Here is a 57,671-nt window from a genome sequence, read left to right as displayed (position 1 = left end):
GGTGAGCAGCAGCTTGACGATCGCCGGCGCGATGCCGCCGAGTGCGGCATCACCGGGGAACGACCAGACGGCGCCGAGCGGGGTCCAACTGAGGATGTCAGCGACCCGGCCGAGGACGGCGAACCCGTCGCGCTGCCAGTCCACGGTGGTGAGGGCGATGATCGCCGGCGCCACGGCGATGATGAGCACCAGCCCGAGGACACCCATGACCTCCTTGGCGCGACGCGTCGCGAGGAGGCTCGCGGAGATCGAGGTGGCGATCCGGGCCAGGAGCGCGCAGAGCAGCACGCCGAGGACCGCGGAGACCACGGCGAGGACGGCGGGCAGCGGCGACCGCGACCAGGTGACCACCGACGAGGCCGCGAGGACGGCGAGGACGAGTGACGGCACCGACACGAGCGCTGTCACGAGTAGGCCGGCCGACAGGGTGCGGTTGGGCAGCCCGAAGAGCGAGAACGCCCGAGGATCCAGCTGGTCGTCGACACCGAAGACGAGCGGCAGGATGATGAAGCCCAGGACGACGGCCGATCCGGCCAGCACGAGCAGGTTGCGCGTGACCTCCGGGTCGCCACCACGCAGCGCGACGAGACCGGTGCTCGCGAGCACGACGATCCACACGCCGACCGCGATCGCGAGGACGAGCCCGACCAGTCGCCAGGGGCTGCGGCGGAACGCGTTGAGCGTCAGCTGCAGTTTCAGTCGGAGAAGCTGTGCAACCATTCCATTCCCTCTGCCGACTTGCGGCCCCCGGCGAGCTCGACGAACCGCTCCTCGAGCGTGCCCGTTCCGCGCACCTCGTCGACGGACCCGGCGGCCAGCACCTTGCCCTGCACGATGATGGCCACGTGATCGCACACGCGCTGGATGAAGTCCATGCCGTGGCTCGAGAGCACGACGGTCCCGCCGTTGGCGACGTACCGCTGGAGGATCTCGATGACGTTCGCCGCGGAGACCGGATCGACCGATTCGAACGGCTCGTCGAGGATGAGGACACGCGGCGAATGGATGAGTGCGGCTGCCAACGCGATCTTCTTCGTCATGCCCGCCGAGTAGTCGGAGACGAGACGGCCGAGCGCGTCGTCGAGACCGAAGGCACGAGCCAGATCGGTGGTCCGTGACTTGACGGTCGCGGGGTCGAGCCCCCGCAGGACGCCGGAGTAGTACAGGAGCTGGCTGCCGGTCAGGCGGTCGAAGAGCCGCAGCCGGTCGGGCAGCACGCCGATCGCACGCTTGGCCTCGGCGGGATCCTGCCAGACGTCGACGCCCTGGACCGTGATGGACCCTGCGTCGGGACGGAGGAGACCCGTGACCATGGACAGGGTGGTCGTCTTGCCGGCGCCGTTCGGCCCGACGATGCCGTAGAACGAGCCACGTCGGACCTCGAGGTCGACGCCGTCCACCGCGACCGTGTCGCCGAACTGCTTGACGAGTCCCGAGATCGACAGGACGACGGGATGGGCGCCATCGCCGTCGGCCTCGCTGCGCTGCGACGTCGCGGCGGGTGACGAGTTGGCGGCGGACGACGGTGTCGGCGCGGGACGGCCGGCAGGACGCTTCGGTGCTGCAACCGGAGTGACGGCCTCCTCCCGCGGAGGCGCCACCGATACGGACCCCGACGGTGCCGGCGTCGCCTGCCGGGCCGTGTCGTCCACAGCCTCCCCGGCGATGGATGACGCGGTCGGCGGGGTCTCGGTCTGCGTGGCGTCGGCCCGAGTCTCCTCGACGGCGATCCGGTCGACGACCTCGGGGGAAGGCTGCTCGGAGGGCGTCGACGTCGTCGGCCGTTCGACCGATCCCGGTGCGCTGACCTCGTCGAGCACGCCGGCGGCTGCGGCGGCCGTCTGTTCGGGCTGCTTCGCGACGCTGGTGCGCGCCGGCGTGCGCTTGGCCGGCGTCCGGGCCGTCGTGGACTTCGTCGTCGAGGTGCGGGCGGTGGTCGTCTTGGCGCCGGCGGCCTTGGTCGCCGGCTTCGCGGCGGTGGTGCGCGCGGTCGTCGACCGGGGCGTCTTCGGGGTGGTGCTCGTCTCGACCGACGCAGTGGCCTCCGGAGCATCGGCAGCTGCAGCAGCCGACTTCGCGGGCGTGCGCTTCGCAGCGGTGGTGCGCGCCGTCGTCGACTTGGTGGCCGTGGTCTTCGCCGTCGAGGTCCGAGCGGTCGTCGAGCGTGCCGTGGTCGTCTTGGGTGCCGGCTTCGTGGCGTCCCCGGGCTCCCCCGAGGTCTCGCTCGCCGACGTGGCGCGGGTGCGGGGCGTGCTCGGCCGCTTCGCCGGGGCCTTCGCCGTTCCGGCAGCCCGAGGCGTCGTCGAGCGGGGTGCGCGCTTCGGTGCCGCAGCGGCCTGATCGTCGGAAGGGGTCGACGGCGCAGGTGCGCCGGCGGCATCGGCGGTGTTCGGCGTGCCCGGACTCGTCGGCGTGCCGTCGGCAGGCGCCGGCTGCTGAGCGGGATCTGGCGGAGTCGTGGAAGTCACCAAGCAAACCTACCAACAGCGGCGGCCGGAGCGGACAGCGGAGTCTCAGGATGAACGGTTGACACATCTCCCCCAAGCTGTGTAAACGCCGGGTGGTCGATCACAAAACGACAACGGACCCTGGGAACCCCTGACAGACGGAGTTCACCGCGGCTAGCCTGTATTTTGGCATAACGGAGTGTCTTTCAATGCACGTCTTGGTTAATCCTCGGTGAATCGTCCACAGCATCGTGGCACCGCGTGATTCCATACCCACACTGAGGAGAACAACGTGACCACCCAGGTAGTGATCCTTGCCGCAGGGATGGGCAGCCGTCTCGGCCGCTCGCTTCCCAAGCCCCTGACCGAGCTCAGCGACGGCCGCACCATCATGCAGCAGCAGTTCGACAACATCCACCACGCGTTCGGAGCGAGCGCCAAAGTGACGATCGTCGTCGGCTACAAGCTCGAGCACATCATCGAAGCGTTCCCCGACGCCTCCTTCGTCTACAACGAGCAGTACGACCAGACCAACACCTCGAAGAGCCTCATGCGCGCCCTCGCGGCGTCTCAGGCCGGTGGCGTGCTCTGGATGAACGGCGACGTCGTCTTCGACCCGGCCGTCCTCGACCGCGCTGCCGCGATGATCGCCAAGGACCGTTCGTTCGTGACCGTCAACACCTCCAAGGTGTCCGACGAGGAAGTCAAGTACACGACGAGCGCCGAGGGCTACATCAAAGAGCTCTCGAAGACCGTCGTCGGCGGGCTGGGCGAGGCCGTGGGCATCAACTACATCTCGTCGCAGGACAAGACGATGCTCCACCGCTACCTGACCAAGGTCGGCGACCAGGACTACTTCGAGCGCGGCATCGAGCTCGCCATCGAGCGCGAGGGCATGCTCGTCGAGCCGGTCGACATCTCCGACCTCTACGCGGTCGAGGTCGACTTCGCCGAGGACCTCGAGCGCGCGAACCTCTTCGTCTGAGGTCCCCGTCCACATCGCACACGAACGCCGTCCCGACGCTGAGCGTCGCGGGCGGCGTTCCTGCGTCACCTCGATAAGGTTGGTCACGTGAGTTCTTCAGCTGAGACGCGGCCAAGGATGTCGCGATCGGCGAGGTACCGCCACGCGCTCTGGATCCTGACGGTCCGAGACCTGCGCGTGCGCTACTCGACGAGCGCGCTCGGCTACGTGTGGTCCATCCTCGACCCGCTCGTCATGAGTGGGATCTACTGGTTCGTCTTCACGCAGGTGTTCCGGCGCGACGTCGGCGAGGAACCCTACATCGTGTTCCTCCTCGCGGCACTGCTGCCGTGGATGTGGTTCACCGGATCGGTGTCCGACAGCACCCGCGCCTTCCTGCGCGAGGCGAAACTCGTGCGTTCGACGACGATCCCCCGGACCATCTGGGTGAACCGGATCGTGCTGTCGAAGGGCATCGAGTTCCTCGCTGCGCTCCCGGTCCTTGCGGCGTTCGCGATCTTCAGCGGCGCGCAGGTCAACCTCGACATCGTGCTGTTCCCGCTCGCCATCGTCATCCAAGCCGTCCTGACGATCGGGCTCTGCCTGATCGTCGCTCCGCTCGTCGTGTTCTTCCGCGATCTCGAGCGCGCCGTCAAGCTCGTCCTGCGGTTCATGTTCTACGCGACGCCGATCATCTACAGCACGACGGCGCTGCCCGACAGGATCGAGCCCTTCGCGGCGTTCAACCCGCTCAGCGGGATCTTCGCGCTCTACCGTTCCGCGTTCTTCCCACAGGAGCTCAACTGGCACCTCGTGGGTGTGTCCGCCGCCATGTCCACGGTCATCCTCGCGGTCGGTCTCCTCGTCTTCAAGCGCTGCGAGCGCTCCGTGCTGAAGGAGATCTGATGCCCACAGGCAACGCAACCGCCGCTCGGCCGGCGATCTCGGTGGCCGACGCAGGGATCCGGTTCCGGCGCAACCGTGGCGGTCGGCGGAGTTTCAAGGACCTCTTCGCCGGTCGCGACCGACGCTCGAAGCCGGGTGAGTTCTGGCCCCTGCGCCACGTCTCCTTCGATGTCGCCCCCGGAGAGGCCATCGGCGTCGTCGGACGGAACGGTCAGGGCAAGTCGACGCTGCTCAAGCTCGTCGCGGGCGTCGTCCTGCCCGATGAGGGCACCATCGGCGTGCACGAGGGTGTCGCGCCGCTCATCGAGATCACCGGCGGCTTCGTCAACGACCTGACGGTCCGCGACAACGTGTACCTGACGGCCGGCCTCCACGGCATGTCCCGGCGCGAGATCGACGGACGGTTCGACGACATCATCGCCTTCGCCGAGATCGCCGACTTCGTGGACACCCCGTACAAGCATCTCTCGAGCGGCATGAAGGTCCGCATCGCCTTCGCGGTGATCGCACAGCTCGAGGAGCCGATCATCCTCGTCGACGAGGTCCTCGCCGTCGGCGACCGCGCGTTCCGCGAGAAGTGCTACCGGCGCATCGAGGAACTCCTCGATGGCGGGCGCACCCTGTTCTTCGTCTCGCACAACGAGAAGGACCTCCGACGCTTCTGCACGAGGGGGCTCTACCTCGACAAGGGGGCGCTCGTGCTCGACGCGCCGATCGACGACGTGCTCGACCGCTACAACGCCGACTACAACAGCTGAGGCCTGCCAGCAAGCGTCACTCGACCTGCAGTGGGTCGACGTAGACTGGCCGCCCCGCCCACGAGGAGGCCGTCATGACCGGACCGCAGCAGGGACCCGTTCCGGGTCCCGCCCAGTTCCCCACCGCCGCAGCACAGCAGCCCGTGCTGCCTGAGCCGGGATGGGTGCGGGCGCTCGACCGTCTGCTCTGGGTCCAGCGACCGGTGGTCGTGGCACACATCCGGTCGATCCGGCGGATGTACCCGAACGCTACGGCGGACCAGCTCATCCGTGTCCTGGAGCGTCGGTACCTCACGACGGTGACGACGACGGGAGCCGCCGTGGGCGCGACCGCCGTCGTCCCGGCGATCGGGACGGCGACGACCCTTGCGCTCTCCGGTGTCGAGACGGCGGGGTTCCTCGAGGCGACCGCCCTGTTCGCCCAGTCGGTCACCGAGGTCCACGGCATCGCCCTGGCCGATCCGATGCGATCCCGCGCGCTCGTCATGACCATGATGCTCGGCAAGGCCGGAACCGACCTCCTGCGGAACTTCGGATCCCAGGCGGCCGGGAAGGGTATCCCCCGGCAGGCGTTCTGGGGCCAGACGATCACCCAGGGTCTGCCGTCCATGATCGTGGGCCCCGTCGCCGACCAGTTGCGGGTGCGCTTCGTGAAGCACTTCGCGGCGAGCGGCAGCGCCGGCGTCATCGGCAAAGCACTGCCCTTCGGTGTCGGAGCTGCCGTCGGCGGCATCGGCAATCACATGCTCGGCCGACAGGTCGTCCGTGCCGCTCGCCAGGCGTTCGGACCGGCGCCGTTCGTCGTCCCCCTCGACCTCGAGCCACGGATGCGGGCCGTCTCCGGCCGGTCCGGCCTCGGGAAGGTCCGCGACCAGGTGTTCCGTCGCCGGAAGAACCTGGCCATCGAGGCCGGCAGCGAGACGGTCGGCCCGGACGGGCCCGAACAGCGTCCCTGACCACCCTCGGCGCGCTCGGGCTCAGCGCCGACCGGGCCGGTCCGGATGCGGCATCCCTCCAGGTCCATCGCGTACCGTCGGAGGGTGAGACTTCCATTCCTGCGCCGTCCCCAGAAGCCCTTCCCGGAAGGCCGCCACTTCGCGGTGACCTGGGGTCTGTCGGACGACTTCGGCGGCATGACGGAGGCGATGCTCCAGCGCTCGCGCGCGTTCATCCGATTGGCCGACACCCCCGTCGACGTCCTCACCTTCGACCACCGCGCGGACTACCCCGAGTTGGAGGCACGGCTGCGCACGCGAGGAGACCTGATCGACGGCCTGCGGGTCGTCAACCTCTGGGACTGGCTGCGCGACAACCCCCTGCCGGGTGGGTCCCTCGACCTGGCCCGCCACGGGTTCACCCCGCTCCCCCTGGAGGACGGCAGCACGGAACGACGCCGCGGCGACGTGGTCCTCAGCCGCGAGCGTCACGATGAGTCCGGTCAGATCCTGCAGGTGGACGTCTACCGGACCGACGGCACCCTGCTCCTGTCCGACCGCCGCGACACGCGCGAGCGGGGTGTCAAGGGCGGCCGGTCCGTGGTCCTCTGCGACGACCAGGGCCGTCCCGTACGATCCTGGGGGCGCATCTGGTCCCTGTACCGCGCCTGGTTCGACACGCTCACCGCGGGCGCTCCGGCCTGGATGATCGTCGACAGCAAGACCATCGCCCCGTTCGTCCTGAGCTACCGGAAACGCAACGTCGTCACCGCGCATGTCGTGCACGCCTCGCACCTCCAGGGCACGGAACGACCACACGGTCGGCTGCGGGAGTCACGGCGAGCGGTGTTCGAGGCGCTCGACGACTTCGACCTCGTCGCCCTGCTCAGCGACCGCCAGCTCGCGGACGTGACGACCATGCTCGGCGAGCACGCCTCGCTCGGGGTCATCCCGAACTCGCGCGAACTCGTCGCACCGGACGTCGCGCGTGCACCTCGGCCTCGCAGCCGCGGCATGTTCCTCGGTTCGCTCACGGCCCGGAAACGGCCGGCGAACGCGATCCGCGCCGTCCTCGCCACCACCCCGGTGGACGGGCCTCCCCCGACGCTCGACGTCTACGGCGGCGGGGAACTGCTCGACGAGTTGCAGACGCTCCTCGCCGCCGAGGACCCGGACCACCGCGTCGTCCTCCACGGTTACGACCGCTCGGCCCGGCAGCAGCTCGGCTCGGGTTCGTTCCTCGTCATGACCTCGACCTCCGAGGGCTTCCCGCTCGTGCTCATCGAGGCGATGGCAGCCGGGTGTCTTCCCATCGTGGTCGACGTGCCGTACGGGCCGGCCGACATCGTCCGCGACGGTTGGAACGGGTTCCTCGTGCCGTCCGCGGAACCGGCCGTCGTGTCGGCCGCCATCGAGCGCCTGCTCGCCCTTCCTGAAGCCGAGGTCGACGCGATGCGTCGCAACGCGAGAACGACCGCGGAGCAGTACGACGACGAGGCCGTCACCCGTCGGTGGGCTCAGGAGTTGCACGCGGCCGCTCGCCGGAAGAAGCGGAACGCGCTCGTCCCTCGCGTCGGCTGAGCATCCGGGAACGCACCGCAGCGACCCCCGCCTGTACCCCCCGACCGACGCTGCGCGCCAGGCCGTGGGACGGACGCTCGACGAGCTGGAAGAACCCGGCGGCGACCAGCAGGCTCAGTGGGACACCGACGATCCCGACCAGCCACCAACGCTCATCTCCGAACGAGAAGGCGAGTGTGGCCAGGATCGGGGCGTGCACGAGGTACAGGCTGAAGGACACCTTCCCGAGCCAGAGGACCGGCGGCGCCTCGAGGAGCCGACGGGCGAACGGGCTTCCGATGGCGACGACGATGAGGCCGGCCGCGCCCACACCCGACAGGCCCCAGAGCGCCTGACCGAGCGTCGATGAGGATTCGACGAACGGTCGGGAGAGCCAGCTCGCGACGAGCAGGAGCGCGGACCCGCCCGTGAGCAACGCCCATTGCAGCGGGCGGGACCGATCCGCAGCCCAGGCTCGGAGGTCGTCGAGCCGGACGGCGATCAGCGTACCGATGAAGAACGCCGGCAGGTACACGGCGGCGTCCAGTCCCGCGACCCGTCCGAGCACCATGATCACGGACATCAGTGCGGCGACCGGCCACGCCCAGCGGCGCAGCAACCGAGCGAGTAGGACGGCGATCGGGAGGAGGAGCGTGAAGATCAGCTCCCAGCGCAGCGACCACAGGGTGTTCACCAGGGTGTAGCTCGCCGGCGTCAGGGTGGCCTCCCTCAGGAGGTGCAGCGGGTCGACGCTCGTCGCGTTCGCGTTCGCGATCCACTCACCGGTGGTCACCGACGCCGGGTCCCTCGGGATGAGGAGGATGAGGGCGGCGGCGAACAGCAGCGATCCCCACACGGGGAGGTAGAGCCGCACGAATCGGGCGGCGAAGAACCCCGGCCAGCTCGCGCCGCCTCGCAACAGCGGGAGCGCGACGACGAGACCGCTGAGGACGAAGAACACCTGCACGGCCTCGGTGCCGGCGAAGAGCAGCTTGAGCGGCGTCTCGGTCGCGATGTCCCAGGCGGGCTCCGAGATCCGGCCCGTCGCGAAGGGTCGTGCGAGCAACGACACGTGGTAGAGCACCACGACGACGCTGGCGACACCACGGACTCCGTCGAGGGAGGCCAGTCGCCCGGAGGACGGATTCACCTGCCCGACCCTACGCGGTTCTCCTGGGCGCGGACTCAACGGCTCAGGGCGCCTCAGGCGCGTCCTCTGTCGTCGTCATCCTCGTCTTCGTCCTCATCGTCCTCATGCTCGTCGAGCTTCGGCCCGCCATCGGCGTGCGCGAGGGCGAACCGTTCCCATTCCGACATCAGATGCTCGATGGCGCTGTGGAACCTCGCCGTCGTCACTCCGGGCGTCGTGTCGCCGAAGTAGTACTCGACCCAGTGCTGCAGTCGAGCGACCGTCTCGGGATCACCGAGGAGTCGGTCGACGCCGTCGACGATGTCCGCGGCGTCCGACGCATCCAACCACTCGCACGCCGAGAGGTACCCTCCGGTGTCGATCTCCGCCTCCGGGTTCACGGGACGGGTGATCATGAGCGGCTTCCCGCTCGCGAGGCGGTCGTAGACCATCGCGGAGATGTCGACGATGGCCGCGTCCGCCGCCGCCAGCTGCCAACCGAGGTCGGCACCCGTGTCGACGACGTGCTGGGCCGAGGCGTCCGCACGGTTCGCCTCCTGGAGCGCGGCCATGATCTCGCGGTTCGCGCTCGCGTAGGCCGGATCGACGACACCGCTCCTCGGGTGCGGACGGTACACGACGCGGTGCCGCCCGGTCGCGATGAGTGCTCGGACGAGGGCAACGCCGTGGCTCGCGATCGAGCCGTACGCCGCGGCCGCGCGGTCGCCCTCCCAAGTGGGCGCGTACAGGACGACGGTCCGCTCATCGGGCGTGTAGGGCAGTTCGCCCGAATAGTGGTCGGCCTGGGGGCGGCCGATCATGATCGCGCGCTTGTCGAAGTCGTAGTCCCAGAGCACCCGCTCCAGCCGGTTCCTCGCCGCTTGGCCCGCGATGAGGCTGTAGTCGTAGGCTTTGAACTGGTTCGTCGTCATGTACATCTTGTCGCTCTCGCCGTGGTTGACGAAGACGTGCCAGCGGGAGCCGTAGCGGAACATCTGGAAGTTCTTGGCGTTCTGGTTGACGTACAGCACGACGCGGATGTCCTGTTCGGCAAGCGTGCGCTCGAGGGCGACGACCGTCCGGACGTAGGCCGTCGGGATCGGCGACTCCTCGAACAGCTTCGCCGCCGCCGTCGCACCGCGGCTGAGGATGAGGACGGGCCACCTCTTCGACAGTTCGGCGAGCGGCCGGTACCACTGGCGGATCTGGTACATGTTGACGGCGCCGTCCGCGAAGTACACGGCCATCTTGTAGCGCCCCGGCTCGATCACGGGAGCCGCCTGCATCTGCGCCGCGAGGACGGCTCTGGCCCGGCGGTTGGCGAGCAGGTCCTTGGCGAGCGTGATGGCACGACGACCGTCTCTGATCAGGCCCATGTCAGCTCCAGCATCCGTCAAGCGTAACGACGCCAGGTCACGGTGGGATCACGACGGGCGCCCGCCGCTCAGATGACCGGAGGTCGCCCTGCGCGCGTCATCCGCCAGACCGTCCGCCAGCGCAGTGGGCGACGTTCGCCGGGGTCCGTCCGCCAGCCCTCACGCCAGCCGCCGAACCAGGGGCGGAGGGCCTCCGGCTTCCGCCACCACCGGATCACCTGGATCGCGGTCCAGGAGCCCACATACAGCGGAATGAGCGGTACGGGGAGGTTCCGCCGTGCGAGCCAGACCCGGTTCCGCGCGTTGAGCCGGTAGTAGGCGGTGTGCCTCGTCGGTTCGGTCACCGGGTGGTTCGCTTCGAGGGAGGCCTCGTACCAGGCTCGCCTCCCCTGGTCCCAGACCCGCCAGGCGAGCTCGATGCCCTCATGCGCGTAGAAGAACGGGTCGGCCCACCCACCGACGGCGTCGAACACCGACCGCGGCAGCAGGACGGCCGCTTCGAGGCAGGAGAACACGGCGCTCGAATGCCTGGGGTCCTTGTCGCGGGTTCGCGGCACCCAGCGGGACGGCGTCGCGGCACCGTCCGCGTCGGCGAGCCGGGGCTGGATGAGGCCGATGGACCGGTCCGCGTCGAGCATCGCGATGGCGTCGCGGAGGAACGTGGTGGACGGGATGGTCGCGTCGTCGTCGAGGAAGAAGACGAACTCCCCTTGCACCGCCGCGACACCACGGTTGCGTCCGGCGGGGATCCCGAGGTTCTCGGACAGGGCCAGGCCTCGAGCGCCGTCCGGAAGTCCGGTCGGCTGCCAGCCGTTACCGACCACGACCACGTCGAGCTCCACCGCTTGCTGGGCGAGCACGCTCTCCACGGCTGCGGTGAGCTCGACCGGGCGGGTCCCCTGCGTCAGGACCACGACGCCGACGGAGCGCGTGACCGGGATCGGACCGGACATCACGCGTGGAGCCGTTTCGACGAGACGATCGCGACGAAATGACCGACGAGCGTCAGGAGCGCAAGCGGTACGAGGATCGCGAGCACCCAGCGCATCGCCTCGACGTCGCCGACGAACAGACCGACCACGGAAGCGGCGAAGATCACCATGGTGAGTTCGACCGAGTGGAAGAGCCGGTGGAACGGGAGGAACCGCGCCACCGTCCGCGCCGTCGCGAGCAGTCCCCCGCGCGGCGCCGACTCCTCGGTCGAGTAGGTGAGCTTCGGCGCCCCGAAGCCGGCGCGGGCGACCCGCACCATGTCGTTCAGCGCCTTGTTGAGCACGACGAACAGCGCGAGCGCGAATCCGAGGGTGATCCAGACCAGGTCCTCGGGCGCATCCACCGGCAACGCGGCGGCACGGACACCGAGCGCGATCGCGATGAGTGACTCGGTGGAGTAGTGGCCGACGGAGTCCAGGAACGCACCTGCCGGACTCGACGTCCGCCGCCAACGCGCGACCTCGCCGTCGCAGCAGTCGACGAGCATCTGCGTCTGCCCGAGCACGAGTGCGAGGGCCGGACCGCCGAATCCGGGGATGAGGAGCGCGGCGGCCGTCGCCCACCCGGTCAGGATCATCAGACCCGTCACGCCGTTCGCGCTGATGCTCGTGCGCAGCAGCAACCACGTGATGTACGGCGACAGGTCTCGCAGGTAGAGGTCGGCGGTCCAGTGCTCGGCGTTCTTCCGCGCACGGACCTCCGGCGGTTGCGCCACGGCACGGAGTTCGGCGATCGTCCGCGGGGGCGTGAGCCTCGGCCCGGTTCCGGCCGTGCTGGGATCCGACATCTAGACCGCCTTCGGTGGATTGCGCAGCGCGGAGATGCCCTTCGCGAGCGAGCCGTAGCCGAGCACGAACCCGGTGCCCCAGCAGAAGTGGATGCACGGCAGGACGGCGAGCATCCAGAGGCTCGTGCGTATCCCGTCCCGCCCGGTGACGACGATGCTCGCGAGCAGCACGATGGCCGCATAGGCGATGGGGGCCGCGAACCCGAGGAGCAGCCACGGTGTCGCACCCGCCCCCAGCTGGACCAGGCCTCCGAGCCCGAGCAGCGTGCCGAGCACGATGCCGAGCACCAGGACCGGTGGCGCGAAGTAGCGGAGCGTGCCGCGGGTGGGGAAACTCCGGCTGAGTTCGCCGCGCCAGAGTCCGGTGGAGAAGAACTGTCGCGCCAGGGCGCGCATGCTCGCACGCGGGCGGTAGACGACGCGCAACGCGGGCGTGAACCAGACGAGGCCGCCGGCCTGCTTGATCCGGCGGTTGAGCTCCCAGTCCTGTCCGCGTTTGATGCGCTCGTCGAACATGCCCACCCGCATGAGCATCTCGCGGTCGAAGACGCCGAGGTAGACCGTGTCGGCGGGCCCCTCTCGACCGCCGACGTGGTGGGGTGTGCCACCGAGTCCGACACGCGAGCCGTACGCCCGCGCCACCGCCGTCTCGAAGCTCGTGCGTCCCTGGGCGTCCATGATGCCGCCCACGTTCTGCGCCCCCGTGCGGAGCATGGTCTCGACCGCGAGACGCGCGTAGTCGTCGGGCAGCTCCGAGTGGGCGTCGACCCGGATGACGATCGGATGCGTCGACGCGGCGATCGCCAGGTTGAGCCCGGCCGGGGTCGACCCGACGCGGTTCTCCAGCACGTGGATGCGGGGGTCGGCCGCCTGGAGCTCTCGGACGAGCTCGGTCGTGCCGTCGATGCTCGGCCCGACGGCGATCGTGATCTCCACGTCGCCGGCGTAGTCCTGCGCCAGGAGGCTGTCGACAGCTGCTCTGACGTGTCGGACGTCGTTCAACACCGGCATCACGTAGGAGACTCCGGGCGACGACGATGCGTCGGCCTGGCCTGTGTCGTTCGACATGGGGGTTCACTCCGTGTTTCGTTCGATCGAGCCTAGCAGCCGGTCGTCGGGGTGGCCCGGACGCGGAGGACGCCCGCACGGAGGCCGTGCGGGCGTCCTCCGGGGCGTGACGCCCCGGGTGTCAGAGCGCGAGCTCGCCGAGCGTGACCTCGGCGGTCTGCGAGTCGTTGCCGCGGGTGAAGGTGAGCTTCGCCGTCGCCCCCGCCGCGAGCGCCCGCACCTGAGCGGTCAGGTCGTTCGCACCGGTGACCGGGACGCCGTTGAACTCGGTGACGATGTCCCCGGACTTCAGACCCGCGGCCTGCGCGGCGCCGTTGTCGGTGACCTTGTCGATGAGCGCGCCGGCGACCGTGCTCTTGGCGTCGCTCGAGGCGTCCTTCACGGTCGCACCGAGCAGGCCGTGGGTCGCCTTGCCCGTCTTGATGATCTCGTCCGAGACGCGCTTGGCGATGTTCGCCGGGATGGCGAAGCCGACACCGATGCTGCCGCTCTGCGACGACGAGTCGGTGCTTCCGGCGCTCGCGATCGCGACGTTGACCCCGATGAGCTTGCCGGTGCCGTCGACGAGCGCGCCACCCGAGTTGCCGGGGTTGATCGCCGCGTCGGTCTGGATGACCGCGATGGAGATCGAGGAGGTCGGCGCGGTCGGGGTGGTCTGCCCCGGCACGTCGAAGTTCCAGGGGCTCTGGTTGTCGCCGTTCGAGTCGCCGGACCCGCCGTCGTCGCTCGATCCGGAGTCCGGAACGGCGGAGGAGGCGACGGTGATGCTCCGGTTGAGGGCGCTGACGATGCCGTCGGTGACGGTTCCCGCCAGTCCGAGCGGCGCACCGATCGCGACGGCCGTCTCGCCGACGTTGAGCTTGTCGGAGTTCGCGAACTCCATCGGGCTGAGACCCGAGGCGTCTTCGAGCTTGATGACCGCGAGGTCGTAGATCGGGTCCGTGCCGACGATCTTGGCGTTGTACAGCTTGCCGTTCGCATCGGTGACCCGGATGGTCGGGTCGGCGACCTGGCCGTCCAGGGTGACCACGTGCGTGTTCGTCAGGACGTAACCGTCCTTGCTGAGGATGATCCCCGAGCCGGTGCCGGCGCTCTGCCCGCCCTGGACCGAGAGGGTCACGACGCTCGGCCCGGCCGTCGCGGCGATGGCCGTGGTCAGGCTGACGTCGGCGTCGTCGTTGATGGTGAACGCCTTCGAGCCAGCCTCGTTGCTCGAGACACTCGACTTCGTCGCGTTCGTGACCCAGAGCGTCGCCCCGGCGCCGGACGCTCCTCCGATGAGGGCGCCGACGGCGAGCATCGCGACCATGCCCGCCAGCGGGCGGTTGGTCTTCTTCGTGCGCGCTGCCGGAGGCGTCGGGACACCGGGGTGCTGCCCGGTCGGCTGCTGGGCGTACGGGGACGCACCGTAGGGACCGTGTTGCTGACCAGGCTGCGGCTGTGCCGTGGGCTGCTGACCGGTGGGCTGCTGGTACGCGGCGTACGGGTTCGGCTGCTGCTGACGGGAGAAGGCTGCGGACGGGTGCTGCGGCGCCTGCTGGTACGGCGAGCCCTGCTGGGCCGCGCCGTACGGCTGCTGCGTCGGCTGACCGGCGGGCGGTGCGATCGGTGGCATCGCGGTCGGGGGCGGGAAGTACGCTCCTGAGGTCGACGGCCGTGCCTCGCCCGCGGGAGGCACGGTGCCGCCCGCCTGCTCAGCGGGCGCGGACTGCGGCGCGGTCTCACCGTTCGGGGTGGACTGGGGGTGTTCGGCGGGGTGCTGTCCGTCTGCGGTGTCGGTCATGGCGATTCTGCTCCTTCCAAGCGCAGTCAGCTTCCCGTGCTGAGCTGAGTGTTTCATTCGCGCCCGCTGTGCGCCGGCTAGGGCTTCGCCGTAAGGACCTGCGCACGGTGTCCTAGATTGGGAGCGGCCCGCGCCCGCGGCCACGGAAGGATATCGACATGGTGGTTGACGGACCCTGGCGGCGCACCGCCGAAGGCGCCGGCCTCGTCGACGAGGACGGACACGTCTCGTCGACGATCTTCGCGGAGATGAGCGCGCTCGCGCTGCAGACCGGAGCCGTCAACCTCGGCCAGGGGTTCCCCGACGAGGACGGACCCGAGGCAGTCCTCGCCGAGGCGATTGCGGCCATCGAGCGCGGTGAGAACCAGTACCCACCCGGCCCGGGCACCCTCGACCTCCGCACCGCGATCAGCGAGCACCAGCGACGGTTCTACGGTCTTCAGCCCGACCCGCAGGGAGAGGTGCTCGTCACCGCCGGAGCGACCGAGGCGCTCGCCGCGACCCTGCTCGCCCTCGTCGAGCGCGGCGACGAGGTCGTGACCTTCGAGCCGTTCTACGACGCGTACGGCGGACTCATCGCCCTCGCCGGTGGGCGGCACCGGACGGTCAAACTGCGCGCACCCGACTTCCAGCCGGACCCGGACGAGCTCCTCGCCGCCGTCACCGACCGGACCAGGGTCATCCTGGTCAACACGCCGCACAACCCGACCGGCACCGTCCTCGACCACGCGACGCTCGACCTGGTCGCCGAGTTGGCGGAGCGCCACGATGCGATCATCGTGACCGACGAGGTCTACGAGCACCTGACCTTCGACGTCCGGCACGTTCCGATCGCGACCTTGCCGGGTGCCGCCGGACGCACACTCACGATCTCATCCGGTGGCAAGACCTTCAGCACGACCGGGTGGAAGATCGGCTGGTTGAGCGGACCCCGCGAACTCGTCTCGGCCGTCTCGACAGTCAAGCAGTACCTCAGTTACGTCAACGGCGCACCGTTCCAGCCGGCGATGGCGACCGGACTCCGACTGCCCGACGCCTCGTTCACGGCCATCGCCGACGGCCTGCGCGGCAAGCGGGACCTCCTGAGCGCGGGCCTCTCAGCCGCCGGTTTCGACACCTTCCGTCCGGACGGCACCTACTTCATCGTGGCCGATGCGGCACCGTTGGGCTTCGACGATGCTGCGGCGTTCTGCCGGGCGTTGCCCAAGCTCGCCGACGTCGTGGCGGTGCCGCTGTCGGCCTTCTGCCTCGACCGGCACGACCCGGACTACGCGTCACTGCTCCGGTTCGCGTTCTGCAAACGCGTCGACGTGCTGGAGCGGGCCGTCGACGGTCTCGCCCGACTCCGCGGCTGAGGCTCCGACGCACGAGACGACGGGCACCGGATCGCTCCGGTGCCCGTCGTCTCATCGATCCGCTACTTGGTGAGCGAGTCCACGTACTCCTGGTTGTCGCTGATCCACTGCTTGACGACCGGCGCGTAGTCCTTCGAGTCGCCCTCGTTGAACATCGCGTTCTCGAGCGAGAACAGTCGCTCCGAGTCGAAGTCGAAGTCCTTCAGCCACCCGGCGAGCGTCGGGTACTCATCCGCGAAGTCGGCCTTGCCGAAGCTGTGGATGCCTTCGGCGTCCCCGAGGGCACCCTTCGGGTCCTCGAGGTCCTTGATCGGGAACGCGTCGTAGGCCCAGTGCGGACGCCACAGCGTGACGGCGATGTTCTCGCCGGCGTCGGTCGCGGCCTTCAGCTCCGAGAGCATCGCCGGGGTGCCCGAGGTCAGGAACTCCCAGTCGTCGAGGCCGTACTCGGGGATGACCTTGTCCTGGGTCGCTTCGGTCAGGCCAGCACCGGGGTCGATGCCGACGAGGCGGCTGTCGAAGAGGTCCGCGTTGGCCGCGAGGTCCTCGAGCGAGTCGACAGGGGCGTCCTCGTTGACGGCGATCGTGAGCTTGGCGTCGGTGTTCCAGGCGCCGAGGTCGACGACGTCGTCACCGAACTTCTCGATGTAGCTCGCGTGGGTCGTCGGCAGCCAGACGTCGAGCGTCAGGTCGTAGTCACCGGTGCTGAGGCCGGAGAACACCGGGGCGGGCTCCGCCTCCTCGAGGGTGACGTCGTAGCCCTGCTCCTCGAGCACGGCCTTCCACAGCTCGGAGGCCGCGATGCCCTCGTCCCAGCCGCTGAACACGGCGATGGTCACCGCCTGCTTGTCGCCGTTCTCGAGCGTCTCATCAGCGGCGCCGGCGGAGCAGCCGGAGATGGCGAGCGTCGCCGCCGCCCCCGCTGCGATGGTGGTTGCGATCTTGGTGCGGTACTGCATGTTCGATGATTCCTTTCGTCCCGCGTGACGCGGGGATCGGTGTCGTCGGATGGAAAGCTGTGTGCCGGTGGGTCACCGCACGGCGGTCGGCGACTCGGCGGGGGTGCGCTGCTCCTCGCCTGAGGCGGTGCTGTCGGTCGTCGTGGTGCTTGCGGCCGGTGCCGGGCGGATCCCGGCGGGCGAGGCCGGGGCAGCCTTCGTACGCTTGCCGCGCTGCTTGCGACCGCCGCCGAGGGAGGCGGTGAGACGGTCCAGGAAGATCGCCAGGATGACGACCGACAAGCCCGCTTCGGAACCGAGCTGGATGTCGATCCGGGAGAGGCTCTTGACGACGTCGCCTCCCAGGCCGCCGGCGCCGACCATTCCGGCGATGACGACCATCGAGAGCGAGAGCATGATGACCTGGTTGACTCCGGCCATGATGTTCGGCATCGCGAGCGGCAGCTGGATCTGGCGCAGGATCCGCCAGGAGGAAGCACCGAACGCGTTGCCGGCCTCGACGACCTCGCGGTCGACGTTGCGGATCCCGAGTTCCGTGAGACGGACTGCCGGGGCCAGCGCGAAGACGATCGTCGCGACGATGCCCGGGACGACGCCGATGCGGAACAGGATGAGCGCGGGGATGAGGTACACGAACGCAGGAGTCGTCTGCATGAAGTCGAGCAACGGGCGGATGATCGACGACGCGACCTTCGAGCGGGCCGCCAGGATGCCGAGGGGGATCCCGATCACGATGGCGATGAGACCGGCCACGAGCACGAGCGAGAGCGAGTCCATCGCGTTGTCCCACTGCTCGACGCCGACGATGATCAGCAGCCCGACCGCGGAGCCGACGGCGAACACCGGGCCCCGCGCGACGAAGGCCAACAGCGCGGCGACGATGATGATCACCCAGAACGGCGGACCGCTGAGCACGAGGTCGACGCCGTCGTACAGCCCCTGGAAGACGCTCCGGATGACGTCGAAGACGGGCTGGAAGACGTCGGTGATGAAGTCGACGAAGGCTTCGACCCACGCACCGATCTCGGGGCGGGTGATGGCGTCCAGGAACCCGGACGACTGGAGACGGATGCCGTTCATCGGACACTCCCTTCCGGCAAGCTCGCTGCCGGTTCGGCGGCGCTGGTCTCGATCGACGAGGTCACGTCGTCGGGGTGCTGCGGGTCCTCCGCGGTCGACCGGAGGGTCGCCGTGATGAGCTCGACAGGCACCGTCGCCGGCGGTCCGACGAGGCTGATCTCATCCGTGTTGGTCGGGACGTTGCCGACGGCGGCGAGCAGGGTCACCCGAGGGACGACGCCGAGCAGGCGCGTCCGCTCGTCCACGACGGCGACGGGCAGGGCACTCTCGACGGCGGACTCGAAGAGGTCGACGAGTGCCGCCTCCGGCGAGACCGTGGCGAGGTCGGCGGTGATGACGCTCCCGAGCTGGTGGTCGCCCGCCCGGACGAGACGCAGCACGTCCTTGTCGCGGACGACGCCGAGGAGCTGCCGGCCCGGACCGACCACGAAGGCGGTCGAGGTCTGCAGGTCGCGCATGATGCGCAGGGCAGCCCGGGGTCCGGCGGACGCGGAGACGACGGAGCGCGCGGGTTCCATCACGCCACCGGCGGTCAGGACGCGGGCGCGGTCGACGTCCTGGACGAACTGGGCGACGTAGTCGTTCGCCGGGTCGGTCAGGATGTCGTTCGGGGTGCCGACCTGGACGATCCGGCCGTCACGCATGACGGCGATCCGGTCGCCGAGGAACATCGCCTCGTTGAGGTCGTGGGTGATGAACACGATGGTCTTGCCGAGCTCGGCCTGCAGCTCGACGAGCTGCTCCTGCATCTCGCGGCGGATGAGGGGATCGAGCGCGGAGAACGCCTCGTCCATGAGGAGGATGTCGGTGTCCGAGGCGAGTGCGCGGGCGAGGCCGACGCGCTGCTGCATCCCGCCTGAGAGCTGGCCCGGGAGCTTGTCCTCCCAGCCTGCGAGCCCGACGCGCTCGACGACGGCCTGGGCCCGCTCGCGTCGTTCAGCGGCCGGCACACCCTTCACCTCGAGTCCATAGGCGGCGTTCTCGAGCACTGTGCGGTGCGGCAGGAGGGCGAAGTGCTGGAAGACCATCGAGATGTTGTCCTGTCGGACCGCACGCAGCTGCTTCGAGGACACCCCCGAGATCGGCTTCCCGGCGATGGTCACGGTGCCCGCCGTCGGCTCGAGCAGGCCGTTGAGCATCCGGATCAGCGTCGACTTGCCCGAGCCGGAGAGGCCCATCACGACGAAGATCTCGCCCTGCTTCACCTCGAACGAGGCGTCGATGACGGCTGCGGTGGTCCCGCCGGAGGCGAGTTCGTCACGCGCGGCACCGGCCTGCAGGCGTTTCACGGCTTCCTTCGGCTTCCTGCCGAAGACCTTGTACAGTCCCGTCGCGGAGACGGCAATCGTTTCGGTCATGTGTTCTCCTGGAAGCGCACGCGGAACCGCGGTGCGCTCTTCCTGTCGATCGTCAGGCCGGGTCGAACGGCTCTCGATCCGCCCCATCGGCGCACTGATGGACAGCGCGCGGGCTCGGATCACGTGGGGCGACAACGGCTACCGCGTGGCGTTCGACCGTACGTCCAGCACGCCGTCACGGTGCGACAGGGGGCGGGACGCGGTTACGTAGGTCAGCCCTTGCGGGCCGTCGACAACGCTAACGAAACTCACAGCTGCTGGCTAATCGACGATCCCCCGAAAGGCGGACATCGCGCACGGCCTCCATGGCAAAACCGAACATGGTCAGGGTTTTCCGTCGAGTCCTTCGTTATGCGTTCGTGACCTTCGCCCGGCCGGTACAGCCGCGGATCACCGTCACTCCCCCACCGCGACGCCGATGAACGAATGATCGAACACCAGACTCGTGCGCGTCGAGGCGACCGTCGGATCCGCCGACAGGTGCTCGACGACGAAGTCGCGGATGTGGGCGCTGTCCCGCGCCGCGAGATGGATGACGAAGTCCTCGGAGCCGCCGAGGAAGAACACCTGCACGACCTCCGGGAGCTGTCGGATGCCGGCGCTGAACTCGGCGATACGGGCTCGAGCCCCCGCCCTGATGTTGACGCTGATGAGCGCCTCGAGACCGAGCCCGACCGCGACCGGATCGATACGCGCCGAGAACCCCGTGATCACGCCGCGATCGACGAGCGACCGCACCCGGGCGACGCACGTCGAGGGCGCGATGCCGACGAGCTCCGCCATGCGGGCGTTCGTCATGCGCGCGTTCTCCTGGAGGAGCCGCAGGAGTGCGTGATCGACGTCGTCGAGGTCCGCACTGCTGTGCAGATTGTTCGTCATGCTGCGTCTGCTTTCGATCTTTTCCGAATCATCATCGATTTTTACGGGAAGTTCCGTGAAAGCTGCGGTGTTCATGACCCTGAAACGCAGCAACCTCAGAATAGTCGCACACCGTCCACCGACGAGCGGGAGAGCCGAGCCTTGGCCCAGCCTGCGAGAGGAACCAGCCATGCGAATCGGCATCCCCACGGAGATCAAGAACAACGAGAACCGGGTGGCGGCGACGCCCGGCGGCGTCCACGAACTCGTCCGACACGGCCATGAGGTCGTCGTCCAGGCGGGCGCCGGCCTCGGGTCCGGCAATCCCGACGAGGCGTATCGCTCCGCCGGCGCGACCATCGCCGCCGATGCGGCCTCCGTATGGGCGGCGGGCGACCTCCTGCTCAAGGTGAAGGAGCCCGTCGCCGCCGAGTACGGCTTCCTGCGGGCCGACCAGACGCTCTTCACCTACCTGCACCTCGCAGCGGACCGACCCCTCACCGACGCCCTGCTCGCCTCTGGGACCACCGCGATCGCCTATGAGACCGTCCAACTCCCCAATCGCTCCCTGCCGCTCCTGCAGCCGATGAGCGAGGTCGCGGGACGACTGTCGACGCAGGTCGGCGCGTACCACCTCATGCGAGCCACCGGCGGACGCGGAATCCTCCTGGGCGGCGTGCCCGGAACCCCCAAGGCGAAGGTCGTCGTCATCGGCGGCGGGGTCGCGGGCGAGCACGCCGCGGCCAACGCGCTCGGCATGCAGGCGGACGTCACGATCATCGACATCTCCATCCCTCGCCTGCGCGAGCTGGAGAACCGTTTCGCTGGGCAGATCCAGACCAGACCGTCATCGGCGTACGAGATCGCGGAGCAGCTCCGCGACGCCGACCTCGTCATCGGCTCGGTCCTCATCCCCGGGGCTCAGGCCCCGAAGCTCGTCACCGACGCCATGGTGGCGGACATGAAACCCGGCTCGGTGCTCGTCGACATCGCGATCGACCAGGGCGGCTGCTTCGAGGGCTCCCGGCCGACGACGCACGACGACCCGACGTTCCGGGTCCACGACAGCCTGTACTACTGCGTGGCCAACATGCCCGGCGCCGTCCCGGAGACCTCGACACGCGCGCTGACCAACGCCACCCTCCGGTACGCACTCGCCATCGCCGACCAGGGCACGGGAGCAGCAGTGGCCGCCGACGCAGCGCTCCGCGCGGGCGTCAACGTCCACGCGGGTGCGGTCACCAACGCCGGCGTGGCAGCAGCGTTCGGCCTCCCCGTCGCGACGATGGACTGACCCACCGCTCGCCGGCTGCGGGCGACTATCTCCGCAAACGACGAAATCCCGGTCTCGAGGAGACCGGGATTTCATCTTTTCTGTTGCAGGGGCAGGATTTGAACCTACGACCTCTGGGTTATGAGCCCAGCGAGCTACCGAACTGCTCCACCCTGCGGCACAAGAGATAAACCTAGCATGCATTCTGGGGCCGTGCAAATCGCGTACCGCCAAGGACCCCGTCGCCGGCAGAATCCCTCCCCCTGGAACGCCGAACGGCGTCGCCCGTCAGGGCGACGCCGTTCAGATCGTGGGCTCGGAATCAGCCGTTCAGCAGCGCGAGAGCCTGCGCGAGAGCGTCCGACACCTTCTTGTCCGCCACCCCGTAAGCAGCCCAGTCGCCGCTCGCCATCGCGGCGTCCTTCTCGACCATCGCAGCCTTCGCCTGGTCGAGGAGCGTCTTGATCTGAGCGTCGACCGTCGGGTCACCCGTGCTCGGGGTCGTTCCACCGTCGGTGCCGCCTCCGGTGTCCGTGCCGTCCGTCGGGGGTGTGGTGCTGTCTCCCGGCACGTTCGTGTCACCGGCGTCGGCACCCGAGTCTCCACCGAACAGGACGTCGAGCGCTTCGTCGAGGGTGTCCTCGAACGCGATCTTGTCGCCGAAGGCCACGAGCACCTTCTGCAACAGCGGGAAGCTCGTGTCGCCCGTGGACTTCACGTACACCGGTTGGACGTACAGCAGCCCACCTCCGACGGGCACCGTCAGCAGGTTGCCGTTCAGCACCTCGGTCTGACCCTGCTTCAGGATGTTGATCTGGCTCGACACGCTCGGGTCGGAGTCGAAGGTGTTCTGCACCTGACCAGGGCCCGGCACGGTGTCGTCCTTCGGGAGGGTCAGCAGTCGGATCTTGCCGTAGTCGGAACTCCGCTTACCGTCCTCGGCGCCGGCGTTCGCGTCGACCGCGAGGTAGCCGGTGAGCACGTTCCGCGACTGTTCACCGCCCTGACGAGGGATGAACGTCGAGTACAGCGAGAAGGAGGGAGACTCCTGGCCAGGCAACTGCATCGTCAGGTAGTAGGGCGGCTGATAGGTCTTGTTCGTGTCGGTCGACTGCGGATCGTTGGGGGTGACCCAGGCGTCCTCACTCGAGTAGAACGAACCGGCGTTGGTGACGTGGTACTGACCGAGCACCGAGCGCTGGACCTTGAAGAGATCGGCCGGGTACCGCACGTGGCTCATCAAGTCGCCGGACATGTCCGACATCGGCTTGACCGTCGACGGGAACACCTTCTGCCAGGTCTTGAGGATCGGGTCCTGGTCGTCCCAGCTGTAGAGCGTGACCTTGCCGTCGTACGCGTTGACGGTCGCCTTCACCGAGTTCCGGATGTAGTTGACGTCGTCGAGCGCGTAGTTCTGCGCCGGCGTGACCGAGTCGGAGATGGTGTCCGACAGGCTCACGGTCTTCGAGTACGGGTAGCTGGCGCTCGTCGTGTATCCGTCGACGATCCAGACGATCTGACCGTCCACCACCGACGGGTAGGGGTCGGAGTCGAGCGTCAGGTAGGGGGCGACCTTCTGGACCCGGGTGAGCGGGTCGCGGTCGTAGAGGATCTGCGACTTGCTGTTCACGGAGTCCGACAGGAAGATCTGCTCGGACTGGAACTTCAGGGCGTAGACGAGCTTCTTGAAGACGTTGTCGAGCTTGGGCCCGCCGTCGCCGTCGAAGGTGGTGTAGGTCTGCGACTCGCCCTGGGTGCCCGACGGATAGTCGAGTTCCACCGGGTCGGAGCCCTTGGGGGCACCGACGATGGAGTAGTCGGGCGACTGCTCGCCGAAGTACACGCGCGGCTCGAAATCGCCGAGCGAGCCGGTGGTGGGGATGCCGGACTCGAGGAAGACCGGCTCGCCGGAGGCCGAGCGCTGGTTGCCGTAGGCGGCGACCAGCCCGTACCCGTGGGTGTACACCACCGTGTTGTTGATCCACGACTGCGAGTTGTCGAGACCGGCGACGTTGAGTTCGCGGACCGCGACGACGGCGTCCTGCGTCTTGCCGTCGATGTTGTAGCGGTCGACGTCGAGCTGCTTGTCGAAGGAGTAGAACTGCTTGAACTGCTCCAGCTGGGCCACGGATGCGCTCACGAGCGACGGGTCGATGATCCGGATGTTCGCCGTGGTCTCGGCGTCCTGACGGAGCGCGCCGGGAGTCGCGTCGGTGGTCGCCGCGTACTCCTCCTCCTCCACGCCGGCGATCCCGTAGGCGTCGCGCGTCATGTCGATGTTCCGCTTGATGTACGGCGTCTCGAGACTCTTCGCGTTCGGCTCCACCTGGAAGCGCTGGACGATCCACGGGTAGAGGCTGCCGACGATGAGCGACGCGACGATCAGCAGCGCTGTGCCGACGAGCGGCAGACGCCAGCGGCCGGTGAACGCGGTGACGACGAACAGGACGGCGACCATGAGCGCGATCCCGGCGAGGATCACCCGACCGGGGATGGTCGCGGCGACATCGGTGTACGAGGCTCCGGTGATGAGCGTGCCGGTGTCGTTCAGGGTCGTGTACTGATCGAGCCAGAGGCTGACGGCCTGCAGGATGAGGTAGAGCGCGGCGAGCACCGAGATCTGTACGCGGGCCGCCATCGAGATCCAGACCTCGCGGCTGACCACCCGGATGCCTCCGTAGAGGTAGGTGACGACGGCGGTGGCGATCAGGGCGATCAGGACGACCGCCGAGGAGAAGGCGACCACGGCCTGGAAGAACGGCAGGTCGAAGAGGTAGAACGAGACGTCGAGGTTGAACTGCGGGTCCTTGGTGCCTGCGGGCGTGCCGTTCATCCAGAGCAGGACCAGCTGCCAGCGCGAAGCGGCGGCGACACCGCCGAAGAGGCCGAACAGCGCGGGGATACCGTAGGTCGCGAGTCGGCGCAGCGGCTCGACGACCTGCTGGTAGCGGTCGACCTGGGAGCTGAGCTTCGCGTACACCGGGCGTGTCCGGTAGGCGATCTCGATCGCGAGCCACACGGGCAGGGCCATACCCACGAACCCGACGAGGAACATGGCGATCGCCGCGATCCACTGCGTGGTCAGGACCTCGGTGAAGCCGAGCTGTTGGAACCACAGCAGGTCGGCGTAGAACCCCGAGAACACGAAGAACCCGATCAGGAGCGCGGCGATGATCGCCACCGTGATCGCGATCGGGGCGCGTCGGCGCTGAGTGGACAGGGGCTTCTCTGCTGCTGCGGATGTCACGTGTGGCCTCTTCAGATAGGGGTCGTCCCACCCATCCTAAAGCGGCCGGGCTGGGAGAGCGCCCGAAGCGTTCAACCGGCCGAGCAGGTGGGCAGCTTGCTCGTGTCGGCTCCGTCCGCGATGGCCTTGAGCGCTGCGAGCGAATCGTCGAGGGTCTTCACGGCGAAGACCGTCAACCCGTCGGGAACGTGTCCGACGACCTCGTCGCAGTTGCTCTCCGGCGCGAGGAACCACTCGGCACCGGCGTCCTTCGCGCCGAACAGCTTCTGCCGGATGCCGCCGATCGCGCCGACGTTGCCGTCGGCGTCGATCGTCCCGGTCCCGGCGACGTCCTTCCCGCCGTTGAGCTCACCCGGGGTGAGCAGGTCGATCATGCCGAGCGCGAACATCATCCCGGCGCTCGGGCCGCCGACGTTGTCGAGCTGGATGGTGATGTCGACGGGGAGGTCGTAGGTGGTCTTGGTACCGATGCCGATCACGGTCGAGGTCGTCCCGTCGGACGCGGTCGCGGTCGTCGGCGTGATCTCGACGGTGCTCGCCGCTCCCCCGCGCACGATGTCGAGCGTGACCGGCTTGTCCGTGCCGTTGGCGTTGATCGCGTCCCGCAGGGCCGCCAGGCCGGTCACCGGCGCACCGTCGACCGCGACGATCTCGTCGTCGAGCTGCAGCACACCCTGCGCGGGGGCACCCTCCGCGATCTGTGCCACCACGATGTGCTCGGGGACCTCGTACCCGAGCTCACGCAACGCCGCCGCGACCGAGTCCTGCTGCGAATCGACCATGAGGGTCGCGTTCTGCTCGTCGCGCTGCTCGGTCGTGACGCCGGGCGGGAAGTAGAGGTCCATCGGCACGACGGCGCGGCTCGGGTCGAACCAGGCCGAGACGATGTCGAGCCAGCCCGGGCTCCGTTGCGGATTCCCGACCAGCTGGACCGTCAGCATGTCGAGGGTGCCGCCGGTGTCGTAGGTCTGCTCGTCGTGGACCTCGATGAGCGGGACGTCGCCGTCGTCGCCCTCGGTCGTACCCAGCACGTTGAACACGGGACCCGGCTGTTCGATGACGTACGGCGCGGGTACCGCCGACAGCACTCCGAGGAGGACGAGCGAGAGGCTGAGCACGATCCACCCGAACCGGGCGCGACGATTGCGACCCTGACCGGTCGGCGCCGAAGCGGTGGGAGCCTCATCGGCGAAGAGCGACATGCAAGCCTTCCGGAGTGTTCGCGGTGGGCGGAAACCCGACCAACCATACCCCGGCGATTCTTCAGCGAGGTGCGACTAGCGTAGAAGGCCCAGCACCGAGCTATCTGAGAGGCGGCTGACGTGCCAGAGGATTCCGACAAGAGTCCGGAGGACGAGTTCCGCGACATGCTCCGCGAGCTCCTCTCCGGCAACGGTTCGTTCGACCCGAGCCAGCTCGCCGGCGCCGCCGGCCTCCCCAGCGATCCGGCCAGTCTCGCTGCGCTCATGTCGCAGCTCCAGGGCGCACTCCGCTCCGGTGGGGACGGCATCAACTGGGACACCTCGCTCCAGCAGGCGAAGACCATCGCCGGGGACGGCTCCCAGGACACGACGCCCGAGCAGCGTGCGGCGTTCGAGCAGGCGTTCCACATCGCCTCCCTGTGGCTCGCCGACGTCACCGACGTGGCCGAGCTGTCGAGCGAACCGGCCCTGTACACGAGGACCCGCTGGGCCACGAAGACCATGCCGTTCTGGACGCAGCTCGCCGAGCCGGTGGCCACGAACATCGCGAACGCCCTGACCGGCGTGCTCACGGAACGCGCGCCCGAGGAGCTGTCGAGCATGATCGCGAACGCCGGACAGCTCGTCCGCGGCATCGGCGGCACGCTCTTCGCGATGCAGCTCGGACAGGTCGTCGGTCAGCTCTCCAAGGAGGTCGTCTCCGGCGGCGACATCGGCATCCCACTGCTCGACGACAACGAGGCAGCCCTGGTGCCCCAGAACGTCGCCGACTTCGGCGAGGGTCTCGACATCCCGGCCGATCAGGTCCAGATCTACCTCGCGGTCCGTGAACTCGCGCACGCACGACTCTTCCGTCACGCCCGCTGGCTCCGCCTGCACCTCATCTCCTCGATCACCGACTTCGCGCGCGGCATCCGGATCGACACCGAGCGACTCGAGGAACTCGCCGAGAGCTTCGACCCGTCGAACCCCGAGGAACTCCGCGAGGCCATGACGAGCGGAGCGCTCATCCCCGCCCGCACGGAGGCACAGGACGCGAGCCTGGCTCGACTCGAGACGACGCTCGCCCTCATCGAGGGCTGGGTCGACGTCGTCACCGCGGCAGCCACCGAGCGTCTCCCCCGCTCCGCGGCCATCGCGGAGACCGTCCGCCGACGCCGCGCCGCCGGTGGGCCGGCCGAACAGGCCCTGGGTGCACTCGTGGGACTCGAACTGCGCCCCCGCCGGCTGCGTGAGGCTGCGCAGATGTGGCAGCAGGTCACCGATGCCGTGGGCACCGCGCAGCGCGACGCCCTGTGGTCGCACCCCGACCTCGTGCCCACCGCAGCCGACATCGACGCCCCGGAGGCCCTCATCGCGCGCCTCGAAGCCGAGGCCAGGGGTGAGCGTCCGGAGCAGGACGAGATGGATCTCGCGCTCGAAGACCTCCTCCGCGGCGAGGAACGCGGCGACCAGCACGACGACGAGCCCGGTTCGGAGCCCTCCGGCCCGAACGGTGCCGGCGGCCCCCCGGTCTGACCCACGGCGACGCTCCACAGCTCGTCCTACCGGGCGAGCTGTGGACAGTGCCGACGCGACCGGTCGTCGACCCGCCATCATCGATGGATGACGACGCGCCTCGATCCCAGGAGACCACTGCTCTGGCGGACCCCGCACAGCCTGCAGGTGGGCGTCGATGAAGCGGTCGTGCTCGACAGCGTCCGGACCGAGACCGAGCAGGTCGTCGCGGCACTGCGTGCCGGCTTCCCTGACCTGGTCGAACGACGACTGCCGGACGCGTTCGACATCCCGGCCCAGGAGTTCGATCGCGTCCTCTCGACACTCGACCCGGTGATCGAGCACCACGGCCCCACCTCCGGAACCGCCATGACGCACCGGGTCGTCGTGGACGGCGCGAGCCCGGCGGCCGAGCTCGTCCGACGCCTCCTCTCCGAGCAGGAGGCGGTCGCACTCCTGCCTCCGGAGTCCGTGTCGACGGAACCCGGGCCGCAGCCCGACCACGTCGACGTCGCCGTCCTCTTCGCCGACTTCGTCATCCCGCCGAGTCGGTACACGCGCTGGCTGCGCGACGACGTCCCGCACCTGCCGGTCGTCTTCAGTGATCGTGTCGTCAGGATCGGGCCGTTCGTGACACCCGGTTCAGGGCCGTGCCTGCACTGCGTGGAGCTGCACCGCACCGACGACGATCCGACCTGGCCGGCCGTCGCATCCCAGCTCCTCGGCCGCCGTTCACCGCTCGACACCCAGCTCCTCGGCGCGGAGGTCGCGACCCGCGTGACCCGCCTGGTGATCCGCCATCTCGACGCGTCCCAGCCCATCCTCGCGAGCACCCAGCTGGTGGTCGACGCCGCGACCGGCGGGGTCAGGCGCCGCGTCGTCCGGGAGCACCCGAGGTGCGCATGCCGAGCTCTGCCAGGAACCGCGACGGCTCGCGTCGACCACCGCGTTGCTGCGTCTCGGACCAGGACAGGTGGAGCAGCCGCTTGGCACGCGTGATACCGACGTAGAGAAGCCTCCGTTCCTCGTCCGCCTGCTCGAACTGCTTCGCGTAGGAGATCGGCAGGTATCCCTCGGAGAGCCCGATGAGGTGCACCGCCTCCCACTCGAGGCCCTTCGCCGAGTGCAGTGTCGCCAGCGTGACCGCCTCGACCGTCGGTTCGTGCTGGGCGGCCTGCCGCAGTTGCAGCTCATCCGTGAAGGCGCGGAACGAGGTGCCTTCCGGCGCCTGGTCGACGAGCCCCATGATCGCGTTGAGCGACTCCCAGCGGTCGCGCACCGCACCGCCGCCGTCGGGCGGGTCCTGGCTCCAGCCGAGCGACCGGAGCACGTCGCTCACGGACTTGAACAGGGGCTCACCGCTGATCGAGACGGAGGCCGCGCGGAGCTGGAGCAGGGCCTGCCGCACCTCGGGCAGCTCGAAGAAGCGCTTGGAGCCGTGCATGACGTAGGGGATGCCGGCTTCGCCGAGGGCCGTCTCCAACGCCGCCGCCTGGACGTTGATCCGGTAGAGCACGGCGATCTCCGAGGCCGGGACGCCCGCCTGCAGCTGCACGAGGATCTCCGAGGCCACGCCTCTCGCCTCGGACAGCTCGTTCGGGTACTGCCGCAGGCCGACCGCCGGCGTCTCGGGCCGTGCGGTCTGGGTGCCCTCGTCGTCGCGTGCGGTGGCAGCTGAGAGGTGCAGTGCCCCCGGACGACCCCGCATGAGCGTGTTCGCCGCGGCCACGACAGGCGGGGCGGATCGGTAGTTGCGCTCGAGCCGGACGACCGTGGCGTCGTGATACCGGGTCGGGAAGTCGAGCAGGTAGTCGGACCGGGCACCGGCGAAGGAGTAGATGGTCTGGCTCGCGTCGCCGACGACGCACACGTCCCGTCGACCGCCCAACCAGAGTTCGAGGAGTCGGTGCTGCAGCGGCGAGACGTCCTGGTACTCGTCCACGACGAAGAACCGGTACTGCTCGTGCACCTGCATGGCGACGGCGGGCTCGGTCTCGATCATGCCGGCGCAGGCGAGCAGGACGTCCTCGAAGTCGATGCGTCGGCGCTCGTCCTTCAACTGCTCGTAGGTCTCCTGGAGCGAGACGACCTGCTCGAGGGACAGCTTGGCCGGCAGCGGGCGGTTCGACGCCGCGTACTGCTCGAGGGTCAGGCCGGACACCTTGCGCCATTCGATCTCGCCCGCCACGTCGCGCAGGGTCGCCGTGTCGACCCGCAACCGGAGTCGCTCCGCCGCGTGCCCGAGGACCCTGCCCTTGCTCTCGACGAGCGCGGGAACCTGTCCGCCGACGACCTGGGGCCAGAAGAAGTTCAGCTGCGAGAGTGCGGAGGCGTGGAAGGTCCGGGCCGAGACCCCCTCGGCGCCGAGGGCCCGGAGCCGGCCACGCAGTTCCGCAGCCGCGCGACTGGTGAAGGTGAGCGCCATGACGCGCGACGCCGTGTACGTCCCGGTCGCGACGCCGTAGGCGATGCGATGGGTGATCGCACGGGTCTTGCCGGTGCCTGCGCCGGCGAGCATGCACACGGGGCCCCGGAGCGCCTCTGCCGCGACGGCCTGGTCGGGGTCGAGTCCGGCCAGCAGTTCGGCCGGGCTGCTCATCGTCGACCCTCGGTGGTACCGCGCCTCATCGAGACCAGGATCCGCGGAGCCATTCGTCGATCACGGCTCGTGCGATCGACGACGGTCCGGGGAGGATGACGTCGGTGGACGGGTCCTCGAGTTCCTCCCGCGTGAACCACCGCAGGTCGAGGATCTCCTGACCGTCCGGGACGAGTGCCTCCGGATCCTGATCCGCCGCGAGCGGGGCGACGAAACCGAGCATGAGCGAACGCGGGAACGGCCACGGCTGCGAACCGAGGTAGACGGGCGTGCCGAGACGCATCCCCGACTCCTCGAAGATCTCGCGGGCGACGGCCTGCTCGAGGGACTCGCCGGCATCGACGTACCCGGCCAGCAGCGAATACCGGTTGTGCTCCCACATCGCGTTCGACCCGAGCAGGATCCGTCCCTGAGGATCGACGACGGCGACGATGACTGCGGGGTCCATGCGCGGGAAGAGCTCGTTGCCGTCGACCGGGCAGTGCCGCGCCCAGCCGGCGTTGCGGACCGTGGTCGGCGAGCCGCAGTGCGCACAGAACGGCTCGGCACGATGCCAGCCGGCGATGGCGAGCGACGTCGCCAGGATCCCGACATCGCGGTCCGACAGGCGGTGTCCGCTCCGACGGAGGTCGAACCAGCGGTCCTCATCCTCGGTGATCGCGTCGGCGTCGGCGAGGACCCAGAGCAGGATGTCCGTGCCCGGTGGCGTCCCCGGGCTGTCCTCGACGGTGCTTCCGAGGTAGACCATGAGCTCCGGCTCGGGCAGATCCGAGGGAACCAGGAGGTCGAGCGCGTCGCCGGTCACGAGTGCGCGCCGACCGCGGAGGACGACGGCTCGGGCGTTCGGGTCGACCCGCAGCCCGTCGAGCACGTCCGGTCGGGAACGGAGCTCGCCGTGACGGTCGAGTCCGCCCCTCGCGAGCGGTAGACCGGCGAGTGCGCGAACCTGAATCGTCATGGACAACCTCTCTGAGGGCGTGGCGAGCGCGGCTCACCGGGACGGCCCCGTACCCTGGATGTCATGGCCAGATCCCATCTCACTCTAGCCGCGTTGGCCACCTCGGCCGTCGCCGACCTCCAGGTCCGCGGGTCCGGCGCGCACACCGCCGGCGGCGAGGGGAACTACGACGCGGCCCGTCTCGTGACGGGCGACGGGCGCGAGCTCATCGTGCGCATCCCGACCTCGCAGCAGGCCGAGACGGAGCAGTCCGCGGACCTCATCGCCCTGCGCGCACTCACGCCCGGTATCCGCAGCAGGTTGCCCTTCGACGCCCCGACCGTCGTGGGCCAACTGCCCGTCGACGGCACTCGCGCCGTCGTGCTCGACTTCGTGGCCGGCAGTCACCTCGACCCGACCGCGCTCGGCCGCGACGAGGTCCTCTCGGACTCGCTCGGTGCCGCGGTCGCCGCGATCCACTCCCTCCCGACGGCGTTCATCGCGGAAGCGGGCCTCCCGTTGCTGTCCACCGAGCTCATCCGGGCGGACGCGCACCGCATCGTGTCCCGCGCCGCCGAGACGCGGCTCCTCCCGACCGCCGTCCGGGAGCGCTGGCAGGCGGCCGTCGAGGACCACTCGCTCTGGCAGTTCCAGCCCACCGTCATCCACGGATCCCTCGCCGCGGACCGCGTGCTCGTCATCCGTCAGGACGGCCATGGCCTCGTCAACGGCGTCATCGAGTGGGGCTCACTGCGGGTCGGCGACCCGGCCCTCGACCTCCACTGGATCGCGACGCTCGGCGCGACCGGCGAGCAGGCCCTGTCCGCCTACGCCGCCTCGTGCTCTCGCGGACCCGACCGGTTCGTCACCCTCCGCGCCCGGCTCTACGCGGAACTCGAGATCGCGCGCTGGCTCCTGCACGGTCGCGACAGCCACGACGAGACCATCGTCGAGGACGCCGTCGCGATGCTCGACGGGCTCGTCGACCGCGTGCTCGGCGACGTGACGGACCCCCTCGGCACCACGACCGGACCCGTCCTCGACGTCGACGAGGTCGAGGACATGCTCGACCGCACACCGATCGGCTCGTCCTCCCCCGGCATCGCCATGCAGACCGACACCTACGACCGCTCAGAGCTCGAGCGCGCCCTCGGCCGCGATCCCGGCGGCTCGGACGTCGACGACACGGACGACGCTGAGACCGACGACGATCGCGACCACGCCGGGACCGATGCGGACCCGAACGCCACGGATCAGATCGACACCTCGTCGTTCGAGCTCTGGGACTCGGCCGCCTCCCCGAAGGACCGCTCCCACTCCGACAGGAGCTCCTCCTCCGAGTAGAGGCGTTCCGGCCGGAGCTGCACGTCGTGGCTCACGTAGTAGAGCACGGCGTCGATGCGCTCGGGGTCGACCTCCCGGTGGTGCGCGTACGCCAGACGGTAGAGCGCGAGCTGGAACGAGGCGTTCCGTACGTCCTCCGGCGTCGTGGGTACCGCGCCGGTCTTCCAGTCGACGATCTCGAACCGGTCCCCGCGTTCGAACACCGCGTCGAGCTTGCAGACCACCACTCGTCCGGTGTCGCCGAGCGGCACGTGGATCTCGGTCTCGACCTCGACCGGCCGGACGTCAGCCCATTCCGAGGCGAGGAACCGTTCGGTGAGTTCCTCGAACCCGATCCCCTCCGACGCGTCCGGCCCCGGGCGTTCGACGTCGAGCTCCTCGGGGAGCGCGTCGACCAGCTCCTGCAATCCGAAGCGTCCGTAGTGCGCCTCGACCCACGAATGGAACCGGGTTCCGAGGCGGGTCTGCCGGTATGGCCGTTGCGGGACGGGGCGACGCAGTCGTTCGAGTGCGGCCTCCGGTTCCGTGACGAACTCCTTGAACTTGGACGCGGGGATGCGCACCGGGAGTTCACCGCGCGCCGTCGTCGTCGCGGCACGGCGTCGTTCCTCGAGGAGCAGCGTCAGCTCGTTCTCGAGGGGGCCGAGGGTCGCCAGCAGCTCGGACTCAGGTCGCCCGCGCCGCTGCTCGACCTCGGCCGCCGCCCGTTCGACGACGCTCCGACGCGCTCCGAGCGGATCGAGTGGCCAGTCGAGGACCGCGGCACCGGAGTCGACCGGGTTCTCCTCGAAGGCGGATGCGGCGGGGAGCGGTGCGATGACGCCCGCCGACGCCAGCTCCAGAAGATAGGTGCTCGCGGCACGCGGCCGCTTCCGATCGCCCGACCAGAACGAGCCGGTGAGCAGGAGGTCGTGCTTGGCGCGGGTCACCGCCACATACGCGAGCCGACGTTCCTCGTCGAGCGCGCGTTCGCCGAGCGCCTCCGAGAAGGCGAGCTGAGCGTCGACGACCTCCTTCCGCGTCTCGGCCGTCCGCCAGGCGAACTCCGGCAGCTCCGCCGCGTCGCCTCGGAAGTCGTACGGCAGCGTCCCGAGACGCACCCAGCCTTTACCGTCCTTCGGTTTGGCGGGCAGCTCGTCGACCACGAGCCGCGGGATCGCGACATGGTCCCATTCGAGGCCCTTCGAACCGTGGATGGTGAGCAGTTGGACCGCACCCTGGTCGGGTGCGTCGCTCGCCGGACCGAGGTCGTCTCGGGCGAGCGAGCGGTCGATCCAGGCCAGCAGGCTGCCGAGCGTCACCTGCTCCTCCGCCTGGATGAACGAGATGACCTCGTCATGGAACGCCTGCAGTCTGGCCGGAGCGCGGGCCGCGGATCCGGTCGACTCGTTCGCGACGACCTCGATGTCGAGTCGCAACTCGCGTTCGACCGCTCTGACGAGATCGGGGAGGCCGCTGCCCGCACGACGCCGCAGGGAGGCGAACACCAGTCCGGCCTCCCGGAGGCGCGAACGCGCCTCGTCGGTGAACCCGGCGGCGAGGCCCGCCGGCACGCGGTCCGCGGCGATGAAGTCGAGCGCGTCGATGATCGACCGCCCGTCGTCGTCGGCGACCGACTCGCGGAGCCGGGCGGCCAGTTCGGCGTCGTACCGCTTCGTCTTCCAGTCGATGGCCTGCAGGTACCGGGCCACCTCCACGAGGTGACCGAGGTCGTGGACGCCGATCCGCCAGCGAGGCCCGCTCAAGAGCCTGATGAGCGAGGACCCGGCACCGGGATCGTGGATGACCCGCAGCGCCGCCGTCACGTCGACGATCTCCGGCGAGGAGAGCAGACCGCCGAGACCCAGGATGTGGTGGGGGACGCCGAGCGCAGCGAGGCCGTCGGCGAACTCCTGCATCGGTCGACGCGCCCGGAACAGGATCGCGGCCGAACCGGCCGGGTCTCCCCCGCGTTCGGCGAGCAACCGGTCGGCGCACCATTCGGCGACCATCCGGATCTCCTCGGCACCGGTCTCGGGGAACTCGACGGCGAGGGAGCCCGCCCCGGCGCCGGGCTTCGGCTCGAGGTCGAGGACGCGCAGCTTCCCCGCCGTCTGCGCCTGCTGCTGCAACGGGCGGACGAGGACGTTCGCGGCTTCGAGGACCGTATGGTCGTTGCGCCAACTCGTGGACAGGTTGAACTGGGTGGCGACGACCTCCCGACCGAAGTCGCGGGAGAACCGTGCGAGGTTCGCCGCGCTCGCGCCCCGCCAGCCGTAGATGGACTGATGCGGGTCGCCGACCGCCATGACGGGGTGGTCGGCGAACAGGGTCGACAGCAGTCTGGTCTGCACGACCGAGGTGTCCTGGTACTCGTCGAGCAGGACGACGCCCGCGCGATCGCGCGCGACGGCGGCGACCTTCGGCGAACGTTCGCAGGCGGCGAGCGCGAGGGCGACCTGGTCGGAGAACTCGACGAGTCCCTGCCGGCGCTTCTCGTCGGCGTACCGGTGCGCGAGATCGAGCAGGACCGGCAGGGCACCCACGACCTCGACGGCCTGATCGATCTGCGCGTACGCCCCGCGACCGCCGTCGGGGAGCTCGCCGATGCCGACGAACCGTTCCACGAAGCCGAGCAGCTCCTCGGTGGTGCCGTCGATCTCGGCGAGCTCGTGACTCAGCGAGAGGACGAGCTCGGCGACCTGGTCGACGGACTTGCCGAGGGTGGCGAGCCGTTCGTCTCCGTGCCGGACCACGACGCGTCGCGCGAGTCGCCAGGCGGACGCCTCGGACAGCAGGACCGACTCGGGCTCACGGCCCACCAGGAGGGCGTTGTCGCGGAACAGGGCGTTCGCATAGGCGTTGTAGGTGGACACTTCGGGACGGTCGAAGAGCGCGTCTGCCGCGGGATCCAGGATCCCGATGTCCTGGAGGGCGGCGATCCGCTTGCCGATCCGTGCCGCCAGCTCACCCGCGGCCTTCCTGGTGAAGGTGAGCCCCAGGATCCCGTCGACGCTCACGTGCCGGTTGGCGAGCAGCCACACGACGCGTGAGGCCATGGTCTCGGTCTTCCCGCTGCCGGCACCGGCGACGACGAGGACCGGGGCCATGGGTGCCTCGATGACATGGACCTGCTGCGTCGTCGGTTGTGGGAGGCCGAGCAGGCCGGCGAGCATCTCGGCCGAGTAGGTCTCCTCCGTGCTCACGAGCTCACCGCCGGGACGACGTGGATGGCGCACTCGCCGAACGCGAACGGGTCATGGCAGTGGGTCCCGACACGGGCCTCGAACACCGCGCCCGCCATGCCGACCGCGTCCGCCAGGACACGCTCGCGGAAGCGCTCGAGGGCTTCGTCGTCGAAGGCCGGCTGGGCCGGGTCGTAGTACTCCTTGCGCTTCGTGCCTGCCGACACGACGATGAGCTTCGCGCCACCGCTCAGCAGCCCCTCCGTACCGGCGATCGCGCCGGACGCCAGCGCGAGCTGGTAGGCGCCGAGCTGCGCCATGTCGGCGACCTCCCGGTCCTGTCTCGGCGCCGAGCCGCCGGTCTTGAGGTCGGCGATCACGACGCGCCGTGTCCCGTCGGTGTCGGGCACGAGCTCGACGCGGTCGATCGAGCCGCCGAGCACGGCCGCGCCGCCCAGCTCACCGATGGGGATGCGGAGGCTGAACCGGCTCTCGTTGCCGATCGAGGTCACGCCCGCCCGCTCCGCGTCGTGGAGGTACGCCGACAGCCGGTGGACGAGTTCCGCCGCACGCCGTTTCGTCGCTGCGCCCTCCCAGTCCGCTTCGAAGTGGAGTTCGTCCCAGCGGTCCTCCACCGCTGCCCAGAGCGCGGCCTCGTCGGAGGACTCCGCGTGCTCGAGCGCGGCGTGCACGATCGTGCCGAGCCCGGAGGCGAACCCGGAGGCACCGCCGCCCAGTCGGGCGATCGCCCAGTGCAGCGGGCACTCCTCGAAGGCCTCCATGCGGGACGGGGAGACCGGCAGCTCCTCGACGGCGGGGTCGTGCAGCGGTGCCGTCGAGCTCGGTGCGGCCACGCCGTACCACTCCTCGGTCGGGGCGCCGGGTACTCCCGCTGTCGCGAGGATGGCCAGGGCCGAGGCGGACGCGGCACGCTCGGCAGGGTCCGCGGGGCGGATCCGGCGAGTGAGCGAGCGACGCAGGGTGCCGACGAGGCCGCGGAGCGACAGGGGCGACAGGGACGCCCGGTGCGGATCGGGTTCCGGGAGCAGCGTGAGGAACGGGCTCGCCTGGTGGTCGTCGTCGACCACCGCGACCACCATGAGCGACCGGTGCGCACGGGAGGTCGCCTGGGCGAAGAGTCGGAGCTCGTCGTGGAGGACCGCGCGTCGTGCGTCCGCCGTCGCCGTGGCCGTACCCTCCAGCAGCTCCACGAGCTCCGAGGCGCCGAGCAGTGAGTCGCGGACCCGCAGGTTGGGCCACACGCCGTCCTGCATGCCGGCGACGACGACCGTGTCGAACGCGGTACCGACCAGGGCGGCGGGCGTCGCGATCGTGACCGCCTCCCGGAGGCCGGTCGGCGCGAGGGAGTCGTCGCCGACCGTCTGTTCGAGCAGGCGGTCGAGGAAGACGGAGGCCGGGGTGTCGGGCTCCGCCTCGACGAAGGTGCGTGCCGCATCGGCCAGCTGGGTGATCGCGTCGAGGTCGCGGTTCGCCTCCTCGGCGGCCTGACCGCTGCCCTTCGACAGCGAGACCCAGGAGCGCTCGAGTCTGCTCCGCGACCAGAGGCCGTAGACGAGTTCCTCGGCGGACGCGCCCGCCGCTGCCTGCGCGCTCGCCTCGGCGAGGCTGTCGGCGAGTGAGCGGGCGCGGGCGGCGGAGGGCGTCTCGAGTCCGATGAGTGCACCGGGGACGGCGAACGCCTCCTCCAGCAGGCGGTCCGCGCTGCGGTCGAGGCCCTCAGCGAGATCGGCGTGGCGGAGCGCGGCCCGGAGTCGCCTGACCCCGATCGAGTCCAGTCCGCCGAGCGCGCTGTGGAGGAGTTCGGTCACGACCTCGGCGTCGAGCGGCGTCCGCCCGAGCGCCACCGACATGGCGAGGAGGACCGACCTGACGAACGGGTGGTCGCGCAGCGGTGCTCCGCCGGTGCTCGCCCGGGTGGGCACCTCGAGGGAGGACAAACCCCGTTCGATCGCCGGGATCAGCCCGCCGCTGCGGACGACCACCGCCATGTCGGCCCACGCGACACCGTCGAGGACGTGGCGCTCGCGGAGGAAGCGTGCGACGACCGCGATCTGCTCGGCCGGGGAACCGGCCGCCACGGTGACGACGGAGTGCTCGGGCGTCTCCGCGTCATCGACCGGTGGCGCGGCCGTGCGATGGAGTCCGGCGCCGGCCGTGCCGATGCGCTCGGCGACGCCGCGGACCGTCGCCCGGATGTCCGGTGTCCCGCGGTGGACCTGCCCGAGGACGAGCGTGTCCACCGGGCGGCCGAGCACCTCGGCGAACCGCCCGAGGGCGTCGGCACGGGCACCGTGGAAGGCACCCGTCGTGAGGTCGGGGTCGCCGAACGCGACGATCGCGACCCCGTGTCGGGCGAGCGCGGCGAACAGCTGCAGGACGCCGTGGGTCGCCTCCTGGGCGTCGTCCACGAAGACCACCCGCAGGCTGCGGAGCACGCCCGTCCCCGGTTCCTGTTCGTCGAGGAGCCGGACGGCGCGGGCGAGGGCCGCCGCGGGCGTGAGGTGTCCGCGCCAGTCGTCGGCGAGGAACCCCTCGATGAAGCCCGCGGACGCGACCCACTCCGGACGCCCGTGCTCGGTACCGAGCCGACGTAGCTCGGCTGGCGCGACGTCGTGTTCGACGCTGCGTTCCATGAGGTTCCGGAGCTCGGTGCGGAACCCCTGCAGGCGCCTGACCTCGGGACCGAGCTCCGCTGGCCACAGCGGACCGGTCGCGTCCTGTTCGTCGCCGAGGAGTCGCTCGGCGATGGTCTGGTCCTGCTCGCCGCCCGTCAGCAACCGCGGTCGTCCTGAACCGGCGAACGCCCCGGAGCCCGCGATGACCTCGAGGGCGAGGGAGATGGCGGTGCGCGCCAGGGATCCGGGTGTGGCGCGCGCGACCCGTGCCTCGAGGCGGTCGCGGAGGACCTGCGCCGACGACCGGGAGGAGGCGATGACGAGCACCTCGTCGGTGCGCAGGCCGCGCGAGTGCACGCGTTCCGCGACCGCTTCGATGAGCGTGGTGGTCTTGCCCGTGCCGGGAGCCCCGAGCACGACGGCGGACCGGTCGTCGGCGAGCCGCAGCACGGCCTCCTGCGAGTCGTCGAGCCGGACGCCCGTGCCGACAGCCGGGTCGCCGACGGGCGCGCGGTCCGCGTCACGGACCGTACCCGTCGGATCGTCGGAGGCGTCGGGAACCGTCATGGTCCGCACGTTACCGGAGCCTCCCGACATCGCCGCGACGGCCGACCGGCGTTCCGTTGTTCGCTGACAGCAGCCGACCCGCGCCGGTCGGAGGACCACGACTCCCGTAGTCTTGCCGTACGCAACCGAAAGGCACTCAAGGTGGAAATTCGCATCGGAATCCTCAACAGCCCTCGCGAGATCGGCTTCGAGACCTCGCAGCCGGCGTCGGAGATCGAACAGGCGGTCAAGACCGCTCTCGAGACGGACGCCAAGCTGCTCGCACTCAAGGACGACAAGGGCACCAGCTACCTCATCCCGACCGCGGGCATCGGCTACGTCGAGCTCGGAACCGAGGAGTCCCGCCGCATCGGATTCGTCGGCTGACCATGGAACTCCTCTTCGTCGTGCTCGGCGGTGCCATCCTCGGTCTCGCCGTCCGCTACCTCCTGCCCGGCCGCGACCAGCACGGGGCCGCGCTCATCCCGGCGGTCGCGACGCTCGTCGCCGCCGTGGTCTGGGTCGCGGCGACGTGGGCCGGCATGGCGTGGGACGGCGGCTGGATCTGGGTGCTCGCCTTCGGCGCGTCCGTCATCGTGAGTGTGGTGGTCGACCTCGTGCTCGTCCGCGTCCGCACCTCGTCGGACGAGGCGATGCTGACCCGCTTGCAGCAGGGCGTCGCCGCCTGACCCGAGGCGCTCGATCGATCGACGCCGTCGCTCCAGCCGGAGCGGCGGCGTCGTCGTGTCGGAGGGGACGACCGGTCAGGCCGTGAGCCCGAGCGCGTCCATCCGTCTGGTGTGGTTCGCGATGAGCTCCGTGTAGACCGGTTCGACCCGGGCGTCGTCCGGCAGCGCCTTGCTCTCGGTCACGAGGGCCGACCTGGCGACGAGCATGGTGTCGCCGAGCAACCGGCGGCCCCACATCGCGAGCGTCGAAGCGCGCTCCGGATGCGATGCGATCACCCGGTGCAGGATCCCGACGAGCGGGTCCTCCTCGGGACCGGGGGCGACGATGGCAGCCAGATCCCGGGCGTCCGCTCCGTCCAGGCCGCGTGCGAGCTGCGCGAAGAACTCGTCGAGGAAGCCCCGCGCCACGAGGACGCCCAGCAGGAGTTCGTCCCAGGTACCGGTTCGCAGGATCGCCTGGAACTCGTCCCGCGTGCGTGCGTAGGGTTCGAGCACGGCGACGGGGTCGTCGCTCGTCCTCCGGAGCCACGCGAGCAGCGCCTGGTGCTTGCGCAGCGCCGTGGCGGCGGCCTCTGCGAGCGTCTCCCGATCGGCGTCGTTCGGAGCGTGCTCGACGGCGAACGACAGCGTCATGAAGAACCCGAGCTGCAGCTGCGCCACCTGACCGAGGTAGTCCGCGGTGCTGGGCGCGAGCTCGTGGAGGTCGACGCGGGTCGCCTGGACGGCGTCCTCCCGCGAGCGCAGACGAGGCGTCTGCGTGCCGGGACGCCGACGTCGTGCAAACCAACGAGCCATGCGACCACCCTATCCGCAGCACGCCGATCGCCGTGTTCCGCGCGCCCAGCGGCCTCTCGGGACCTCCCGGGTAGAATAGCCGTGCCCCGGCGTCGGATCGGGGCCCTACACCTGTGTGCAATCGAAGGTGTAGACCATGACTGCACTGACAGGTATCTCCGTGACTTTCTCTGATCTCGGTGTCGACCAGGACATCGTCGACGCCCTCACGTCCAAGGGCATCATCGAACCATTCCCCATCCAGGAGCAGACGATCCCGCTCGGGCTCGCCGGCCAGGACATCATCGGCCAGGCCAAGACGGGCACGGGCAAGACCTTCGGGTTCGGCATCCCGATCGTCCAGCGCCTCGGCCTCGACCCGGCTCCCGGCGTCAAGACCCTCGTCGTCGTCCCGACCCGCGAACTCGCCGTCCAGGTGTCCGAGGACATCGAGATCCTCATCTCGAACCGGTCCACGACGCTCGTCTCCATCTACGGCGGCAAGGCCTACGAGGGGCAGATCGAGCAGCTGAAGGCCGGCGCCCAGATCGTCGTCGGCACGCCCGGCCGTCTCATCGACCTCAACAACCAGCGTCTCCTCGACCTCTCGGGCATCACCGAGATGGTGCTCGACGAGGCCGACAAGATGCTCGACCTCGGCTTCCTCGCCGACATCGAGAAGCTCTTCTCCAAGACCCCCGCCGCGCGTCACACGATGCTGTTCTCGGCGACCATGCCCGGTCCGATCGTGGCCCTGGCCCGCCGCTTCATGAGCAAGCCGATCCACATCCGGGCGAGCGACCCCGACGAGGGGCTCACGCAGGCCAACATCAAGCACCTCATCTACCGCGCGCACTCGCTCGACAAGGACGAGGTGATCTCGCGCATCCTGCAGGCCGAGGGTCGCGGCAAGACCGTGATCTTCACGCGGACCAAGCGTGCCGCCGCGAAGCTCGTCGAGGAGCTGACCGACCGCGGGTTCAACGCGGCGGCGGTACACGGCGACCTGAACCAGGAGCAGCGCGAGCGGGCGATGGCGTCGTTCAAGGCCGGCAAACGCGACGTCCTGATCGCCACCGACGTCGCCGCCCGTGGCATCGACGTCGATGACGTCACCCACGTCATCAACCACACGATCCCCGAGGACGAGAAGACGTACCTCCACCGCGTCGGCCGTACCGGTCGTGCCGGGAAGACGGGTATCGCCGTCACGTTCGTCGACTGGGACGACCTCCACAAGTGGGCGCTCATCAACCGCGCCCTCGAGTTCGGCCAGCCGGAGCCGACGGAGACCTACTCCTCGAGCCCGCACCTGTTCACCGACCTCGGGATCGCCGAAGGCACGAAGGGCCGACTGAAGCCCGCCAAGGCCGTCGAGCCCGCTCCGCGACGCGAGGGTTCGCGGAGCGCAGGCGGACGCGACGGTTCCCGGACCGGCGGCGGACGCGACGGTTCGCGGACCAGCGGCGGTCGCGGTGGTGAGCGCGGCGGACGCGGAGGCGACCGCACCCAGCCGACCAGCACCCGGCTCGAGTCCCAGCCGAGCACCCGCGCCCACTCGCGGACGCACGACGCCGCCTCGACCGACACCGTCGACCGCAGCGCGCCCGCAGCAGGCACGCACGACGGCCACGGTCCGGAGCACCGCGACGGCAACAGCGCTCCCCGCCGTCGGAGCCGGACGCGCCGCACCGCACCCCCGGCACCGACGGCGTAGATCCACCACGCAGAACGCCCGCACCCTTCCGGATGCGGGCGTTCCGCATGTCGCGAGCGCTGCGCTCGGAGCCGGACGCCCCGTGGGCACTTCGACAGGCTCAGTGACCGGAAGAGGTTCGACGGGAACTCCCGACGCGCCGCGGGTCAGTCGGGCAGGACGGGCGCCGAGCCGGTGGCCTCGCCCACGATGCGCCGGACCACGTCGATGTCCGTGGTGTTCTCGCCGAGGCGGTTCGGCTTACCGGTGCCGTGATAGTCGCTCGAGCCGGTAGCGACGAGGCCCAGCTCTGAGGCGATCCGGCGCACGACGACCTTGCCCTCCTCGGTGTTCTCGCGGTGCTCGATCTCGAGCCCGAACAGACCCGCATCGGCGAGCTCGCGGAAGTACGGCTCGGGCAGCATCCGGTCGCGACCGGCCGGGACCGGGTGGGCGATCACCGGGACACCACCGGCGGCGCGGACGAGCTTGACCGCCGTGAGCGGGTCGGGCGCGTAGTGCGGCGCGTAGTACCCGGTGCGCGGATGCAGGATGCCGTCGAAGGCTTCACCACGGTCGGCCACGATCCCGAGGGCGACGAGGGCGTCGGCGATGTGGGGCCGGCCGACAGTCGCGCCTTCGCGGGTCTGCGCGAGGACGTCCGACCAGGACAGCGGGTAGTCGTCACCGATGCGTGCCACGATGCCTTCGGCCCGCCGGAGCCGGGACTCCCGGATCTTCGCGGTCTCCTGGAGCAGGTCGCCGTTCAGCGGATCGATGAGGTACGCGAGCAGGTGCACACTCCGCCACTCGTAGCGGGTGCTCAGTTCCATTCCGGGGAGTAGCGTGATGCCCTGGCGACGCGACTCGACGGCCGCCTCGGCCCAGCCGGCGGTGGAGTCGTGGTCGGTGAGGGCGATCGTGCCGAGCCCTGCGGCACCGGCAGCGCGCATCAGCTGCGTCGGCGTCTCCGTGCCGTCCGAGACGCTCGAGTGCGTGTGCAGATCGGCGGGGCCGTGCATGTCTCGAGCGCTCACCACGCTTCCACCCTAGTCGCAGGTCCCGCCCCGAGGACTCCCAGACCGCTCGCCTACGCTGACGCGGGTGCTGAAGACCGTCGGTGGCGTCATCGCGGCCGTGCTCGCGATCGCGACCACGGCCCTGCTGGTCGTGGCCGTCCTCCCCGGCCTGTTCGGTCTCGAACAGGCCCAGGTCGTCGTCCAACTGAGCGCGTTCCGCCTCGTCGTGGCGATCGCCGCCGCCGGCGGCGCCCTCCTCTGCCTCGTGACGACGATCATGGTCCGGGGATCCCGCCGCGTGCTCCCCGCCATCCTGGCGGTCGTCCTCGCCGCGGTCTCGGTCACCGGCGCCGTCGTCACCGCCAACCGCGGGGTCGACGATCAGATGGTCGCCGGTGAGGCGACCGATCTCGCGGATCAGGTCACGGTCCTCGCCTGGAACACCCTCGGCGACGCCGTCGACCCCGGGACGATCGCGGCGATCGCGGTGCGTGAGGGCGCCGACGTCGTCGCCCTCCCGGAGACCTCGTCCGACACCGCGGCGGTCGTCGCCGCCACGATGACCGCCGCCGGACGGCCGATGGTGGCGCATTCGACCGCCGCCGACGCAGAAGGGACGAGCCTCCTCATCAGCACCGGACTCGGCGAGTACGCGGTCCGTGCACCGACGGCGACCGGGCCGACCGCCATCGAACGCTCAGAGACCCTCATCGCCGATCCGGTCCTCGGTCGCGGACCGACCCTCGTCGCCGTCCACACCACGGCCCCACTACCGAGTCGGCTCGACGACTGGCGTTCGGAACTCGCCGATCTCGCCGACCGCTGCACCGACGACGCGGACATGATCATGGCCGGTGACTTCAACGCGACGCTCGACCACCTCGCCGGATTGCGCGGCGTCGGCGACCTGGGCGCATGCCACGACGCCGCCGCGGCCGACGCGGCAGCCGGGCTCGGTACCTGGCCGACCGAGCTCCCGGCGGTCCTCGGCGCGCCGATCGACCATGTCATGGCGTCACCGGGATGGGTCACCGTGTCGGCTCGCGTCCTCACCGACGTCGACGGCACCGGCAGCGATCACCGGCCCGTGGTCGCGACGCTGCTCCCCCGCACGGCGGGCTGAGCGACGGGCACCTGTCGCCACCGCAGTGCGACAATGGAGGCATGGCGACTTCCGCAGACACATCCAGTTCGAACACCGTCCAGACCGAGGCGACCTCCAACCGGGCGGCCGCCTGGTCCGAGGGCTTCCGTGCCTTCATCGGCACCGGGTGGGCGGACCGCCCCGAGGTCCTGCCGGAGCCGCGGGAGACCGCCGGCCTGGCAGCGGCTCGTCGTGAACGCCTGTCCGCTCAGTTCCCCGGTCAGCGTCTCGTCCTCCCCGCGGGCGGGATGAAGCAGCGGTCGAACGACACCGACTACCTGTACCGGGCGCACTCCGCCTTCTCGTACTACACCGGCTGGGCGGCCGACACCGAACCAGACAGCGTCCTCGTGCTCGATCCCGAGGGGTCCGGCCACACCGCGACCCTGTACTTCCGAGAGCGAGCGGGCCGCGACACCGACGAGTTCTACACGAACGCCGCGATCGGCGAGTTCTGGATCGGTGCACGTCCGTCGCTCGCCCAGGTGGCGGCCGACCTCGCGGTCACGACCGCCGACCTCTCGGCGTTCACGGCCGACGCCGCCGATCTCACGGTCGACGTCGACGACGAGCTGACGCGCGCCGTGTCGGAGATGCGCCTCGTGAAGGACGCCTACGAGATCGCGCAGATGCGTCTCGCCGTCGACGCGACCGCGCGCGGCTTCGACGACGTCATCGCCGAACTCCCGAAGATCCTCGCTCACGAGCGCGGCGAGCGCATCGTCGAGGGCGTCTTCGCCGGGCGGGCTCGCGCCGATGGGAACGGCGTCGGTTACGAGACCATCGCCGCCGCAGGACCGCACGCCTGCATCCTCCACTGGACACGCAACGACGGACGGGTCGTCCCGGGCGACCTCATCCTCATCGACGCCGGCGTCGAGCTCGACAGCTACTACACCGCCGACATCACCCGCACGCTCCCGGTGTCCGGCACGTTCACCGAGGTCCAGCGCCGGGTCTACGAGGCCGTCCGCGAGGCGGCCGACGAGGCCTTCGCCATCGTCCGCCCCGGCATCCGGTTCCGCGAGGTGCACGCGGCCGCGATGGCGGTCATCGCACGCAAGACCGCCGAGTGGGGCCTGCTCCCCGTCACCGCTGAGGAAGCCCTCCTGAAGGAGAACGAGCAGCACCGGCGGTACATGGTGCACGGGACGAGCCACCACCTCGGCACCGACGTGCACGACTGCGCCCAGGCACGTCGCGAGATGTACGCCGACGCCGTGATCGAGCCAGGCATGGTCTTCACCATCGAGCCCGGCCTCTACTTCCAGGTCGACGACCTCACGGTCCCCGAGGAGTACCGCGGCATCGGCGTCCGGATCGAGGACGACATCCTCGTCACCGAGGACGGCGCGGAGAACCTCTCCGCCGGCATCCCGCGCACCGCGGACGAGGTCGAGGCCTGGCTCGCGCGCTGAGCCCGTCCGTCGGGCGACGGCTCGGAGCCTGACGCGGCTGGATCAGCCCGCGTCGGACTCCGGGCCGCGCTCCATGAGGTTGCGTGCACGGTTCGCGAGCTCACCGCCGACGATGAGGTCGTAGCGCGTCGCGACGACGAGCGTGGCCGAGGTGTACTCCTGCCGCTTGCGGGTCACCGAGTACGACACGATGCCGAACAGCATGCCGAACGCAGCACCCATGAGCACCGCGGCACCGAGCAGCATGAGGTTCGTCTCGGGGTTGAAGATGACGAGGACGAGCCCGAGGAACAGTCCGAGCCAGGCACCGCTGACCGCACCGGCTCCCGCAGCACGGCCGTAGCTGAGGCGACCGGTGACGCGTTCGACGCTCTTGAGATCGCTGCCGACGATCGAGATCTCTTTGACCGGGAAATCGGTGTGGGCGAGCGACGAGATCGCGGCCTGCGCGGACTCGTAGCTCTCGTAGCTGGCCACCGTCTCGCCTCGCGGGATGACGCCGAGCGCCGGGGCGCCCTTCCGGCCGAACTGTCGCGGATCACTCATACCTCCATCCTCTCACCCCGCCCGGAGCGGGCACTCCAGGCCGACCACCGGCGGGTAGGTTAGTAGTCGTGAGTGCAACCAGAGTGTTCGTCGCCAGGCTCGCCGGGTGCACCGTCTTCGACCCCGCGGGCGATCGTGTCGGCAAGGTCAGGGACGTGCTCGTCGTCTACCGCACCGGCAAACCACCGCGGGTCGTCGGCCTCATCGTCGAGATCCCCGGCAAGCGCCGCGTGTTCGTCTCGATCGGCCGCGTGACGAGCATCGGTGCCGGGCAGATCATCACCACGGGACTCATCAACGTCCGCCGGTTCGAGCAGCGCGGTGGCGAGGTACGCGTGATCGCCGAACTCTTCGGCCGACGTGTCGTCTTCCGGACCACCGGCGAGGAGGCGACGATCGAGGATGTCGCCATCGAGGAGCAGGGGCCCGGCGAGTGGCAGGTGTCGCAGCTGTTCGTCCGCCGCCCGAAGACCACCGCCTCCCCCTTCGTGAAGGGCCCGACGACCTTCGCCACCTGGAACGAGCTGCGCGAGGAGCAGGAACTCGGCGAGGCGCAGTCCGCCGAGCAGCTCATCGCGACCTACGCCGACCTGAAACCGGCCGACCTCGCGAACACGCTCCTCGACCTCCCGCGCGACCGGATGATCGAGGTCGCTGAGGAGCTGTCCGACGACCGACTCGCGGACGTGCTCGAGGAGATGCCCGAGACCGACCAGGTGCAGATCCTCGGCCAGCTCGACGACGACCGCGCGGCTGACGTCCTCGACCAGATGCAGCCCGACGACGCCGCCGACCTCATCGCCCAGCTCCCCGAGGATCGCGGAGAGCACCTCCTCGAGCTCATGGAACCGGAGGAGGCGGAGGACGTCCGCATGCTGCTCCGGTTCGACCCGGAGACCGCGGGTGGTCTCATGACGACCGAGCCGATCATCCTCTCCGCCGACGCCACCGTCGCGGAGGCCCTCGCGTCGATCCGCCGCTCCGAGCTGGCTCCCGCGCTGGCCGCAGGCGTGTGCATCACCCTGCCGCCGTACGAGTCGCCCACCGGACGCTTCCTCGGGATGGTGCACTTCCAGCGGATGCTCCGTTACCCGCCGCACGAGCGCCTCGGCACGCTGCTCGATCAGAGCCTCGACCCGGTGGGCGTCCGTACCTCCGCCGCCGAGGTCTCGCGGATCCTCGCCAGCTACAACCTCGTCCAGGTGCCCGTCGTCGACGAACAGCACCGCCTGCTCGGGGTCGTGACGATCGACGACGTGCTCGACTACCTGCTCCCCGACGACTGGCGCAGCATCGACGAGAACGACGAACTCCCGCCGTCGGAACAGCGGCTCGGATCGAACGGAAGGAGGGCAGGTCGTGGCACGAGCTCCCCGCAATGAGATCAGGCTCGACGCTCCGAAGGGACTTCGCAGTTCCGTGCGGTCCATCCGCCGCGCGCCGGCCTCGCGCGACCGCTTCGGCCGCTTCACGGAGTGGATCGCGCGGGCGATGGGCACCCCGTGGTTCCTGCTCGGCCTCACGCTCTTCGTCATCCTCTGGATCGGCTGGAACACCTACGGACCGCTCGCCCTCCGGTTCGACTCCGTCGACATCGGTTTCGTCGCCCTGACGCTCGTGCTCTCCCTCCAGGCCTCCTACGCGGCGCCGCTCATCCTGCTCGCCCAGAACCGCCAGGACGACCGCGACCGCGTGCAGATCGAGCAGGACCGGCAGCGGTCCGAACGGAACCTCGCCGACACCGAGTACCTCGCCCGTGAGGTCGTCGCGTTGCGCCTGGCCCTGAAGGACATGGCGTCGAAGGACTTCATCCGCGCCGAACTGCGCTCCCTGCTCGAGGAACTCGATCGGGATCGCGCCGACCAGCCCGAACACGACGGGCCCGAGCGTCGGCGTGGCTGACGCCGACGCCGCTGACACCGGCCTCGCCGAGCGGATCAGGACTGCTCTCGCCCGCGTCATCGACCCCGAGATCCGCAAACCGATCACCGAACTCGACATGGTCGGCCCGATCACGGTGGACGATGACGGCGCGGCCGACGTCACGATCAAGCTCACGATCGTCGGCTGCCCGGCAGCGGCGAGCATCGAGCGCGACGTGCGTGAGGCCACCGCGGCGACCCTCGGGGTCACGAGCGTCGCGGTCGACGTCCAGGTGATGTCGACGGCGGAGCGTCAAGCGCTCACGGAGCGCCTGCGAGGCGGCCGCAGCGCCCGCGGCATCCCGTTCGGCCCGGACTCACTGACCCGTGTGTACGCCGTGACGAGCGGCAAAGGCGGTGTCGGGAAGTCGACGGTGACCGCGAACCTGGCCGTCGCACTCGCCGCCAGTGGTCTGCGGGTCGGCCTGGTCGACGCGGACGTCCACGGGTTCTCCATCCCGGGGCTCCTCGGCCTGGTCGAGGACGGCGTGGCCGTCAAACCGACGCAGGTCGGCGACATGATCCTGCCACCGGTCGCCCACGGCGTGAAGGTCGTCTCGATCGGCATGTTCATCGACGCACCGACGGACGGCACCACCGCCGTCGCCGTCGCCTGGCGCGGACCGATGCTCCACCGCACCATCCAGCAGTTCCTGACCGACGTGTTCTTCGGCGACCTCGACGTCCTGCTCCTCGACCTCCCGCCCGGCACCGGGGACGTCGCCATCTCCATCGGCCAGCTGCTCCCCCACGCCGAGGTGCTCGTCGTCACGACACCGCAGCCGGCCGCCGCCGAGGTGGCCGAGCGCAGCGGCGTGGTTGCGCGCCAGACCGGGCAGCGCGTCCACGGCGTCATCGAGAACATGGCGGGTCTCCCCCAGCCCGACGGCAGCATCCTGCAGCTGTTCGGCTCAGGGGGTGGCGAGGCGCTCGCAGCGCGGTTGTCGATCGGCCAGGACGCACCGGTACCGCTCCTCGCCTCGGTCCCGCTCAGCGTCCCGCTTCGGGAAGGTGGAGACGCCGGGCTGCCGATCGTGCTCTCGGATCCGACGGATCCCGCGGCCGCCGAGATCCTCCGGCTGGCCGGACAGCTCGCTGCCAGACCGCGTGGCCTCGCCGGTCGCCGTCTCGGCGTCAGCACGAACTGAGCCGTCCGGGTCGGACGCGTGCGACCGAAGCGGACTCAGGTGGCTTCGAGGTCGAACGGGGGCGCGGCGGTCTCCCCGGCTGCGAGTCGGCGCAGGCGCTCGTCGGTCGCCGCCTGGATCGACTTCGGTTTCTCGAGCGACGGAACGGCTGCAGCGGCGGCCGCGGGAGCCGCGTCGAGCGGAGCGGTCGTCGCGACCGTCGGCGTCACCGGGGGCTCGTCGTCGAGGAGCGCCTCGCGGATGATGCGCCTCGGATCGTACTGACGTGGGTCGAGCTTCTTCCAGTCGACCTCGTCGAACTCCGGCCCCATCTCCTCGCGCATCCGGTCCTTGGCACCGGAGGCGAGGTCGCGGAGGGTGCGGACGAGTCGCGCCAGTTGCGAGGCGTAGTACGGCAGCCGTTCCGGACCCAGCAGGAACACGGCGATGACCCCGATGATGAGGAGTTTGTCGAAGGTCAGACCGAACACGACATCAGACTACCGCGCGAGCCTCAGCTGTCGGAGCAGTTCCAGGCCATACGCTGGGATCTGGAGGCAAGGTGTCAGAACACAATCTCAACTGGAAGTACGCGGGCGACGTGGTCGTCGAGAGCGCGGCGATGCTCACGGCCCGCGCTCACGCGCACGAACTGGGTGTCGAACCGATCTCCCCGGCGATCGGCGCGCAGATCGCGGTGGTGGCCGCGGCCACCCGCGCGGAGTCCATCGTCGAGGTGGGGACCGGCACCGGCGTCTCCGGGCTCTGGCTGCTCCGCGGTGCCACGAGCGCGGTGCTGACGTCCATCGACACCGAGATCGTGCACCAGCAGCAAGCACGCGCGGCGTTCACGGAGGCCGGCATCACGACCAACCGCATCCGCCTCATCACCGGCAGCGCGCTCGACGTCCTGCCGCGGATGAACGAGAACTCCTACGACCTCGTCCTCGTCGACGGCGACCCAGGATCGGTCATCGAGTACGTCGAGCACGGACTCCGACTGGTGCGTCCCGGCGGCACCGTGCTCGTCCCGCATGCGCTCTGGCGAGGTCGCGTGGCCGATCCGGCTCAGCGGGACGAGACCACAGGACTCTTCCGTTCGCTCGTCCAGGAGATCTCCGCGTCCGACGCGGTTGTCAGCGCCCTGTCCCCCGCCGGCGACGGCCTCCTGCAGATCACCAAACCGAACCTCTGAGCCCTCCTCCGCACGACGACGAACCGGCCGCCATCCTGACTCTGAGAGCAGTGATGACGGCCGGTTCTCGACTCATGCGGCGTCGGTGACGGGGATCAGCCCGCGCTCACCACACCCGCGAGTGCATCATGCAGTTCTTGAGCCTCTGCGTCGTTGACCGACACGACGAGACGCCCTCCCCCTTCAAGAGGCACTCGCACGATGATGAGCCGACCCTCCTTCACGGCCTCCATTGGCCCGTCTCCGGTGCGTGGCTTCATTGCGGCCATGCGAGTCCCCTCTCGTTGTTCGACTGACCCCTATTATCTCGTATCACGGGGGCTCGTGATAATCCTGAGCGCGGCGAGGCGCAGGATGACGCCCGATCCGCGCTCAGGGAATGGTCCAATACGCGTTCGCGAGGCCGTACATGACGAAGATCCAACACCACTGCAGCGCCAGCGAGACGATGACGACGCCGCCGCGGTACCAGCGGTTCCGTGGGACGGCGACCGCACCGAGGAGCGGGAAGACCGGGATGAGCAGCCGGAAGACACTCGTCTGCGGGAAGAACACCGCGAAGAGGTAGAGGAGGTACGACCCCACCCACAACCGGAGGTCGGCTCCGAGCCGACGCACCGGCGGGAGGAACAGGAGCACGACGGAGCCGACGAAGACCGCTACGACGACGGCGATCCCCGGGCCATCCCCGAACCAGAACTGGCCGCCTTGGATCCAGGCGGAGAACGGGACGAGGGGTTGCTCCCCGATGAAGGCGGCCCGCCACGCCAGCTCCGTCTCGAGGTAGGCCTCCGGCGTCCCGGTGACGAGGCCGGCGATGACCATCCACGCGAATCCGGCGACGGCGGCGAGTGCCCCGCCCGCGAGGATGAGGACGACCTCCCGGCGCGCGAGCGGGTCGCGGTGTCGCGTGACGATCCGCACGATGAGATGGAGGCCCAGCAGGAGCGAGAAGGCCAGGACTCCGGGGCGGGTGAACGCCATGACCGGGATGACCGCGAGGAGCCAGCCGTACCGGCGCGTCACGAGCAGGAGCAGCGCGAGCGTCAGCAGCAGCAGGAACATCGATTCGGCGTAGGCGACCTGGAACAGGGCGCTGAGCGGGGCGATGCAGAACAGCACGACGGCGAACATCGCCCGTTCATCGCCGAGGCGGATGCGCAGGAGCCGGTGGAACAGCAGGGCCGCCCCCAAGCCACAGCACAGCGAGACGATCACGGCCATGACCGGCCACGGCAGGAAGGTGACGACCGAGAGCGCCTTGACGACCCCTGGATACACCGGCATGAACGCCCACGCGTTCTCCGCGACCCGGCCGGCGTCGTCGAGCGGCAGCTGGGTCGGGTAGCCGTACGTCGCGATCCACCAGTACCACTGTCCGTCCCAGCCGGCGGCGAGCGTCCCCAGCGAGGGGAACGCGCCGAACCGGGAGTCCGGCGCCTGCAGCAGACTCGCGACCGCGAACATCACGGTCGTCACCAGGCGGGACAACACGTACACGATGACGATCCGCCCCCACCAGGGCAGGCGGGCCCAGCGCCGGAGCATCGACGGCCGCTCCTCGACCTCGGTCGAGTGGGCCGCGTCAGCGACCATCGGGCCCGGTCAGCCAGGCGCGGAGCCCGCGCTCACAGTCCTCGATGTGCGCGAGCGGGACGCGCTCGTCGTCGGCATGGGCGAGGAGCGGGTCACCCGGTCCGTAGTTGACGGCGGGGACGCCGAGTGCGGAGAAGCGTGCGACGTCCGTCCAGCCGTACTTCGGGGCCGGTGTGCCGCCGACCGCGGCCAGGAAGTCCTGGGCGATCGGCGCGTCGAGCCCGGGACGAGCACCCTCCGCGACGTCCGTCTGCACGACCTCGAAGCCGGAGAAGAGCTCCTCGAGGTGGGCGAGCGCCTCGGCACCCGTCCGGCTCGGAGCGAAGCGGTAGTTCACCTCGACGGTGACGAGGTCGGGGATCACGTTCCCGGCGACGCCGCCGGTGATCCCGACCGCGTTGACGCCCTCCCGGTAGACGAGCCCGTCGACCTCGACCTCCCGTGGCGTGTACGAGGCGAGCGTCGCGAGGACCGGTGAGATCGCGTGGATCGCGTTGACGCCGACCCAGCTCCTGGCCGCATGCGAGCGCTTGCCGTGGGCGCTCACGTGGACGCGGAGCGTTCCGTTGCAGCCGCCCTCGATGCCGGCGTTGCTCGGCTCGCCGAGGATCGCGAAGTCCCCGACGAAGAGGTCGAGACGGTTCCGCGCGAGACGCCCGAGGCCGTTGAGGTCGGATGCGACCTCCTCGTTGTCGTACCACATCCAGGTGATGTCGACGATGGGATCGGTGAGCTCGGCCGCGAGCTTCAGCTGGACCGCGACGCCGCCCTTCATGTCGACCGTCCCCCGACCCCAGAGCACCGCCTCGCCGTCGCGCTCCTCGAACCGGGTCGGGACGTTTCCGTTGATCGGGACGGTGTCGATGTGGCCGGCGATGATGACCCGCTGTGCACGTCCGAGCGAGGTGGAAGCGACCACCGTGTCGCCGTCGCGCACGATCGTCAGGTGCTCGAGACCCTCGAGCGACGCCTCGATCGCGTCGGCGATGCGGGCTTCATCCCCCGAGACGGAGGCGATGTCGCACAGCTGCTGGGTGAGTTCCACCGAGGAGACGGACAGGTCGAGTACGGGGACTTCGGCTGGCATGGCACCAGTGTATTGGCCGTCGACCTGAGTGTTGGCCGGTACCCTGGAGCCATGACCGCTGTGCCTGCCGAGACCCCTGTTCCGACTCACGCTTGGGGCTCCGGCCTCGCGACCATCGCCGCCGACGGCACCGTGCTCGACACCTGGTTCCCCGAGCCCTCGCTCGGACGGATCCCCGAGGGCCGCGACCGCTGGATCGCCCCCGCAGACCTCGAGGCCCTCGCGACCGACGACGAGCGCCGGGCCGTTCGCATCGACATCGTCACGGTCGAGATCGAGCTGCAGGCCGCTCCGCAGAGCACCCCGGACGCCTACCTGCGGCTGCACCTGCTCAGCCACCTGCTCGTCCAGCCGAACTCGATCTCGCTCGACGGCGTCTTCGCGCACCTCCCCATCGTCGTCTGGACCAACGCCGGCCCCGTCCACCCCGCGGACTTCGACCGCCTCCGACCGTCGCTCCTCCGCGCCGGCATCCACGCGACCGGCATCGACAAGTTCCCGAGACTCCTCGACTACGTGACGCCCGACAAGGTCCGGATCGCCGACGCCTCGCGCGTCCGGCTCGGCGCCCACCTGGCACCGGGCACCACCGTCATGCACGAGGGCTTCGTCAACTTCAACGCCGGGACCCTCGGTGCGTCGATGGTCGAAGGACGCATCTCGCAGGGCGTCGTCGTCGGCGACGGCAGCGACATCGGGGGTGGTGCGTCGATCATGGGGACGCTCTCGGGCGGCGGGACGCAGCGGGTGGCGATCGGTCAGCGCGCCCTCCTCGGCGCCAACTCCGGCATCGGCATCTCGATCGGCGACGACTCGGTGGTCGAGGCGGGTCTCTACGTGACCGCGGGCACCAAGGTCGTCCTCGCGGGTGCTGCGGCCACGGCCGAAGGCGCGCCGCGTACGGTCAAGGCGGTCGAGCTGTCGGGTGTCCCGAACCTCCTGTTCCGTCGGAACTCGCTCACCGGTGCCGTCGAGGTGCTCCCCCGCTCGGGCTCGGGCGTCGAGCTGAACGCGGCACTGCACGCCTGACCCCAGCCTCCCGGTACGCAGAACGGCCCCGCATCCGAGGTGGATGCGGGGCCGCCCTTCGACAGGCTCAGGGACCGAACCGGACGGGACTAGCGCGTCGGGAAGGGCCGCTCGGGCGAGCCCGTGTACAGCTGCTGCGGGCGACCGATCTTCGTCTGGGGGTCGAGGTTCATCTCACGCCAGTGGGCGATCCACCCGGGCAGGCGTCCGATGGCGAAGAGCACCGTGAACATCCGCGTCGGGAAGCCCATCGCCTTGTAGATGACACCGGTGTAGAAGTCGACGTTCGGGTAGAGCTTGCGCTCCTTGAAGTAGTCGTCCTCGAGGGCGATCTGCTCGAGCTCCTGAGCGAGGTCGAGCAGCGGGTCGTTGATACCGAGGGCACGGAGCACCTCGCCGGCGCTCTCCTTGACGAGCTTGGCGCGCGGGTCGTAGTTCTTGTAGACGCGGTGCCCGAAGCCCATGAGCTTCACGCCGTCTTCCTTGTTCTTCACGCGGTCGACGAAGCGCTGCACGCCCTCGCCGGACTCCTGGATCCGGCCGAGCATCTGCAGGACAGCCTCGTTCGCGCCACCGTGCAGCGGACCCGACAGGGCGTTGATACCGGCGGACACCGAGGCGTAGAGGTTCGCTCCGGTCGAGCCGACGAGGCGGACCGTGGAGGTCGAGGCGTTCTGCTCGTGGTCCTCGTGCAGGATGAGCAGGAGGTCGAGCGCCTTCGACAGGACGGGATCGATCTCGTAGGGCTCGGCGAGGTTGCCGAAGTTCAGCTTGAGGAAGTTGTCGACGAAGCTCAGCGAGTTGTCGGGGTAGAGGAACGCCTGCCCGACCGACTTCTTGTGCGCGTAGGCCGCGATCACCGGCAGCTTCGCGAGCATGCGGACGGTCGTGAGCTCGACGTGGTCGGGATCGTGCGGATTGGCGTCCGACTCGTAGTAGGTCGACATGGCCTGCAGGGCGCTCGACAGGACGGCCATCGGGTGGGCCGTGTGCGGGAGCGCGGAGAAGAACCGCTTGAGGTCCTCGTGGAGGAGCGTGTGGCGTCGGATCTTCTCGTCGAATCCGCCGAGTTCATCGGCCGTCGGGAGTTCCCCGTGGATGAGCAGCCAGGCGACCTCGAGGAAGGTCGACTGCTTGGCGAGCTGCTCGATCGGGTAGCCGCGGTAGCGCAGGATGCCCTGGTCGCCGTCGATGTACGTGATCGCCGACTTGGTCGCCGCGGTGTTGACGAACCCGTAGTCGAGCGTGGTCAGGCCGGTCTGCCGCGTGAGCGAGGAGATGTCGATACTCGACGCGCCCTGGGCTGACTGGTGGATCGGGAATTCGGCCGTTCCGCCGGGGTAGTTCAGGGTGACCTGATGCGTCTCGGTGGAAGCCTGTTTCTCGACGTCGCCCACGGCGCCTCCTCATATCTTCGTGCGATAGGGACTCGACATCGCCCTCCGATACGACGGCGTGTCACATACAGCCTAATCGGCTTCGGACCCAACTGTTGTTTCCCACAGTGATCCGGCGACTTCCTTGGAGTTCACCCCGAAATCGGGCGGAGGCCTCGAAGTCTGGCCGCGGCGGCCGCGATGCGCTCGTCGGTGGCGGTCAGGGAGAGCCGCACGTGCTGCGGCCCGGCCTCGCCGTAGAACACCCCCGGGCCAGCAAGGACACCGATCGACGCCAAGCGGTCGATACTCACCCAGGCGTCCTGGCCCTCGGTGATCCACAGGTACAGTCCCGCCTCGCTGCGGTCGACCCGGAACCCGGCCTCGCGGACGGCCGGGAGCAGCACCTCACGTCGGGCGCGGTACCGGGCCTTCTGCTCCGCGACGTGGGCGTCGTCGCCGAGCGCCGCGACCATGGCGGCCTGCAGCGGGGCCGGCAGCATGAGACCCGCGTGCTTCCGGACGGTGACCAGCCGACGCACCAGGCGCTCGTCGCCCGCGAGGAACGCGGCACGGTAGCCGGCGAGGTTGGACTGCTTGCTCAGGGAGTAGATCGCGAGGACGCCCTCGGTGTCGCCGTCGGTCACGCGCGGATCGAGCACGGACGGGGTCGGCGTGTCGGACCACTCCCCCTCCCAGCCGAGTTCCGCGTAGCATTCGTCGCCCACGAGGACGGCGCCCAGTTCGCGGGCTCTGGCTCGGGCTGCCCGCAGCTCGTCGACCGACAGGACACGACCGTCGGGGTTGCCGGGGGAATTCAGCCAGACCAGCCGGGTGCTCTCCGGCCATTCGGCGGGGTCGTCGGACGCGAACGCCTCGGCTCCGGCGATCGCCGCGCCGACCGCGTAGCTCGGGTAGGCGGCCACGGGGTGGACCACGGTGTCGCCGGCGCCCAGGCCGAGGAGAAAGGCGAGCAGCGCGACGAGTTCCTTCGAGCCGATCGTCGGGAGGACGGCGTCGAGGGTGAGCCCGTCGACGCCACGACGGCGCGCGAACCAGTCGACGATCGCCTGCCGGAGTTCGGTCGTGCCGATCGTGGTCGGGTACGCGTGCGCGTCCGTGGCCGCCCGGAGCGCATCCCGGATGAGGCCGGGAGTCGGATCGACCGGCGAACCGATCGAGAGGTCGACGATGCCGTCGGGGTGCCGACGGGCCTGCTCCGCATACGGGACCATGAGGTCCCAGGGGTAGTCGGGCAGCGGCTGCAGTGCCACGCGACTACTCGTGGGCTTGGGGCGGCAGGGCGGCGATGAGCGGGTGGTCCGAGGGGATCACGCCGACCTTCGCGGCCCCGCCCGGGGAACCGACCTCGTCGAAGAACTCGACATTGGCCTTGTAGTAGTCCGCCCACTCCTCGGGAAGGTCGTCCTCGTAGTAGATGGCCTCCACCGGGCAGACCGGCTCGCACGCACCGCAGTCGACGCATTCGTCGGGGTGGATGTAGAGCGACCGTTCACCCTCGTAGATGCAGTCGACGGGGCATTCGTCGATGCAGGCGCGGTCCTTGACATCGACGCACGGCAGGGCGATCACGTAGGTCACGGGCGGGTGGCTCCCTTCACGAGCACTGAGTTGTCCAGTCTACGCCTGCGGCGAGACGGGGAGCGGTTCGGGCGTCGGTCCCGCGGGACGGTCGTCGCGCTTGCGGGCGCGCTCCGGGAGCTTCGGCCACGCCACGACAAGGACGGCGATGAGGCCGGGGGCGATGGTCCAGACGAGGCCCGAGACGCTCTGCGGGATGAGGACGGAGCCACCGGTGCTCTCGAGCAGCAGGATCCCGATCATGAGGATGACCCCGAGTGCCGCTGCCGACGCTGCGAGCCGGTCTCCCAGGACGATCCGGAGTCCGACCAGGAGCATGGCCACACCGAGGATGCCGAGCACCAGCCCGACCGGGAGAGCGACGCCGAGGACGGAGGGCGCCCAGGCGTGCGCGACCGTGCCGATGGCGCCGTACGCCAGACCGACGAGGAACGCGAGGACGATCCCGATCACCCGCGACGCCGTGGACGGCTCGTGCGGTGCGTCCGGCTGCGGCGGTGTCGGCGGGAACCAGCGGTCGTCGCCGACCGTGCGGCCGTCTGGGAGGCTGGGGTCGGGGGCCGGATCGGTCATCCGCCGATTGTATCTGGACACCCTCGGTGTCAGGCGCTATGGTCGACGTCGGATAAGGTTAGCCTTACCCAACCGCGTTCCGAAGTCGCAGCGCCCCGCCCGGACCACGGTCCCCGC

Annotated in this window: 48 protein-coding genes, 1 tRNA gene and 1 pseudogene (1 of these 50 running past the window's edge); 20 read left to right on the top strand and 30 right to left on the bottom strand. The window is 69.8% G+C overall.

Annotation, left to right across the window (positions count from 1 at the left end; all coding sequences use genetic code 11):
• On the bottom strand, positions 1 to 720 hold the 5' end (the start) of the coding sequence (locus A4X17_RS13525) for a hypothetical protein (protein WP_064296202.1). 852 nt of this gene lie to the left of the window's left edge; 720 of the gene's 1,572 nt are visible here — the first part of the coding sequence; it begins with the start codon at positions 718 to 720; its stop codon lies beyond the left edge, outside the window.
• Positions 696 to 2,468 carry an ATP-binding cassette domain-containing protein gene (locus tag A4X17_RS19835; protein WP_369808463.1) on the bottom strand — a complete coding sequence of 591 codons (1,773 nt, stop codon included), beginning with the start codon at positions 2,466 to 2,468 and terminating at the stop codon, positions 696 to 698. The genes A4X17_RS13525 and A4X17_RS19835 overlap by 25 nt, the downstream gene beginning before the upstream one ends.
• A gap of 271 nt (positions 2,469 to 2,739) precedes the next feature.
• Between A4X17_RS19835 and A4X17_RS13510 the strand changes: the two genes are divergently transcribed.
• The 5 genes from A4X17_RS13510 (at position 2,740) to A4X17_RS13490 (ending at position 7,591) form a co-directional block, all read left to right on the top strand.
• Positions 2,740 to 3,432: an NTP transferase domain-containing protein gene (locus A4X17_RS13510; protein WP_064296200.1), complete on the top strand. Its 693-nt coding sequence runs from the start codon at positions 2,740 to 2,742 to the stop codon at positions 3,430 to 3,432.
• A gap of 117 nt (positions 3,433 to 3,549) precedes the next feature.
• Positions 3,550 to 4,317, top strand: coding sequence for an ABC transporter permease (locus A4X17_RS13505; RefSeq protein ID WP_064296199.1), 768 nt, complete (start codon positions 3,550 to 3,552; stop codon positions 4,315 to 4,317).
• Positions 4,317 to 5,075 (top strand): ABC transporter ATP-binding protein, encoded by a 759-nt coding sequence (locus A4X17_RS13500; protein WP_064296198.1) that lies wholly within the window; start codon positions 4,317 to 4,319, stop codon positions 5,073 to 5,075. The genes A4X17_RS13505 and A4X17_RS13500 overlap by 1 nt, the downstream gene beginning before the upstream one ends.
• A gap of 74 nt (positions 5,076 to 5,149) precedes the next feature.
• Entirely contained in the window at positions 5,150 to 6,031 is an 882-nt protein-coding gene (locus tag A4X17_RS13495) for a hypothetical protein (RefSeq protein ID WP_064296197.1), read from the top strand.
• A gap of 84 nt (positions 6,032 to 6,115) precedes the next feature.
• The gene (locus A4X17_RS13490; protein ID WP_157583520.1) at positions 6,116 to 7,591 is read left to right on the top strand and encodes a glycosyltransferase; all 1,476 of its coding nucleotides are present in this window, start codon (positions 6,116 to 6,118) and stop codon (positions 7,589 to 7,591) included.
• Here the strand turns inward: A4X17_RS13490 and A4X17_RS13485 are convergent.
• The 6 genes from A4X17_RS13485 to A4X17_RS13460 all read right to left on the bottom strand — a co-directional run bounded on the left by A4X17_RS13485 (position 7,512) and on the right by A4X17_RS13460 (position 14,706).
• Positions 7,512 to 8,720, bottom strand: coding sequence for an acyltransferase (locus A4X17_RS13485; RefSeq protein ID WP_064296195.1), 1,209 nt, complete (start codon positions 8,718 to 8,720; stop codon positions 7,512 to 7,514). The two genes, A4X17_RS13490 and A4X17_RS13485, sit on opposite strands and share 80 nt — an antisense overlap.
• Positions 8,721 to 8,773: 53 nt before the next feature.
• Positions 8,774 to 10,075 carry a CDP-glycerol glycerophosphotransferase family protein gene (locus A4X17_RS13480; RefSeq protein WP_064296194.1) on the bottom strand — a complete coding sequence of 434 codons (1,302 nt, stop codon included), beginning with the start codon at positions 10,073 to 10,075 and terminating at the stop codon, positions 8,774 to 8,776.
• Positions 10,076 to 10,143: 68 nt separating this feature from the next.
• A complete protein-coding gene (locus tag A4X17_RS13475; protein WP_064296193.1) occupies positions 10,144 to 11,028 on the bottom strand; it encodes a glycosyltransferase family 2 protein in 885 nt (294 codons plus the stop codon).
• A complete protein-coding gene (locus tag A4X17_RS13470) occupies positions 11,028 to 11,855 on the bottom strand; it encodes a CDP-alcohol phosphatidyltransferase family protein (protein ID WP_064296192.1) in 828 nt (275 codons plus the stop codon). The genes A4X17_RS13475 and A4X17_RS13470 overlap by 1 nt, the downstream gene beginning before the upstream one ends.
• Positions 11,856 to 12,923 carry a glycosyltransferase family 2 protein gene (locus A4X17_RS13465; protein WP_064296191.1) on the bottom strand — a complete coding sequence of 356 codons (1,068 nt, stop codon included), beginning with the start codon at positions 12,921 to 12,923 and terminating at the stop codon, positions 11,856 to 11,858.
• Positions 12,924 to 13,044: 121 nt separating this feature from the next.
• Positions 13,045 to 14,706 (bottom strand): trypsin-like peptidase domain-containing protein, encoded by a 1,662-nt coding sequence (locus A4X17_RS13460; protein WP_064296190.1) that lies wholly within the window; start codon positions 14,704 to 14,706, stop codon positions 13,045 to 13,047.
• A 158-nt stretch (positions 14,707 to 14,864) separates the two neighbouring features.
• Between A4X17_RS13460 and A4X17_RS13455 the strand changes: the two genes are divergently transcribed.
• A complete protein-coding gene (locus tag A4X17_RS13455; protein ID WP_064296189.1) occupies positions 14,865 to 16,061 on the top strand; it encodes an aminotransferase class I/II-fold pyridoxal phosphate-dependent enzyme in 1,197 nt (398 codons plus the stop codon).
• 62 nt (positions 16,062 to 16,123) lie between these two features.
• Here the strand turns inward: A4X17_RS13455 and A4X17_RS13450 are convergent, their stop codons facing one another.
• The 4 genes from A4X17_RS13450 to A4X17_RS13435 form a co-directional block, all read right to left on the bottom strand.
• The gene (locus A4X17_RS13450) at positions 16,124 to 17,020 is read right to left on the bottom strand and encodes a glycine betaine ABC transporter substrate-binding protein (RefSeq protein ID WP_064296188.1); all 897 of its coding nucleotides are present in this window, start codon (positions 17,018 to 17,020) and stop codon (positions 16,124 to 16,126) included.
• 72 nt (positions 17,021 to 17,092) lie between these two features.
• Positions 17,093 to 18,100 carry a proline/glycine betaine ABC transporter permease gene (locus A4X17_RS13445; protein ID WP_064296187.1) on the bottom strand — a complete coding sequence of 336 codons (1,008 nt, stop codon included), beginning with the start codon at positions 18,098 to 18,100 and terminating at the stop codon, positions 17,093 to 17,095.
• A complete protein-coding gene (locus tag A4X17_RS13440) occupies positions 18,097 to 19,458 on the bottom strand; it encodes a glycine betaine/L-proline ABC transporter ATP-binding protein (RefSeq protein ID WP_082916171.1) in 1,362 nt (453 codons plus the stop codon). Before A4X17_RS13440 ends, A4X17_RS13445 begins: the two co-directional genes overlap by 4 nt.
• Positions 19,459 to 19,854: 396 nt before the next feature.
• The gene (locus A4X17_RS13435; RefSeq protein WP_064296186.1) at positions 19,855 to 20,337 is read right to left on the bottom strand and encodes an Lrp/AsnC family transcriptional regulator; all 483 of its coding nucleotides are present in this window, start codon (positions 20,335 to 20,337) and stop codon (positions 19,855 to 19,857) included.
• A gap of 169 nt (positions 20,338 to 20,506) precedes the next feature.
• Between A4X17_RS13435 and ald the strand changes: the two genes are divergently transcribed.
• Positions 20,507 to 21,610: an alanine dehydrogenase gene (ald, locus tag A4X17_RS13430; protein WP_064296185.1), complete on the top strand. Its 1,104-nt coding sequence runs from the start codon at positions 20,507 to 20,509 to the stop codon at positions 21,608 to 21,610.
• An 83-nt stretch (positions 21,611 to 21,693) separates the two neighbouring features.
• Here the strand turns inward: ald and A4X17_RS13425 are convergent.
• From A4X17_RS13425 to A4X17_RS13415, 3 genes are all read right to left on the bottom strand, one after another.
• Positions 21,694 to 21,767 (bottom strand) — tRNA-Met (locus A4X17_RS13425).
• A gap of 144 nt (positions 21,768 to 21,911) precedes the next feature.
• On the bottom strand, positions 21,912 to 24,836 hold the full coding sequence (locus A4X17_RS13420; RefSeq protein WP_231884394.1) for a UPF0182 family protein: 2,925 nt from the start codon (positions 24,834 to 24,836) through the stop codon (positions 21,912 to 21,914).
• A gap of 71 nt (positions 24,837 to 24,907) precedes the next feature.
• On the bottom strand, positions 24,908 to 26,038 hold the full coding sequence (locus A4X17_RS13415) for a PDZ domain-containing protein (RefSeq protein ID WP_064296184.1): 1,131 nt from the start codon (positions 26,036 to 26,038) through the stop codon (positions 24,908 to 24,910).
• A gap of 165 nt (positions 26,039 to 26,203) precedes the next feature.
• Here A4X17_RS13415 and A4X17_RS13410 point away from each other — a divergent pair, with 165 nt between their 5' ends.
• On the top strand, positions 26,204 to 27,556 hold the full coding sequence (locus A4X17_RS13410; protein ID WP_082916189.1) for a zinc-dependent metalloprotease: 1,353 nt from the start codon (positions 26,204 to 26,206) through the stop codon (positions 27,554 to 27,556).
• An 87-nt stretch (positions 27,557 to 27,643) separates the two neighbouring features.
• Positions 27,644 to 28,411: pseudogene (locus tag A4X17_RS19705) on the top strand (hypothetical protein); the annotation flags it as partial.
• On the opposite strand, the gene A4X17_RS13405 reads toward A4X17_RS19705, so the two are convergent.
• Positions 28,401 to 30,134 carry an ATP-dependent helicase gene (locus A4X17_RS13405; RefSeq protein ID WP_064296182.1) on the bottom strand — a complete coding sequence of 578 codons (1,734 nt, stop codon included), beginning with the start codon at positions 30,132 to 30,134 and terminating at the stop codon, positions 28,401 to 28,403. The pseudogene A4X17_RS19705 and the gene A4X17_RS13405 overlap by 11 nt on opposite strands.
• 25 nt (positions 30,135 to 30,159) lie before the next feature.
• Entirely contained in the window at positions 30,160 to 31,092 is a 933-nt protein-coding gene (gene nudC, locus A4X17_RS13400; protein ID WP_064296181.1) for an NAD(+) diphosphatase, read from the bottom strand.
• 63 nt (positions 31,093 to 31,155) lie between these two features.
• Here nudC and A4X17_RS13395 point away from each other — a divergent pair, with 63 nt between their 5' ends.
• Positions 31,156 to 32,415, top strand: coding sequence for a phosphotransferase (locus A4X17_RS13395; protein ID WP_079002135.1), 1,260 nt, complete (start codon positions 31,156 to 31,158; stop codon positions 32,413 to 32,415).
• On the opposite strand, the gene A4X17_RS13390 is transcribed toward A4X17_RS13395, so the two are convergent.
• Together A4X17_RS13390 and A4X17_RS13385 are read right to left on the bottom strand one after the other, a co-directional pair.
• Positions 32,325 to 35,633, bottom strand: a complete 3,309-nt coding sequence (locus A4X17_RS13390) for an ATP-dependent DNA helicase (protein ID WP_231884393.1) — start codon at positions 35,631 to 35,633, stop codon at positions 32,325 to 32,327. The two genes, A4X17_RS13395 and A4X17_RS13390, sit on opposite strands and share 91 nt — an antisense overlap.
• Positions 35,597 to 38,782: a UrvD/REP family ATP-dependent DNA helicase gene (locus A4X17_RS13385; RefSeq protein WP_064296342.1), complete on the bottom strand. Its 3,186-nt coding sequence runs from the start codon at positions 38,780 to 38,782 to the stop codon at positions 35,597 to 35,599. Before A4X17_RS13385 ends, A4X17_RS13390 begins: the two co-directional genes overlap by 37 nt.
• A 141-nt stretch (positions 38,783 to 38,923) precedes the next feature.
• Between A4X17_RS13385 and A4X17_RS13380 the strand changes: the two genes are divergently transcribed.
• Together A4X17_RS13380 and A4X17_RS13375 are read left to right on the top strand one after the other, a co-directional pair.
• Positions 38,924 to 39,148, top strand: a complete 225-nt coding sequence (locus tag A4X17_RS13380) for a DUF3107 domain-containing protein (protein ID WP_064296179.1) — start codon at positions 38,924 to 38,926, stop codon at positions 39,146 to 39,148.
• A 2-nt stretch (positions 39,149 to 39,150) separates the two neighbouring features.
• On the top strand, positions 39,151 to 39,450 hold the full coding sequence (locus A4X17_RS13375) for a hypothetical protein (protein WP_064296178.1): 300 nt from the start codon (positions 39,151 to 39,153) through the stop codon (positions 39,448 to 39,450).
• 75 nt (positions 39,451 to 39,525) lie between these two features.
• On the opposite strand, the gene A4X17_RS13370 is transcribed toward A4X17_RS13375, so the two are convergent.
• Positions 39,526 to 40,245, bottom strand: coding sequence for a ferritin-like fold-containing protein (locus A4X17_RS13370; RefSeq protein WP_064296177.1), 720 nt, complete (start codon positions 40,243 to 40,245; stop codon positions 39,526 to 39,528).
• A gap of 136 nt (positions 40,246 to 40,381) precedes the next feature.
• Here A4X17_RS13370 and A4X17_RS13365 point away from each other — a divergent pair, with 136 nt between their 5' ends.
• Positions 40,382 to 41,941, top strand: a complete 1,560-nt coding sequence (locus A4X17_RS13365; protein ID WP_197479085.1) for a DEAD/DEAH box helicase — start codon at positions 40,382 to 40,384, stop codon at positions 41,939 to 41,941.
• Positions 41,942 to 42,087: 146 nt separating this feature from the next.
• Here A4X17_RS13365 and A4X17_RS13360 read toward each other — a convergent pair whose 3' ends face one another.
• Positions 42,088 to 42,942 (bottom strand): PHP domain-containing protein, encoded by an 855-nt coding sequence (locus tag A4X17_RS13360; RefSeq protein WP_064296175.1) that lies wholly within the window; start codon positions 42,940 to 42,942, stop codon positions 42,088 to 42,090.
• Positions 42,943 to 43,024: 82 nt separating this feature from the next.
• Here A4X17_RS13360 and A4X17_RS13355 point away from each other — a divergent pair, with 82 nt between their 5' ends.
• Positions 43,025 to 44,062 carry an endonuclease/exonuclease/phosphatase family protein gene (locus A4X17_RS13355; protein WP_064296174.1) on the top strand — a complete coding sequence of 346 codons (1,038 nt, stop codon included), beginning with the start codon at positions 43,025 to 43,027 and terminating at the stop codon, positions 44,060 to 44,062.
• Positions 44,063 to 44,103: 41 nt separating this feature from the next.
• Positions 44,104 to 45,501, top strand: coding sequence for an aminopeptidase P family protein (locus tag A4X17_RS13350; protein WP_064296173.1), 1,398 nt, complete (start codon positions 44,104 to 44,106; stop codon positions 45,499 to 45,501).
• A 42-nt stretch (positions 45,502 to 45,543) separates the two neighbouring features.
• Here the strand turns inward: A4X17_RS13350 and A4X17_RS13345 are convergent, their stop codons facing one another.
• Positions 45,544 to 46,047, bottom strand: a complete 504-nt coding sequence (locus tag A4X17_RS13345) for a general stress protein (protein WP_064296172.1) — start codon at positions 46,045 to 46,047, stop codon at positions 45,544 to 45,546.
• A gap of 68 nt (positions 46,048 to 46,115) precedes the next feature.
• On the opposite strand from A4X17_RS13345, the gene A4X17_RS13340 reads away from it, so the two are divergent.
• Genes A4X17_RS13340 through A4X17_RS13330 form a run of 3 tightly spaced genes read left to right on the top strand, consistent with a single transcriptional unit; the run spans position 46,116 to position 49,117 of the window.
• Positions 46,116 to 47,429: a magnesium transporter MgtE N-terminal domain-containing protein gene (locus A4X17_RS13340; protein WP_064296171.1), complete on the top strand. Its 1,314-nt coding sequence runs from the start codon at positions 46,116 to 46,118 to the stop codon at positions 47,427 to 47,429.
• Positions 47,407 to 47,949, top strand: coding sequence for a DUF1003 domain-containing protein (locus tag A4X17_RS13335; RefSeq protein ID WP_064296170.1), 543 nt, complete (start codon positions 47,407 to 47,409; stop codon positions 47,947 to 47,949). Before A4X17_RS13340 ends, A4X17_RS13335 begins: the two co-directional genes overlap by 23 nt.
• A complete protein-coding gene (locus tag A4X17_RS13330; RefSeq protein WP_064296169.1) occupies positions 47,942 to 49,117 on the top strand; it encodes an Mrp/NBP35 family ATP-binding protein in 1,176 nt (391 codons plus the stop codon). The genes A4X17_RS13335 and A4X17_RS13330 overlap by 8 nt, the downstream gene beginning before the upstream one ends.
• A gap of 35 nt (positions 49,118 to 49,152) precedes the next feature.
• On the opposite strand, the gene A4X17_RS13325 is transcribed toward A4X17_RS13330, so the two are convergent.
• Complete coding sequence (locus tag A4X17_RS13325; RefSeq protein ID WP_064296168.1) at positions 49,153 to 49,587, bottom strand: hypothetical protein; 435 nt, start codon at positions 49,585 to 49,587, stop codon at positions 49,153 to 49,155.
• Between the two features lie 71 nt (positions 49,588 to 49,658).
• Here A4X17_RS13325 and A4X17_RS13320 point away from each other — a divergent pair, with 71 nt between their 5' ends.
• Positions 49,659 to 50,291 (top strand): O-methyltransferase, encoded by a 633-nt coding sequence (locus A4X17_RS13320; protein WP_064296167.1) that lies wholly within the window; start codon positions 49,659 to 49,661, stop codon positions 50,289 to 50,291.
• 95 nt (positions 50,292 to 50,386) lie between these two features.
• Here the strand turns inward: A4X17_RS13320 and A4X17_RS18980 are convergent, their stop codons facing one another.
• The 3 genes from A4X17_RS18980 to dapE form a co-directional block, all read right to left on the bottom strand.
• Positions 50,387 to 50,560: a DUF3117 domain-containing protein gene (locus A4X17_RS18980; protein WP_079002123.1), complete on the bottom strand. Its 174-nt coding sequence runs from the start codon at positions 50,558 to 50,560 to the stop codon at positions 50,387 to 50,389.
• 103 nt (positions 50,561 to 50,663) lie between these two features.
• Positions 50,664 to 51,887, bottom strand: a complete 1,224-nt coding sequence (locus A4X17_RS13315; protein ID WP_231884392.1) for a hypothetical protein — start codon at positions 51,885 to 51,887, stop codon at positions 50,664 to 50,666.
• Positions 51,877 to 52,974 carry a succinyl-diaminopimelate desuccinylase gene (gene dapE, locus A4X17_RS13310; RefSeq protein WP_064296166.1) on the bottom strand — a complete coding sequence of 366 codons (1,098 nt, stop codon included), beginning with the start codon at positions 52,972 to 52,974 and terminating at the stop codon, positions 51,877 to 51,879. The genes A4X17_RS13315 and dapE overlap by 11 nt, the downstream gene beginning before the upstream one ends.
• Before the next feature lie 51 nt (positions 52,975 to 53,025).
• On the opposite strand from dapE, the gene dapD reads away from it, so the two are divergent.
• On the top strand, positions 53,026 to 54,003 hold the full coding sequence (gene dapD, locus A4X17_RS13305; protein ID WP_064296165.1) for a 2,3,4,5-tetrahydropyridine-2,6-dicarboxylate N-succinyltransferase: 978 nt from the start codon (positions 53,026 to 53,028) through the stop codon (positions 54,001 to 54,003).
• Positions 54,004 to 54,092: 89 nt separating this feature from the next.
• On the opposite strand, the gene A4X17_RS13300 is transcribed toward dapD, so the two are convergent.
• The 4 genes from A4X17_RS13300 to A4X17_RS13285 all read right to left on the bottom strand — a co-directional run bounded on the left by A4X17_RS13300 (position 54,093) and on the right by A4X17_RS13285 (position 57,554).
• Positions 54,093 to 55,352 (bottom strand): citrate synthase, encoded by a 1,260-nt coding sequence (locus tag A4X17_RS13300; RefSeq protein WP_064296340.1) that lies wholly within the window; start codon positions 55,350 to 55,352, stop codon positions 54,093 to 54,095.
• Between the two features lie 179 nt (positions 55,353 to 55,531).
• Positions 55,532 to 56,653 carry a succinyldiaminopimelate transaminase gene (gene dapC, locus A4X17_RS13295; RefSeq protein ID WP_064296164.1) on the bottom strand — a complete coding sequence of 374 codons (1,122 nt, stop codon included), beginning with the start codon at positions 56,651 to 56,653 and terminating at the stop codon, positions 55,532 to 55,534.
• 4 nt (positions 56,654 to 56,657) lie between these two features.
• Entirely contained in the window at positions 56,658 to 56,981 is a 324-nt protein-coding gene (gene fdxA / locus A4X17_RS13290; protein ID WP_056007281.1) for a ferredoxin, read from the bottom strand.
• 39 nt (positions 56,982 to 57,020) lie between these two features.
• Complete coding sequence (locus A4X17_RS13285; RefSeq protein WP_082916169.1) at positions 57,021 to 57,554, bottom strand: hypothetical protein; 534 nt, start codon at positions 57,552 to 57,554, stop codon at positions 57,021 to 57,023.
• Between the last annotated feature and the right edge of the window lie 117 nt (positions 57,555 to 57,671).

The sequence above is a fragment of the Plantibacter sp. H53 genome (genome assembly GCF_001650455.1).
Lineage (GTDB): Bacteria > Actinomycetota > Actinomycetes > Actinomycetales > Microbacteriaceae > Plantibacter > Plantibacter flavus_A.
This window is presented reverse-complemented; position numbering and strand designations above follow the sequence as displayed.

Coding starts and splice junctions, on each gene's coding strand:
- dapD (WP_064296165.1), top strand. CDS start 53,026: ATGACCGCTGTGCCTGCCGAGACCCCTGTTCCGACTCACGCTTGGGGC.
- A4X17_RS13415 (WP_064296184.1), bottom strand. CDS start 26,038: ATGTCGCTCTTCGCCGATGAGGCTCCCACCGCTTCGGCGCCGACCGGT.
- dapE (WP_064296166.1), bottom strand. CDS start 52,974: ATGCCAGCCGAAGTCCCCGTACTCGACCTGTCCGTCTCCTCGGTGGAA.
- nudC (WP_064296181.1), bottom strand. CDS start 31,092: ATGACGATTCAGGTTCGCGCACTCGCCGGTCTACCGCTCGCGAGGGGC.
- A4X17_RS13285 (WP_082916169.1), bottom strand. CDS start 57,554: ATGACCGATCCGGCCCCCGACCCCAGCCTCCCAGACGGCCGCACGGTC.
- A4X17_RS13505 (WP_064296199.1), top strand. CDS start 3,550: ATGTCGCGATCGGCGAGGTACCGCCACGCGCTCTGGATCCTGACGGTC.
- A4X17_RS13365 (WP_197479085.1), top strand. CDS start 40,382: ATGACTGCACTGACAGGTATCTCCGTGACTTTCTCTGATCTCGGTGTC.
- ald (WP_064296185.1), top strand. CDS start 20,507: ATGCGAATCGGCATCCCCACGGAGATCAAGAACAACGAGAACCGGGTG.
- A4X17_RS13375 (WP_064296178.1), top strand. CDS start 39,151: ATGGAACTCCTCTTCGTCGTGCTCGGCGGTGCCATCCTCGGTCTCGCC.
- A4X17_RS13350 (WP_064296173.1), top strand. CDS start 44,104: ATGGCGACTTCCGCAGACACATCCAGTTCGAACACCGTCCAGACCGAG.
- A4X17_RS18980 (WP_079002123.1), bottom strand. CDS start 50,560: ATGGCCGCAATGAAGCCACGCACCGGAGACGGGCCAATGGAGGCCGTG.
- A4X17_RS13475 (WP_064296193.1), bottom strand. CDS start 11,028: ATGTCCGGTCCGATCCCGGTCACGCGCTCCGTCGGCGTCGTGGTCCTG.
- A4X17_RS13440 (WP_082916171.1), bottom strand. CDS start 19,458: ATGACCGAAACGATTGCCGTCTCCGCGACGGGACTGTACAAGGTCTTC.
- A4X17_RS13495 (WP_064296197.1), top strand. CDS start 5,150: ATGACCGGACCGCAGCAGGGACCCGTTCCGGGTCCCGCCCAGTTCCCC.
- A4X17_RS13405 (WP_064296182.1), bottom strand. CDS start 30,134: ATGAGCAGCCCGGCCGAACTGCTGGCCGGACTCGACCCCGACCAGGCC.
- A4X17_RS13410 (WP_082916189.1), top strand. CDS start 26,204: ATGCTCCGCGAGCTCCTCTCCGGCAACGGTTCGTTCGACCCGAGCCAG.
- A4X17_RS13435 (WP_064296186.1), bottom strand. CDS start 20,337: ATGACGAACAATCTGCACAGCAGTGCGGACCTCGACGACGTCGATCAC.
- A4X17_RS13480 (WP_064296194.1), bottom strand. CDS start 10,075: ATGGGCCTGATCAGAGACGGTCGTCGTGCCATCACGCTCGCCAAGGAC.
- A4X17_RS13460 (WP_064296190.1), bottom strand. CDS start 14,706: ATGACCGACACCGCAGACGGACAGCACCCCGCCGAACACCCCCAGTCC.
- A4X17_RS13360 (WP_064296175.1), bottom strand. CDS start 42,942: ATGCACGGCCCCGCCGATCTGCACACGCACTCGAGCGTCTCGGACGGC.
- A4X17_RS13470 (WP_064296192.1), bottom strand. CDS start 11,855: ATGTCGGATCCCAGCACGGCCGGAACCGGGCCGAGGCTCACGCCCCCG.
- A4X17_RS13450 (WP_064296188.1), bottom strand. CDS start 17,020: ATGCAGTACCGCACCAAGATCGCAACCACCATCGCAGCGGGGGCGGCG.
- A4X17_RS13445 (WP_064296187.1), bottom strand. CDS start 18,100: ATGAACGGCATCCGTCTCCAGTCGTCCGGGTTCCTGGACGCCATCACC.
- A4X17_RS13465 (WP_064296191.1), bottom strand. CDS start 12,923: ATGTCGAACGACACAGGCCAGGCCGACGCATCGTCGTCGCCCGGAGTC.
- A4X17_RS13500 (WP_064296198.1), top strand. CDS start 4,317: ATGCCCACAGGCAACGCAACCGCCGCTCGGCCGGCGATCTCGGTGGCC.
- A4X17_RS13455 (WP_064296189.1), top strand. CDS start 14,865: ATGGTGGTTGACGGACCCTGGCGGCGCACCGCCGAAGGCGCCGGCCTC.
- A4X17_RS13385 (WP_064296342.1), bottom strand. CDS start 38,782: ATGACGGTTCCCGACGCCTCCGACGATCCGACGGGTACGGTCCGTGAC.
- A4X17_RS13370 (WP_064296177.1), bottom strand. CDS start 40,245: ATGGCTCGTTGGTTTGCACGACGTCGGCGTCCCGGCACGCAGACGCCT.
- A4X17_RS13395 (WP_079002135.1), top strand. CDS start 31,156: ATGGCCAGATCCCATCTCACTCTAGCCGCGTTGGCCACCTCGGCCGTC.
- A4X17_RS13345 (WP_064296172.1), bottom strand. CDS start 46,047: ATGAGTGATCCGCGACAGTTCGGCCGGAAGGGCGCCCCGGCGCTCGGC.
- A4X17_RS13315 (WP_231884392.1), bottom strand. CDS start 51,887: ATGGTCGCTGACGCGGCCCACTCGACCGAGGTCGAGGAGCGGCCGTCG.